This is a genomic window from Paenibacillus sp. 1-8 (genome assembly GCF_056316205.1).
Genome location: NZ_CM149995.1, coordinates 917,672 through 975,342, shown reverse-complemented (window position 1 = coordinate 975,342; position 57,671 = coordinate 917,672). Strand labels below are relative to the sequence as shown.

The 57,671-nt window shown below is 39.6% G+C and carries 49 protein-coding genes and 3 pseudogenes (2 of these 52 running past the window's edge); 23 read left to right on the top strand and 29 right to left on the bottom strand.

The window, feature by feature from the left end:
- Window positions 1-207, bottom strand: partial view of a hypothetical protein gene (locus AC0WRU_RS04520; RefSeq protein ID WP_476127405.1) — the start only. 492 nt of this gene lie to the left of the window's left edge; the window shows 207 of its 699 coding nt (coding positions 1-207); it begins with the start codon at window positions 205-207; its stop codon lies beyond the left edge, outside the window.
- Between the two features lie 220 nt (window positions 208-427).
- Here AC0WRU_RS04520 and AC0WRU_RS04515 point away from each other — a divergent pair, with 220 nt between their 5' ends.
- Window positions 428-1,165, top strand: a complete 738-nt coding sequence (locus tag AC0WRU_RS04515) for a GNAT family N-acetyltransferase (protein WP_476127404.1) — start codon at window positions 428-430, stop codon at window positions 1,163-1,165.
- Between the two features lie 115 nt (window positions 1,166-1,280).
- On the opposite strand, the gene AC0WRU_RS04510 is transcribed toward AC0WRU_RS04515, so the two are convergent.
- Complete coding sequence (locus AC0WRU_RS04510; protein WP_476127403.1) at window positions 1,281-2,660, bottom strand: amino acid permease; 1,380 nt, start codon at window positions 2,658-2,660, stop codon at window positions 1,281-1,283.
- 20 nt (window positions 2,661-2,680) lie between these two features.
- Between AC0WRU_RS04510 and AC0WRU_RS04505 the strand changes: the two genes are divergently transcribed.
- Window positions 2,681-2,914, top strand: coding sequence for a hypothetical protein (locus tag AC0WRU_RS04505; RefSeq protein ID WP_476127402.1), 234 nt, complete (start codon window positions 2,681-2,683; stop codon window positions 2,912-2,914).
- Between the two features lie 508 nt (window positions 2,915-3,422).
- Here AC0WRU_RS04505 and AC0WRU_RS04500 read toward each other — a convergent pair.
- Window positions 3,423-3,866 carry a HEAT repeat domain-containing protein gene (locus AC0WRU_RS04500; RefSeq protein WP_025683802.1) on the bottom strand — a complete coding sequence of 148 codons (444 nt, stop codon included), beginning with the start codon at window positions 3,864-3,866 and terminating at the stop codon, window positions 3,423-3,425.
- 292 nt (window positions 3,867-4,158) lie between these two features.
- Between AC0WRU_RS04500 and AC0WRU_RS04495 the strand changes: the two genes are divergently transcribed.
- Entirely contained in the window at window positions 4,159-4,635 is a 477-nt protein-coding gene (locus AC0WRU_RS04495) for a DinB family protein (protein WP_476127401.1), read from the top strand.
- Between the two features lie 303 nt (window positions 4,636-4,938).
- A complete protein-coding gene (locus AC0WRU_RS04490) occupies window positions 4,939-5,130 on the top strand; it encodes a hypothetical protein (protein ID WP_431090296.1) in 192 nt (63 codons plus the stop codon).
- 302 nt (window positions 5,131-5,432) lie between these two features.
- Here AC0WRU_RS04490 and AC0WRU_RS04485 read toward each other — a convergent pair whose 3' ends face one another.
- The 3 genes from AC0WRU_RS04485 to AC0WRU_RS04475 all read right to left on the bottom strand — a co-directional run bounded on the left by AC0WRU_RS04485 (window position 5,433) and on the right by AC0WRU_RS04475 (window position 7,708).
- Window positions 5,433-5,957: a VOC family protein gene (locus AC0WRU_RS04485; RefSeq protein WP_476127400.1), complete on the bottom strand. Its 525-nt coding sequence runs from the start codon at window positions 5,955-5,957 to the stop codon at window positions 5,433-5,435.
- Between the two features lie 48 nt (window positions 5,958-6,005).
- Window positions 6,006-6,632 (bottom strand): type 1 glutamine amidotransferase family protein, encoded by a 627-nt coding sequence (locus AC0WRU_RS04480; protein WP_476127399.1) that lies wholly within the window; start codon window positions 6,630-6,632, stop codon window positions 6,006-6,008.
- Window positions 6,633-6,745: 113 nt separating this feature from the next.
- Window positions 6,746-7,708, bottom strand: a complete 963-nt coding sequence (locus tag AC0WRU_RS04475; protein ID WP_476127398.1) for a helix-turn-helix transcriptional regulator — start codon at window positions 7,706-7,708, stop codon at window positions 6,746-6,748.
- Window positions 7,709-8,557: 849 nt separating this feature from the next.
- Here AC0WRU_RS04475 and AC0WRU_RS04470 point away from each other — a divergent pair.
- The 5 genes from AC0WRU_RS04470 to AC0WRU_RS04450 are packed head-to-tail and all read left to right on the top strand — an operon-like array spanning window position 8,558 to window position 10,460.
- Complete coding sequence (locus AC0WRU_RS04470) at window positions 8,558-8,704, top strand: hypothetical protein (RefSeq protein WP_476127397.1); 147 nt, start codon at window positions 8,558-8,560, stop codon at window positions 8,702-8,704.
- Complete coding sequence (locus tag AC0WRU_RS04465; protein WP_476127396.1) at window positions 8,701-9,348, top strand: TetR/AcrR family transcriptional regulator; 648 nt, start codon at window positions 8,701-8,703, stop codon at window positions 9,346-9,348. The genes AC0WRU_RS04470 and AC0WRU_RS04465 overlap by 4 nt, the downstream gene beginning before the upstream one ends.
- A complete protein-coding gene (locus tag AC0WRU_RS04460) occupies window positions 9,345-9,920 on the top strand; it encodes an NADPH-dependent FMN reductase (RefSeq protein ID WP_476127395.1) in 576 nt (191 codons plus the stop codon). The genes AC0WRU_RS04465 and AC0WRU_RS04460 overlap by 4 nt, the downstream gene beginning before the upstream one ends.
- Before the next feature lie 16 nt (window positions 9,921-9,936).
- Window positions 9,937-10,161 (top strand): (4Fe-4S)-binding protein, encoded by a 225-nt coding sequence (locus AC0WRU_RS04455; protein WP_476127394.1) that lies wholly within the window; start codon window positions 9,937-9,939, stop codon window positions 10,159-10,161.
- Window positions 10,162-10,181: 20 nt separating this feature from the next.
- Window positions 10,182-10,460, top strand: a complete 279-nt coding sequence (locus AC0WRU_RS04450) for a GNAT family N-acetyltransferase (RefSeq protein ID WP_476127393.1) — start codon at window positions 10,182-10,184, stop codon at window positions 10,458-10,460.
- A gap of 128 nt (window positions 10,461-10,588) precedes the next feature.
- Here AC0WRU_RS04450 and AC0WRU_RS04445 read toward each other — a convergent pair whose 3' ends face one another.
- Entirely contained in the window at window positions 10,589-10,918 is a 330-nt protein-coding gene (locus AC0WRU_RS04445; RefSeq protein WP_476128567.1) for an iron chaperone, read from the bottom strand.
- A 384-nt stretch (window positions 10,919-11,302) separates the two neighbouring features.
- Between AC0WRU_RS04445 and AC0WRU_RS04440 the strand changes: the two genes are divergently transcribed.
- The 5 genes from AC0WRU_RS04440 to AC0WRU_RS04420 all read left to right on the top strand — a co-directional run bounded on the left by AC0WRU_RS04440 (window position 11,303) and on the right by AC0WRU_RS04420 (window position 17,776).
- Window positions 11,303-12,343: an IS630 family transposase gene (locus AC0WRU_RS04440; RefSeq protein ID WP_476127392.1), complete on the top strand. Its 1,041-nt coding sequence runs from the start codon at window positions 11,303-11,305 to the stop codon at window positions 12,341-12,343.
- A 321-nt stretch (window positions 12,344-12,664) separates the two neighbouring features.
- On the top strand, window positions 12,665-16,069 hold the full coding sequence (locus tag AC0WRU_RS04435; RefSeq protein ID WP_476127391.1) for a CdiA family toxin C-terminal domain-containing protein: 3,405 nt from the start codon (window positions 12,665-12,667) through the stop codon (window positions 16,067-16,069).
- Between the two features lie 20 nt (window positions 16,070-16,089).
- Window positions 16,090-16,473 carry a ribonuclease toxin immunity protein CdiI gene (gene cdiI, locus AC0WRU_RS04430; protein WP_430048938.1) on the top strand — a complete coding sequence of 128 codons (384 nt, stop codon included), beginning with the start codon at window positions 16,090-16,092 and terminating at the stop codon, window positions 16,471-16,473.
- 420 nt (window positions 16,474-16,893) lie between these two features.
- Window positions 16,894-17,226: an Imm8 family immunity protein gene (locus AC0WRU_RS04425; RefSeq protein WP_476127390.1), complete on the top strand. Its 333-nt coding sequence runs from the start codon at window positions 16,894-16,896 to the stop codon at window positions 17,224-17,226.
- 262 nt (window positions 17,227-17,488) lie between these two features.
- Window positions 17,489-17,776: a hypothetical protein gene (locus AC0WRU_RS04420; RefSeq protein ID WP_476127389.1), complete on the top strand. Its 288-nt coding sequence runs from the start codon at window positions 17,489-17,491 to the stop codon at window positions 17,774-17,776.
- 32 nt (window positions 17,777-17,808) lie between these two features.
- Here the strand turns inward: AC0WRU_RS04420 and AC0WRU_RS04415 are convergent, their stop codons facing one another.
- The 6 genes from AC0WRU_RS04415 to AC0WRU_RS04390 form a co-directional block, all read right to left on the bottom strand.
- Window positions 17,809-18,987, bottom strand: coding sequence for a recombinase family protein (locus AC0WRU_RS04415; protein ID WP_476127388.1), 1,179 nt, complete (start codon window positions 18,985-18,987; stop codon window positions 17,809-17,811).
- Window positions 18,988-18,991: 4 nt separating this feature from the next.
- Window positions 18,992-19,276, bottom strand: a complete 285-nt coding sequence (locus tag AC0WRU_RS04410; protein WP_476127387.1) for a recombinase family protein — start codon at window positions 19,274-19,276, stop codon at window positions 18,992-18,994.
- 90 nt (window positions 19,277-19,366) lie between these two features.
- On the bottom strand, window positions 19,367-19,492 hold the full coding sequence (locus AC0WRU_RS04405; protein ID WP_268794278.1) for an SHOCT domain-containing protein: 126 nt from the start codon (window positions 19,490-19,492) through the stop codon (window positions 19,367-19,369).
- Window positions 19,473-20,408, bottom strand: coding sequence for a hypothetical protein (locus tag AC0WRU_RS04400; RefSeq protein WP_476127386.1), 936 nt, complete (start codon window positions 20,406-20,408; stop codon window positions 19,473-19,475). Before AC0WRU_RS04400 ends, AC0WRU_RS04405 begins: the two co-directional genes overlap by 20 nt.
- A gap of 972 nt (window positions 20,409-21,380) precedes the next feature.
- Window positions 21,381-21,968, bottom strand: a complete 588-nt coding sequence (locus tag AC0WRU_RS04395; RefSeq protein WP_476127385.1) for an RBBP9/YdeN family alpha/beta hydrolase — start codon at window positions 21,966-21,968, stop codon at window positions 21,381-21,383.
- 283 nt (window positions 21,969-22,251) lie between these two features.
- On the bottom strand, window positions 22,252-22,821 hold the full coding sequence (locus AC0WRU_RS04390) for an SF0329 family protein (RefSeq protein WP_476127384.1): 570 nt from the start codon (window positions 22,819-22,821) through the stop codon (window positions 22,252-22,254).
- Window positions 22,822-23,171: 350 nt separating this feature from the next.
- Here AC0WRU_RS04390 and AC0WRU_RS04385 point away from each other — a divergent pair, with 350 nt between their 5' ends.
- The 3 genes from AC0WRU_RS04385 (at window position 23,172) to AC0WRU_RS04375 (ending at window position 26,274) form a co-directional block, all read left to right on the top strand.
- On the top strand, window positions 23,172-24,884 hold the full coding sequence (locus AC0WRU_RS04385) for a hypothetical protein (RefSeq protein ID WP_476127383.1): 1,713 nt from the start codon (window positions 23,172-23,174) through the stop codon (window positions 24,882-24,884).
- The gene (locus AC0WRU_RS04380) at window positions 24,877-25,722 is read left to right on the top strand and encodes a hypothetical protein (RefSeq protein ID WP_476127382.1); all 846 of its coding nucleotides are present in this window, start codon (window positions 24,877-24,879) and stop codon (window positions 25,720-25,722) included. The genes AC0WRU_RS04385 and AC0WRU_RS04380 overlap by 8 nt, the downstream gene beginning before the upstream one ends.
- Window positions 25,723-25,806: 84 nt before the next feature.
- Complete coding sequence (locus AC0WRU_RS04375; protein WP_476127381.1) at window positions 25,807-26,274, top strand: hypothetical protein; 468 nt, start codon at window positions 25,807-25,809, stop codon at window positions 26,272-26,274.
- Between the two features lie 418 nt (window positions 26,275-26,692).
- Here the strand turns inward: AC0WRU_RS04375 and AC0WRU_RS04370 are convergent.
- The 4 genes and pseudogenes from AC0WRU_RS04370 to AC0WRU_RS04355 all read right to left on the bottom strand — a co-directional run.
- Window positions 26,693-27,067, bottom strand: a pseudogene (locus AC0WRU_RS04370) (SF0329 family protein); the annotation flags it as partial.
- A 54-nt stretch (window positions 27,068-27,121) separates the two neighbouring features.
- The gene (locus tag AC0WRU_RS04365; protein WP_476127380.1) at window positions 27,122-28,111 is read right to left on the bottom strand and encodes a tRNA dihydrouridine synthase; all 990 of its coding nucleotides are present in this window, start codon (window positions 28,109-28,111) and stop codon (window positions 27,122-27,124) included.
- 231 nt (window positions 28,112-28,342) lie between these two features.
- Window positions 28,343-28,473 (bottom strand): annotated as a pseudogene (locus AC0WRU_RS04360) (SF0329 family protein); the annotation flags it as partial.
- 79 nt (window positions 28,474-28,552) lie between these two features.
- Window positions 28,553-29,542, bottom strand: coding sequence for a type I restriction-modification system subunit M (locus AC0WRU_RS04355; protein ID WP_476128566.1), 990 nt, complete (start codon window positions 29,540-29,542; stop codon window positions 28,553-28,555).
- Window positions 29,543-30,239: 697 nt separating this feature from the next.
- Here AC0WRU_RS04355 and AC0WRU_RS04350 point away from each other — a divergent pair.
- Both AC0WRU_RS04350 and AC0WRU_RS04345 read left to right on the top strand, forming a co-directional pair.
- The gene (locus tag AC0WRU_RS04350; protein WP_476127379.1) at window positions 30,240-33,341 is read left to right on the top strand and encodes a restriction endonuclease fold toxin; all 3,102 of its coding nucleotides are present in this window, start codon (window positions 30,240-30,242) and stop codon (window positions 33,339-33,341) included.
- A 14-nt stretch (window positions 33,342-33,355) separates the two neighbouring features.
- Window positions 33,356-33,760 carry an Imm7 family immunity protein gene (locus AC0WRU_RS04345; RefSeq protein WP_192513205.1) on the top strand — a complete coding sequence of 135 codons (405 nt, stop codon included), beginning with the start codon at window positions 33,356-33,358 and terminating at the stop codon, window positions 33,758-33,760.
- Window positions 33,761-33,995: 235 nt separating this feature from the next.
- Here the strand turns inward: AC0WRU_RS04345 and AC0WRU_RS04340 are convergent.
- Window positions 33,996-35,116 (bottom strand): IS3 family transposase gene (locus tag AC0WRU_RS04340; RefSeq protein ID WP_476127378.1). Its coding sequence is split into 2 segments (ribosomal slippage): window positions 33,996-34,867 and window positions 34,867-35,116, totalling 1,122 coding nucleotides; the frame shifts between segments, so codons are not numbered across the junction.
- A 114-nt stretch (window positions 35,117-35,230) separates the two neighbouring features.
- On the opposite strand from AC0WRU_RS04340, the gene AC0WRU_RS04335 reads away from it, so the two are divergent.
- Window positions 35,231-36,445, top strand: a complete 1,215-nt coding sequence (locus tag AC0WRU_RS04335) for a site-specific integrase (RefSeq protein WP_476127377.1) — start codon at window positions 35,231-35,233, stop codon at window positions 36,443-36,445.
- A gap of 412 nt (window positions 36,446-36,857) precedes the next feature.
- On the opposite strand, the gene AC0WRU_RS04330 is transcribed toward AC0WRU_RS04335, so the two are convergent.
- From AC0WRU_RS04330 to AC0WRU_RS04320, 3 genes are all read right to left on the bottom strand, one after another.
- On the bottom strand, window positions 36,858-40,097 hold the full coding sequence (locus AC0WRU_RS04330; protein ID WP_476127376.1) for a DEAD/DEAH box helicase family protein: 3,240 nt from the start codon (window positions 40,095-40,097) through the stop codon (window positions 36,858-36,860).
- A 3-nt stretch (window positions 40,098-40,100) separates the two neighbouring features.
- A complete protein-coding gene (locus AC0WRU_RS04325; RefSeq protein ID WP_476127375.1) occupies window positions 40,101-43,226 on the bottom strand; it encodes a site-specific DNA-methyltransferase in 3,126 nt (1,041 codons plus the stop codon).
- Between the two features lie 379 nt (window positions 43,227-43,605).
- Window positions 43,606-44,973: a hypothetical protein gene (locus AC0WRU_RS04320; RefSeq protein ID WP_476127374.1), complete on the bottom strand. Its 1,368-nt coding sequence runs from the start codon at window positions 44,971-44,973 to the stop codon at window positions 43,606-43,608.
- Between the two features lie 287 nt (window positions 44,974-45,260).
- On the opposite strand from AC0WRU_RS04320, the gene AC0WRU_RS04315 reads away from it, so the two are divergent.
- Window positions 45,261-46,073, top strand: coding sequence for a hypothetical protein (locus AC0WRU_RS04315; protein ID WP_476127373.1), 813 nt, complete (start codon window positions 45,261-45,263; stop codon window positions 46,071-46,073).
- Window positions 46,074-46,838: 765 nt separating this feature from the next.
- On the opposite strand, the gene AC0WRU_RS04310 is transcribed toward AC0WRU_RS04315, so the two are convergent.
- The 5 genes from AC0WRU_RS04310 to AC0WRU_RS04290 all read right to left on the bottom strand — a co-directional run bounded on the left by AC0WRU_RS04310 (window position 46,839) and on the right by AC0WRU_RS04290 (window position 51,956).
- Window positions 46,839-46,988 carry a hypothetical protein gene (locus AC0WRU_RS04310; protein ID WP_476127372.1) on the bottom strand — a complete coding sequence of 50 codons (150 nt, stop codon included), beginning with the start codon at window positions 46,986-46,988 and terminating at the stop codon, window positions 46,839-46,841.
- Between the two features lie 387 nt (window positions 46,989-47,375).
- On the bottom strand, window positions 47,376-48,551 hold the full coding sequence (locus AC0WRU_RS04305) for a hypothetical protein (protein ID WP_476127371.1): 1,176 nt from the start codon (window positions 48,549-48,551) through the stop codon (window positions 47,376-47,378).
- A gap of 11 nt (window positions 48,552-48,562) precedes the next feature.
- Window positions 48,563-49,165, bottom strand: coding sequence for a hypothetical protein (locus tag AC0WRU_RS04300; protein ID WP_476127370.1), 603 nt, complete (start codon window positions 49,163-49,165; stop codon window positions 48,563-48,565).
- 354 nt (window positions 49,166-49,519) lie between these two features.
- Window positions 49,520-50,539 carry an HNH endonuclease family protein gene (locus AC0WRU_RS04295; RefSeq protein ID WP_476127369.1) on the bottom strand — a complete coding sequence of 340 codons (1,020 nt, stop codon included), beginning with the start codon at window positions 50,537-50,539 and terminating at the stop codon, window positions 49,520-49,522.
- Window positions 50,526-51,956 (bottom strand): AAA family ATPase, encoded by a 1,431-nt coding sequence (locus AC0WRU_RS04290; protein ID WP_476127368.1) that lies wholly within the window; start codon window positions 51,954-51,956, stop codon window positions 50,526-50,528. The genes AC0WRU_RS04295 and AC0WRU_RS04290 overlap by 14 nt, the downstream gene beginning before the upstream one ends.
- A 348-nt stretch (window positions 51,957-52,304) precedes the next feature.
- Here AC0WRU_RS04290 and AC0WRU_RS04285 point away from each other — a divergent pair, with 348 nt between their 5' ends.
- A complete protein-coding gene (locus tag AC0WRU_RS04285; protein WP_476127367.1) occupies window positions 52,305-52,466 on the top strand; it encodes a hypothetical protein in 162 nt (53 codons plus the stop codon).
- A pseudogene (locus AC0WRU_RS04280) lies at window positions 52,463-53,458 on the top strand (recombinase family protein); the annotation flags it as partial. The gene AC0WRU_RS04285 and the pseudogene AC0WRU_RS04280, both read left to right, overlap by 4 nt.
- A gap of 485 nt (window positions 53,459-53,943) precedes the next feature.
- Here the strand turns inward: AC0WRU_RS04280 and rlmD are convergent.
- The 3 genes from rlmD to AC0WRU_RS04265 all read right to left on the bottom strand — a co-directional run.
- On the bottom strand, window positions 53,944-55,617 hold the full coding sequence (gene rlmD / locus AC0WRU_RS04275; RefSeq protein ID WP_476127366.1) for a 23S rRNA (uracil(1939)-C(5))-methyltransferase RlmD: 1,674 nt from the start codon (window positions 55,615-55,617) through the stop codon (window positions 53,944-53,946).
- A 244-nt stretch (window positions 55,618-55,861) separates the two neighbouring features.
- The gene (locus AC0WRU_RS04270; RefSeq protein ID WP_476127364.1) at window positions 55,862-56,743 is read right to left on the bottom strand and encodes a diacylglycerol kinase; all 882 of its coding nucleotides are present in this window, start codon (window positions 56,741-56,743) and stop codon (window positions 55,862-55,864) included.
- Window positions 56,744-56,928: 185 nt separating this feature from the next.
- A protein-coding gene (locus AC0WRU_RS04265) for a sirohydrochlorin chelatase (RefSeq protein ID WP_476127363.1) crosses the window boundary here: on the bottom strand, window positions 56,929-57,671 show its 3' portion. It continues 31 nt past the right edge of the window; the window shows 743 of its 774 coding nt (coding positions 32-774); its start codon lies off the right edge, out of view — the gene reads right to left on this strand; its stop codon occupies window positions 56,929-56,931.

The following is a 57,671-nucleotide window of genomic DNA, read 5'->3' as shown; positions in this document are numbered from 1 at the left end:
TTGGCTTAAAGCGGCAAAAAGCCTTTCCTGATCCATATATTCGACTCTTCCCGGCACTGCAGTCAATCTATATGTCTTCACTTCAGTACCCTTGTACTTGTTCCAAGTATATTCTGTGGTAGCTGCGTAAGATACCCCGCCGTTCCAGCCCAATGATGCTACTACTAGCAAGGCTAACATCAAGAGCAATGACCATTTTTTCAACATCTTCCCCTTAACCCCTCTCCATTTGCACTTCAATTATTTAATAGAATTATAGCTTCTCTAAAATTCTATTAACAGTTAAAATTTAGAAGAAACTATAGATAATTTATGTCCTTTGTATATTGGCTTGACCTAAACAAAATTAGTGCTTTCTTTCTATTTCTCTTTGGTTTATTATTCATTAGTATGTATTATTATTCATTAAACCATATGGAGGATACCTATGAACCACAAAATTATTGAAGAGCTATCCTTGAACAACTGGCAGCCCCTGTCCACTTTACTTTACGATGGATGGATTTTGCGCTTTGCAGATGGTTATACCAAACGTGCCAACTCGATTAACCCGATTCATTATTCAACCTTTGACCTCGATCATAAAATTGAAGAGTGTGAGAACTTATTTTCAGATCGTAACTTGCCCGCAACCTATAAAATCACTCCCTTTATCCATCCTGAGCATTTAGATCGCATTTTAGAGGAAAAGGGCTATTCCCTCATTGACCCAACAAGTGTTCAAACCTTAAAGCTGGATAACCTAAGCAGCCCCCAACTAAATTCGGTGAAAATAGATGAACATATGAATGAAGAATGGTTAGAGCATTTTTGCAGACTCAATCATGTGAATGATCATCATAAGGGCATCATGGAACGCATGTTGTCTAATATCATAACGAAGAAAGGGTTTATCTCGCTTTATGACAACAATCAAGTTATTGCTTGCGGTCTTGGAATTATAGAAAGAGAGTATCTAGGTTTATACGATATTGTGACCGATTTAAATTACAGAAATCAGGGCTTCGGGGAACAAATGATATTACATTTGCTCAAATGGGGACAAGAACACGGGGCCAGACACAGCTATTTAGCCGTTGTAGCCGATAATAAACCTGCACAACGGCTTTATGCCAAACTAGGATACTCAGAAGTTTATACGTATTGGTACAGGGTTAAAGCTTGAACTGTTTTTCCGTTTCCGAAGTAAGTTTCTTTTACCTTGGTAAAAGAAAAACCGAGCGAACTCAGGGCGTAACCTGAATCTCGCTCGGTCATGATCTCTGCATTTTAGCAGCGGTCTATTTCTTATCTAATTCTTCAATTCTCTGCCGCTTTCCTATGCCAAAGACAAAATAGCCGACAATGACGATCGCCATGAATGATGCTCCGACAATCAATGACGTGCGCGTGTCTGGATTGAACCACATTCCAACGATCACCAGGGACAAGAAGATAATGGTGATGTAGTTGCTGATCGGGAAAAAACGAGACTTGAAGGGATGATCTTCCATTTCGTTCTTCCACTTTTTCCTGAATTTAAATTGGCTGATTGCCATTGCAAACCACGGTACCATGCCTGGAAGAACACTGGCGCTATAAATATACAGGAACAGCTTGGAATCAGGGATTAAGTAATTAAACAGCACTCCCACCAGCAGCAAGGAAATGGTCGCAATAATACTATTTCTGGGAACCCCGCTTTCGGAAACTTTCCCAAAGAACTTGGGGGCTTGTCCGTTTTTAGACAATGTGTATAACATTCTTCCCGCACTGTAAATACCACTGTTGCAGCCTGACATCGCGGCTGTGAGAACAACGAAATTAATGATGCCCGCAGCGGCAACAATCCCTACTTTGGCAAAGGTCAGAACGAAAGGACTGCCGATCTCGCCAATTTGATTCCATGGATAGATTGTAACAATAACAAAGATCGCACCCACGTAAAAAATCAGAATACGCCAGATAATATTCTTAATGGCTTTTCGCAGCGTCATTTTCGGATTTTCTGCTTCACCCGCCGTAATGCCCACCATCTCTATACCTTGATAAGCGGCCGTTACAATACAGAGCGCAAATAGAAAACCTTTTAAACCACCTGCAAAAAAACCGCCATGGCTGTACAGATTGGAGAGACCAATCGGTTGCCCGCCGTTCCCCAGGCCAAAGAAGATCATACCCGTGCCAATAATCAGCATAAAGATAATGGCGACAATCTTAATCATCGCAAACCAAAATTCAAATTCTCCATAAAATTTCACAGCCGCCAAATTGGCTAACGCAATGATGATGACACCTGCCAAGGCTGGCAGCCATTGCGGAATGTCAGGGAACCAATAGCCCACGTACACCCCAATGGCAGTAACCTCCGCCATCCCTACAGTAACCCATAAAAACCAATAGCTCCAAGCGGTCAAAAAACCGGCCAAAGGGCTAATATATTTATGAGCAAAAGTAGCGAATGAGCCTGTCACCGGTTCGAGAATCAGCATTTCTCCCATCATCCGCATGACAAAAAACATAATAATTCCAGCTAAGAGATAGGCCAACAGCACAGAAGGCCCCGCCCATTTTATCGTACTTGCTGACCCCATAAACAAGCCAACGCCAATGGTGCCTCCAAGCGCAATCAGCTCAACATGCCTTGGCTTTAGCCCTCTCGTTAATTGTTTCGATTCCAAAAGAACGCTCCCCTTCGTATATGTTCATCATCAAACTGAAAGATATGGAAAACAGTCCCTATCCCAAAAAGGATATCGAGATATCAGGCTGCCGTGATGCTGATTTTGCCAATATAGAGATACTTCATCATCCGAGTGCGTACAAGGAAATCACGTCCAAATATGAATCAAGCCTTGCTGTTCCTGAGTCCGAGCCTGTAGCAATGAAAGAATTGTATGACAAAAAAAACGGAAAATCAACACTTGTTAATTAACCAATGGTTAAAGAATAATGGTAAAAAATAGAGGACCGATTTTGTCGTTGCAACAGCTTATTCACTATGACCACGCTTAGAGCTAATATATTTCACGGAAACATGTTTATCAACGACAAACTTCACTATTACCCCATCAAAAAATGATCATTTTCCTACAATTTATCTACAGATAATTCTTTGTTGCTTTCTTTGCATTCCTGATATGTATTTCATAGCTTGCTCAAAAAGTATTTCTTTAACGTTATAGAATAGAAATTTTATTGGTTTGTATCTTTCACATACTTGAGCAATTCTCCAATGAATGTAACCAATATTTCAAAGAAATTCGGCAATCAAATAAGATGTAACACATTAAAAATCACACAAGCGAGGAAAAGATACAAATATACCCACTCCCAAAAGATAAAAAAGACCTTAACAAAAATAACCCCTTATCCTTGTTAAGGCCTTGTCTGCATCACCAGTTACAATCCTTAAAAATACATTCAATTGCAGGGTTCAGACATTATCTTGTGGATAACGAAGCCCATTTTTGCTCCAGCCACTGATCAAACTCAGCACCCTTGTCGCCTTCATAGACGTCATAAATATCGACTCTCATCTTGTGCAGCTTCTCGCGAAAATCGTTATAGGTATGGTCGGCTGGCAGGCTTTTTTTAATCCGCACCAGAATCTTCGTCAGGCCCTTAACAAGCTCACCCTCTTTGCGCACAGGCGGCTGTACATTCTCGCCCCATTCCTGAAGCTTGCGGTAAGCGGCTTCCTGAACGGCATATACCGTATCATTATTCAATCGATGTGTCAGTACGTCAATCGTCTGCTGGTTCTTCCATGCGCCCAAATCATTTACCGCAGCTAGACGCGCTTTCCAATCGGAGGTTCGGTTTACAGCTACTTTAAGCTGCTCATATACTTCTGCAAATTCCTGCTGAGTTTCGTTGTTTTCCAAAATAATCTCATCCTTTTCTATATCTGAGTCAATCTATATTCGATCCTGTAACGGTTCCACCATCAGAACACTTTGTTCACCTGTTCTTCGACCCTGTGGCTTTACTAAAAAAATCACTACATTTGCTGTTCATCATGATTGCCGTTTGTTAAATATAACATACTTGCAGGTCTTCTTCATATCTCGAACCATCTTCTTTATTTACGAACTTACGTGAAAAGTTAAATTGAGCTTTTGATGCTCCGGCTCTCTTGCATTTAGTTAGAGTAGTACTAGCTTTAATAAAAAACTTATGTTCGCATACGAACAAATTTTCAAGCGATTAAAAGAGCTGCCCAAGGATGCTTATCGTCAAGAAGTTCAAAGTGTATTTCCTTCGTTAGCGAATGTGTTGGCCCATGTTTATCTTTCCGATCTTGGATGGATAGAAGTTTTTTCTGGTAAAAGTATGAACCATGCATTGTCGTTAGCTGAACAACTAAAAGAACAAACTGAGTCAAAAGGATTAGAGGAAATGGAGACCCTGTTTTTGGAGTTATCCGAGCGATTCAAATCGTTCCTGAACCAAAAAGAAAATATAGACAAGCTTCTTGTCATTGAGAATCCTTCTGCCAACCTCATGAAAACAAGTGTATCCGAAATAGTCCCCCACATTGTGAATCATGGAACATATCACCGTGGTAATATCACAGCTATGTTACGACAAATGGGTTACGCTTCTGTGTCAACAGATTATGGTCTTTTCTTATATTTAAAAACAAGGGTTTAGCGTATATTTCCGTGCGTAATTTGACTGGCCTTCGAGTATGGAAAAACCGCCATTCGAAACTACAAAATACTCATACTCCCATTTTTCACCTGACTTTTATTACTCTACGTTCAGCAGATCAATCTGTAATGGAAAAGTTTGAGTCCATTCTTTCGCAAATTCAGAACAGCGTTAATGCAATACATCATGAATTCTCATACCAAAGATAACAAGCAGTACGTGGACGATGTGGCTTTGATTCGGGCTATTCTAGACCCCGGCGAGGCAACAAGGGAATGGTTTAAATGTAAGGACAATAACATATTGAGATTGAATTCAAAACGGGTAGATCAAATTCAGTTAGAGCAGCTTGTGCTCAATGACATCCTGATTGATTCTGGCGTTTTTCATGAAAACACTGACTACATTAGTGGACTGATCGGTTTGGATATTTTGAAGAGCGCAGAAATGCTTATTGATCTTCATCAGATGGAAATGTATTCGGCAATTAAATAGACATAAAAAAGAGGACGTGAATAGCTAACGTCCTTTTTCGTCCCCAACGAACCCCTCTACTGGATCGGCTACACTCTTATACCCAGCGAGCGATGCTCTCCATATGCCTTGTGGCGGTGATCATGATGCCGTATGAAGCTGGTAGTCCCTTGACGACACGGTATATTTTCGAAGGGTTGCTTTTTCAACCCTAAAATTTTGAAGTTTCTATTTTCGCCAACTATTTGGCACCAGCATTTCTATTATATCATTTAAGCAAACTGTAACTTTTGACACTTATTATCAAAAAAATGTTATTGCATTTATTCTCCACTAAAGCTTTTGGCCCATTCAGCAACCCTCCGACTACTTTCTTCTTCTGACAAATCCTCAATCCTAGTCATAATAGACCATCTTACTCCAAAAGGATCCAATATACTTGCGAATCGATCACCTGAAACAAAATTTGCAACCGGTTCCCTTACTTTTGCTCCTCTTGCTACCGCATTTTCAAGTACCTGATCAACATTCATAACGTAAATTCCTAAAGAATAACACGCATTGCCTTCATCTGGCGGCAAGACCAATTTATATGTCGGATTCGCTGCTCCCAGCTGCAAAAAACCATTTCCAAAATCTAATTCCGCATGAACAATTATTTTATTGCCATTTCCATCAGGATATTCAGTAATATCCTTAACCCTTGCATTGAAAACAGTTTTATAGAACTCTATTGCCTCAGAAGGATTCTTCACTGTTATAAATGGGGTAATAGATGTAAAGCCGTTGGGTGTTCCATTCTTTGTATATTTACCTGACACTCCCATATATTCTCTGCTTTCAGTCATTTTTACTCCTCCTTTAAATGATCAAATATCAATTTTATGCTTATATCTTCATTGGATTGAATTCATCAACTCATAGAAATATTTGGAATCCTGAGTCTTATTAAGACTGTACCAGGCATCTAATGTTTTTGAAGAAAATACACCCAAAGCTTTCAAGACGTGTACGGAAAATTCCAACGGAGCTGTTCCAGATGCAGTGATCAGTTTTCCATCCGTTACAACAGACTCCATTTTGTAATACTTTTCGCCCGTGTAAGTGGGACAGATCATTTTAAGGTATTCCAGATCATTGCTTGTATGCCCACGTGAATTCAGCAATCCTGTCTGGGCAAGTCCCATTGTGGCACCACAAATCGCTGCAACCAATATACCTTCCTTTAAACACCTCTCAGCGATTTTTAAGATGGGTTGGTGAATTGTTTCTGTCCATGTATCTCCACCGGGTAAAATCAATGCATCCGTGCTTTCAAGGCTGCACTCATCTAGCTTGATGTCAGGCAGTATTTTCAATCCGCCCATTGTAGTTACAGGAATCTTTTCAATTCCCACGGTAACTATTTTTGATGGGGCCAGCCCCTTTTTATAATATCTTCCCGAGTTCAGTTCGGCAGTTAAGTAACCTATTTCCCAGTCTGCCATTGTGTCAAACACATAAAGATATACCGTATTATTCATTTGCAAGTTCTCCTTATTTTACAATTCATCAAGTGATACCAACCATCCATCGGTAATCAATGATTATCATCATTATAAAATAGCTTCACTGACATCTGCTGTCAGTGAAGCTATTAAAGTTGATAATATTCCATTAACTCCGACGCAACAGCAACAAGTTTTTCCTTCAAACTCTGTGGTTTGATTACTTGAATGGATTTCCCGTAGGATAGGAGAAAATAAGGGACATACGTATGAATTGATTTTTCCTCAAGCAAAAAGATTGCTCGATTGGATGTCCGCTCTTTCAGATGATGCCCCAAAAACCAATGCAGGCATAAGTCATCCAATGCCTCTGTCCTGCCTTCGATCATTAAAGAAATTAAACCGTCCTTACCCACTAAATCAGGTAACAGATTTTGCATAAAAAATTCACGGGCCGAAAAAGCTTCAGAACGCTTAAATATGATTGGAGTACGCTTGATTTGTAGAATCCGATCTGCCCGAAAGCTACGGATCTCATTTCTTAGGTGACAAAATGCAACAGTATACCATTTACTGTTCCAGTAGACCATTCCATAGGGGTCTATCACCCTATTCTTAGGTTGTTCTTCATGGCTTGTGCGATACTCAATTTCTACAGAGAATTCATTTGCTACAGCCTGCTCCAATTCCGCCAATACCGGCTGAATAGAAGGGTCTCCCATGCGGTTAATAACTTCAAATCCTGCTAAATGACGGCTAAGTATACTTTCCTGCTCCTGATTCGAATACATTTTCAATTTTGATGTCGCAGTGCCTAATGCCTCACTCAAAGGGTATCCAGCTTCTTTTGCAAAAACAGCAGCATGAAGGAGCGCCTTTTTTTCCTCAATATCAAATAGCAGAGGTGCTCTGATAAAATTATTCAGCAAGCTATACCCGCCATTATGACCTGTGTCGGATATTATAGGCACTCCACTGGCACATAGTGCATCAATATACCGATAAACTGTCCTTATATTTATTTCTAACTTTTCGGATATTTGTTTTGCAGTCATTTTTACGCCCGAATTCAGCATCCATAGAATTGCCAGCATATTATCGTTTTTTGGCATAACATGAACCCTCATCTTTCATTAAACCTCAATATTTTATAAATATCTTCTTGATCTTCTCAAGGATCGCACTAAATGATTAGCTTTGCGAATCACCTGTATCCCTTTATTCATCAATCTTTCAGCCTTTCAATCCTCACGTAGCGTTCAACGTGACTCGTCTGCCTATCTTTCAACTTCCTTGAGCGATACTGTCATATATCTTTTCATACCATCAATATTAGACACTCCATATGACTGGAGTGCTGAAAATTGCGATATATTAATGACGTGTACGGAGCATTCGTCCGACAATAAAAAGCATTTGTTTTCGTGTGAAGAAGCGAGACATTTGAGCAGAAATATAGTTTTTAAAACCTGGGATAGCATATACTTTTTTTGCTTGAAGCGAGCTAAGAGCAACTTGGACCACATTTTCTGGAGTGTCTCGATTCCCGACAGAAGCTTCATCGGCCCCCACAACGTTGAAAAATTCTGTTTCCGTTGACCCGGGACATAACGCAAGAAATTGTACTTGTTGATGGAGGGAAAATTCGCACTGCTGTCACAGGGAGAATATCTCCGATTCATGCGGCAAACTTAAAACTTGCTCATGCTAAAATAGAATCTGGAAAAACAATCGGAAAAATTGTTCTTGAACATTTTGATTAAGTCAGACGAAAAAAGGCATTCGATGGATTTATTCTCTCGAACGCCTTTTTGCTTATTTTACTATATTCCTTGTGATTACAACAATATTCGAGTTGTATTTTGTTTGCACACATTTACGAGCAGGATCTTTAACGATATTATAAGAACATACCAACCAGTATGCTAATAGTATCCCCACTAAAAACTGAGGGTGATGTATTGGATGCAAGTACAAAGATTTTAGAGGCAGCTTTCGATTTGGTGGAAAAGCGTCCGGTTGACCAATTCACCTATGCCGATTTGGCGGAGGCCTCGGGGGTACACTGGACACGGTTCGTCGTCATTTGGGCAGCAAGCAAGAAATGAGAGCATTATGGGCAGAGAAACAGGAAGCGTCAGGGCGATCAAACACGGATACACGGACGCGAATCCTGGATGCGTCGATGCGAATATTTGCGAAATACGGTTATGCAGAGGCGACGTTGAATGATGTGGCGGCAGAAGCAGGCATGACGAAAGGTGCGGTTTATTGCCATTTTTCCAACAAAAGCGATCTGTACCTCACTCTCTGCGAACGCAGCCTTTCGCAAAATTCGAAGCGGATTCCGCAGCAAGTGGAAGGCATATTAGGCGCGGCTAACCCTCAGAACGCCTTGGATGCCTGGATAAGGGCCCAGTTCAAAGAATGTGTTATGGACCCGGGAACGTCTATGCTGCTTTTCGAGTTTCTGACGTCGAGCCGAGTTCCGGTCATGAAGAGAAAGCTTAGTGAAGCATTTGACCAATGGTATGGACAGATCGGTGATATTTTACAATCGTTCCAGGAACGCGGCATGCTCCGAAATGATGCCAATCCAAAGTCGATGGCCATGTTTATCCAGTCTCTATTAAACGGTTTGCATATGGCTTGGCTCATAGATCCTGCGGGAGTGGAGTCGGGTCATTTGCTTAAGGACATTTCTCGTGTATTGTGGCGTGATTTAAACCAAGAGAGGAGAGCGCAAGAATGAGCGAAAACAAACTCACCATCACTGCCATATGTGGAAGTCTTCGTGAAGGTTCTTTCAATAGAAGGGTGTTAAAGGCTATGGAAGAGCTTGCGTCAAAGCATTGGGAGATTCATCACGTTGACCTATCGACGATTCCACTTTACAATTCGGACATCGAGAGCCAAGGCGATCCCCAGTCGGTTGTCGAATTTAAAGAAAGCATTCGAAAAGCGGACGGTGTACTGATTGTGACCCCTGAATACAACATGGGAATCCCGGGCGTTTTGAAAAATGCCTTGGACTGGGCTTCGCGTCCGAGTAAAAGCTCAGTGCTGATTCAAAAACCTTTTGCGATTGCAGGTGCTACTCCGGGCAGTGGGGGGACAGCGCAGTCACAAGCCCAGGTGAGACAGACACTGCTTGCCATGAATGCCTATACGATGGCGGGTCCGAAGGTTCTCATCGGCAGCATTCACGAAAAACTGAATGAAACCACCGGAGAATTGGACGACGAATCAACGCTTCGCCATTTGGAAAGATTCCTGACAGCTTTCGAAGAATGGATCCTGGTCTTTAAACAAACTCAAAAGTGAAAGGTGTGAAGGAATTATGACTAAGCAGAAATTATACTACGGTAAAGATATCGAGGTAATGTTTAATTCGGAGGTATGCACTCATTCCGGTATTTGCGTAAAGGGCCTCCCTGGTGTTTTTGATTTAAGCAAGCGTCCTTGGGTTAATCCCGATGCTGAAACTGCGGAGGCAATTGCCCGACATATTGACACATGTCCAAGCGGAGCACTGACGTATAGACGTCTGGACGGTGAATATTGAACAAGGAAAGAGAGATGAACATGCATATTGTAAATCATGATACCGCTAATAAAAGATTTCTTATTCGAGATAACGGCATTGCTGCGGTAATGACGTATGTAATCTCAAGTCCGGAGCTTTACATTATTGATCACACCTTGGTCGAAAATGCTTTCCGAGGACAAGGGCTTGGCGATAAGCTTGTCAAAGCTATGGTGGAATACGCGCGGGAAAACGGTATTAAGATTTTACCCTTATGCCCGTTTGCCAAGGGACGATTCGAACGTTTCTCCGAATACGCGGATGTTCTCAATAAATAATCACTAATCATATGGTTATGACAATAATAAGAGAGAAGAGCCTGAGGGTACGAGATTTCTTCGTCCCCCTCAGGCTCTTCTCCTATCTGTCAATCGATCCCCGTATGCGTATAACTATCATAATACAATCATTTCTTCTTTTTTAATTTACCTTCTGCTTTTTCAATGTTGCTGGCAACTCTGAATTTAACGATTCTGCTTAATATGTCATAGGGCAGCGGCTTATCAATGGGGAAGAACTCATCGATTCCGCTAGGGGCCGGATAAAAACCGATGTGATTCTTGAAAACCGCAAAATACACAAGATTTCCATGGAGCTCGAATGTAGGCATCTGATAACTGATCTTTTCCTTCGCATCCGGCGCCGACTCTTTTATCACTTGCCTTAACGTTTGAAGAATGTCCTGAACCTCGGGAGTAAACGTTGAAATATACTCGTCGATCGACCCATAAGTGATTTTGTTAGCTGTGGAACTCGAAACGGACCTGTTGTAATAGCTTTTGACATGTATTCCATTCCTCTCTTTTTAAATATGTAATAGCATATGTATGCGTCATTCGCATTGAGATGGACAAGAACTGAGCTGTAGTAACAACAACGAAGGATAAAGAGCCTATCAAAAAAAGAAGCAGGACTTCTCCCGCTCCGTTGCTGTATACGCCAATACATCTCAACTATTAGTCTTTCTTGACCAACAGTGAGCAACACTCCACGTGTGTCGAGACGACGGAAAGGATATACTCCTTCTTATCACCTATTATATAAGACGCAAATAAGAAATTAACGAGGCCAATCCGTCGCCAAATGGGGTAATGAATAGTAACTTCAACCCAAGGTGGCGATGAACATGAAAAGCGAAGAAATCGAGCGATTGAATACAGCGATGAAAGAAACATCAGATAAACGTCTTTACGAAAGGTACCTGGCCGTCCGTCTTCGTCTGGAAGGGCACTCGTTTGCTGAGATTAGCGATCTGCTTGGTCGCGTTCGTCAAACGATCAGCCTCTATTGGCAGAACTACCAAAAGCATGGTCTTGCTGGTCTGGAAATGGATCACTCTCCCGGACAACCGCCTAAACTCACGGAGGAACAGCGTAGTCAGTTAGCCACGATGCTCGAACAGCAGCAACCGACGGATGTGGGCTTTGAAGCTCGTTACACCTGGACACTCCCGCTGGTAGCGGAATGGATCAAGCGGGAGTTTGGCATTATCATGAGCGTACGCGGGATTAGCGCGATGCTCAAACGGATGAACTTCAGCTTTACCAAAGCAACCTATACATTAGCCAAAGCCGATGAGGACGCCCAAGAGTTTTTTCGCAAACACACCTTTGCCAAGCTCAAGAAACAGGTTGAGGCGGAAGAGATCAATCATTTGCTCTTTGAAGACGAATCGATGATTCGTTCCTATCAGGCGCTGCAATACAACTGGTTTCCGCGCGGTAAGCAACGCCAAGTGCCAACGTATGGCAAGCATGAAGGAGCCAAGCTATTTGGAGCGATCAACTACGAAACCGGACAGGTCCATCATCGTGAAGAAGAAAAAGCCGATGTAGCCGCCTTTATTCGGTTTCTGCAGGATCTGCTATCGGCTTACCCGAATGGGAAGCTCGCTCTCATTCTGGACAACAGCCGCATTCATCATGCTACCGGGCTGCAGCCTTTTTTGAAGGAACATCCGCGCTTGCACTTGGTCTTTCTACCGCCATATAGTCCAAACCTGAATCCGATTGAAGGCCTGTGGCTGTGGCTTAAATCCGATGTGGTCAACAACGTCTTTTTTGAGAAATTCTATAAAATTAAGCTTCATGTCAGTCAATTTATGAAACGGATTAATAAGCATCCGATGGAAACGATAGATCGTCTACTTGTCAGGTTATGATCTTAATTGCGTCTTATATATATGCTTTTTTCTACTCTACATTTCCCTCCCATATCACCTGCTTCCAAAAATACACATAGTAAATACCCCAACGAATGGGCCATTCTGTAAACAAAATCTCTCTTTTGACCGATAAATACATATGCTGGGTTGTTCATTAAATATTGCCTCTCGTCCTTTTATGCCAAACAAATCTTGTAATACATATCTATCTCGACTCAAAGCTGTACTCATCCGTGTCTTCTATAATCAGAAGCGAATTAAAAATTACATACTTTACTTGGAAAAACAATTACATCTAGAAAGGAGTCATGAACTCACTTGAGCCTATTATCAGATGGGATCGGGTATGAAAGCCTACGCTTTTATGGTCCCTTTCAGCCACAACACATCGAACAACTTCAAATAAAACGTACCATTAATGATCATGCCTTTTTACATATCAGTGGGTTGCTCTCCGAAGAACAGGGAGCCGCTTGTATCGGTCAAAATATGGAGCAAGAGCCGATTATCATTCGTCAGTTGGATGATCAGGGACAATCGCTGAGAAGACTGTTTCACGGGATCATTACGCAAATGTCTGTGAATTGCACACGGGGAGTATACACCTTTGAATTGGAAGCCGCTTCCCATTCCTATCAAATGGATATCAAGCTGAAAAAACGTTCCTATCAAGATATTCACCGTACTTATGATGATCTGGTCACCGCGCTGGTTCGAAAATATCAGTACGGAGATGCCATTGATACCGTAACCAACTATGCCAAATTGGACACTTTTGTTTTACAATATGAGGAGACGGATTGGGCTTTTTTAAAGCGTCTTGCTTCCCGCTTTGGTTCGGTACTTGTGCCAGAAGTGACCGCAGCCTCACCCAAAGTTTTCTTCGGGATGCCAGAAGGCAAGCAGCATAAAGTGGAACGAGATGTATTTTATCGGGTACGGAAAACGTTCCATGAGCTGGATGCTGAAAAGCCGGGAGAACGTGCTGACTCGTATGTCACCTATATGATTGAAAGCCTGCAATATTATGCGCTGGGCGACCTCATTACGTTACCCATTGGACAAGGCAAAGAGTTGGTCGTCGTTCGAGCAGTGACACGGTTAGAGGATGGCTTATTGCGTACTCGTTATGATCTCCAAGCGGAACAGAATATTCGCTATGCCCGTTATGAAAACGATCAGGCCACCGGGATTTCGCTGACAGGAACGGTGCTCAAGGTACAGCAGGATTTCGTACAGCTTCAACTGGACATCGACCCGAAGCAAGATCCTGTCAAAGCCTGCTGGTTTCCCGTGGCGACTCGATATGTAGCCGAAGAACATAGCGGTTGGTACGATATGCCTGAGATCGGGGAACAAGTAGAACTGTATCTGCCTACACACCGCGAACAGGATGCCTATGTAACGGATTCGCTACGACAACAACGCCACGCAAATGGACAGCCGAATGTGAAGATATGGCAACATGTGCAAGGTAGCGGCGTAGAAATGTCTGAGCAAGAACTGACCCTTTCTACCTCGGATGGATTTTCAATTACACTAAATGAAGATAGTGGCATCACCATCAACAGTCCGGGGAATGTGCAGATTCAGGGTGGTCACGTGAAGCTCGATGCAGGTGAGGAACTGTCGCTGGAAGCTGGAACAGCGCTGTATCTCAAAGGTGGAGAAAGTAGCATGGTGCTGGATGGCGAGACGGATACCAAGGCTCCAGTGATATATCAGGAAGGTACGGTGAAAGCTCCAGTTTTTGTAGCTGACCTCCCTCCTGTGCCTGAGCCACCATTGATGAGCATAAAAGCTTATGAAGCAACCCAATCAGCAGCAAAGGATTCATCTAGCAGCCAAGCCTCTACTCCTAAAGCAAAAGTTACAACTCCAGCAGCGCTTCAACAGGCTAATGCTTTGATGGGGACGATATCCAAGCTGTTAGGTTCCATTCCCGTAGTTGGGAACGTAGCCAGTGTGATGTTGAATGCTGTTGGTGGGCCAGCAGGTAAAGTAGCAGCAACGGTGTTACAAGCAACTGGAGCCATACCTATTCGTAGTAAAGGAACGCCAACGGTTGGAGGCAGTAAAGAAACGGGGTTGCACCCGCTCAAACACTTGGCTGGTTTAGCACTCCAAGGACTAATCAGTCAATATGAGCATGAGCAAGCTAAACAAGCTTACTATAGCAAGTGGATTTTAGGAAAAGCATATACGAGTGCGCGTCATTTGGCTGATTCCGGTGGTCCATTGGAACTGGTTCAAAACCTGCTGAAAGAGTCGAATGCTATGGCTCATGCCTATCAGCAAGTTCCTAAAAGCGTTCGGGATAAAATGCTCAGGGACTATAAAGAAAAAGAAGAAACTAGAACTGAAGCTGCTCTTAAAGCAGAAAAAGAAGCTAGAGCTAAAGCTGCTCTTAAAGCAGAAAAAGAAGCTAGAGCTAAAGCTGCCCTTAAAGCAAAAAAAGAAGCTGCTCCACCAGAACTGACAGAAGAAGACTACGAAAGAATCTGGCAGGATTATCTTAGAGCAGCATATACCGAAGACTTTACACCCAAACTTAAACCGGGGAGTTATCGAGGAAAAGATGGTCTTGTACGTACTCGTGACGGTGAACCGGATCGCCAATACTATAGTGAATGGAAGCATAACTATCCCGGCGATTTTTTCATGCTAACTAGGAAGCAAGGAGTATCCGAAGAAGAGAAAAAATGGATGTTCTATGCTATTATCACAGAAAACCCTCTTATGGTTGGGGGTCGAGGGGGTATGGACCATACTAAAGAATTAAAGGGGATACTTTCAAAACTGGGTAGAGGAAAAGGGTTCTTTAATATTTCTTCTGGAGTAAGTGCAAAAGTAAGAGTCCAGGAATTATTAGCGAGGCAAGAAATAGAAGCTAGAGAAAACATAGCTACCCCAAAAAATAACCAAACGCTTGAAAACAAAGGTTACAAACCACAACCAAATGAAAGGTTAACAACGAAAAACCAATATAAACAACAGGATCAACAGGCAAGGAAAACGCTACGAGAGACTGCCTCCAAGGCAGCTAGAGAAGAAAATAGTAAAATTCAAAAGAAGGTCATATATAATGTAGCTAAGAGTACAAATACAAGAAACGCCTCGAATATAAAAGAATATTTAAAAAAGGAAAAAGAAATTGTTAAATCGCAGGGTAATAAAAGGACGTCACAAGCTCCTAATGTTACAGTCAATTATAAATCAGGTTATGATAATCATTTAATTGAAGTAGAAGGGTTTAAAGCAAAACCGACTATAGGAATAAAAGGTGGACATAACCTTGAAAACTTTGAGCGGTATATTTTAGACAACTTTGGCGATCAGGTTAAGAATATTAACCAAGCTGTGATAAAAACGTCACATCCAGATATTCCGGGAATTTATGAGGTTAAATACAAGCTCCCTGTTTATGACGGAATGAGCACAGCTAATGGTGGAAAAGGAAACTATACTGGTCAGTGGAAAGAGTATAAGAATCCTAAAACTGTTTATGATCCGAAAGTTTTCTCTGATGAACAGATATTGAAGTTGGGAAGAGAAGCAATGGAAGAGGGGGTGAGAAGTAACAGCATAATACCTGGTGGAGCTAGGTCTCCAAGTGATATGGTCGAAGGCTATGTTAATGTAAATGGAAAAAAATTAAAATTTATGGGCTTTAAAGATAAGATTACAGATGAGATTACCAACTTTTTCCCAGTACTTGATTAATAGTCGTAGGAGAGATTTATATGGAAGATGAGATTTTCATAATTGAAGATTTTTCGGAAAAGGTAGAACTTATGAGATTATATTATAAAATAATAGGTGATGGTAAGTTTGTACAAGCGATCCACCATTTTAGAAATGGTGATGGTTTTGGAATTGATCCAGTAAGTTGCACTTTTTCCCATGAATATAAACCTGGGGAGGAAGGATATTTTGGTGAAAGTGGCGTTAACTTTAGTTTGCAACCTCCAATGGCTGAAATTGAAGAAAATGCAATTGTAGACTACGAGACATTTTTTAAATATTTAATTGAAGCAAGTGAAAGTTATCTAATTCGGAATCCGAATGATACAGATCAAGTGGAAGTTTGTTTGAGAGTAATCAAACAAAGGTTTATGATATCATAAAGATAATCTTATCGGGAACTACCCAGTGCCTAATAAACATATTTTACCTCATGATTACCAAGATAACCTTTGTTCTACCTGTAGGAAGTTTTCGCGATTAAGATGTGCGCACAATATTGCTTTACGTATAACCTAAATAACGCTAATAACGCTATAGCGTTACATTGAACAGGTCGATTATGGTCAGATACCACCATGATTGTCCTGTTTTTGTTATCTCCGTAAGTAAAGGGACGAGAAAACCTTGGTGGCATGCTGGATATGTAGAAGACTTAACGGATTCTCGAATTCTTCTTGGACTTAAGTAATCACCAAAAGGGTTATTACTCTTGATAGTGGCAATTAAGTGCTGGTAAGGCATAGGCACCAAAGCAAATTAGAAACGTTCATATTGATATTCTAAAATAGGAGGATAATTAAATGCTTATAATAAAAGCTTTAACAAAGATCTACGAGGATTGGGGCAAAGATATAGACGACTTCTATATTACTTATAATGTAGATATCGGACCTATTGAAATAAATGGTGCATCAGATATGTTTTCATTTGAACTAATAAGTCCTAGAAGGTTAGACAGGATGTTAGGTCAAGGTGATATTATCATTGGGCGAGGCCATTTTATTGCAAGAGACTTTAATGTAAAATTCCTTGAAGCGACAATTAGTCGTATAATTAAGAAATGTGAAGACGATGACATTGAAAAAGCATACGACAATCTTTCTAAATACTTCCGATGGGAGATTGATGTATAAGTCAACAATCAGAGTAAATGTGTATAATATTATTTCAGGATGAACAACAGGAAGTGGTTTACAGTCCCAACAAGAAGATCGTTCAATATAACCAATAAACCAAACACTTAAAAAATGAGTAGGAATAAGCTTCTTGCATGCCAACATTAGAAATGAAATAACCGTTGCTGCCCAACATCCTTACATACAAAACAATGACTTGCCATTCCTCCCCATCAGAGTTACCATACACACACTTCAACCACGGGAGGGAAAATGTACTATGTCAAATTGGCCAGATTGGTTTCTCGAAGCATTACGCCAACGTTTTTATCAATTAGAACTTGCCAGTGAACAACAGGCTTCAAATTTACCGGAAGACGAGCACCTATTCACTCAAATGGATCAATTCAAAATGAATCAAAACGAGGATATTCAACATCTGCTATCCGAATGGGAAGAAGCCATAGGCTATCAGTTAAGTCAGGACAAACAGTCCATCTATATGGAAGGAGTTAAAGACGGGATTCGATTGATTCTTCCCGTCATACACCCCACAGTTACTCGTTAGTCTATTGATAGATAGTGTTAGCCTATGATTTTTTAGTCCAGTATTTCGTCTATGCTCATTCCACTTTTCAAGGTAAAAATAAAATGCGCTGGTGAGAGAATGCTTATCTTCTCCACCAACGCATTAAATAGTTTATCATCAAATTGTTCCAGTATATCTTGCCGCGAGCTTAAAATTTGTATGATTTCATCGACACGTTCCTTAACTTTCGCTTTCTGCTCATTCCCCTTCTCCAGTGTCAGCTTCTGTTGTCGCATCTCGTTTAGTTCACTGGAAAGCCTGTTTGTTTCTTCTTCATATACGGCCTCATCGATCTGATTCCGTAGCTTGAGATTCACTAATTCCTTCAAGTCAGATTTCAATTGTTGCATCTGTCCTTCGATGTCTAATAACGATTTTTGCTCTACTCTGCTGGAAAGTACCGATTCAATATTGTCTTTCAGCGTTTTAATCCATCTTTTCTTGTTCTCATACATCCGGTTGAACAATCGCACAAACGCGGAATGTAAAACTTGTTCATCGACTGATTTGGCATCACATGCAGCTTTACCTTCATTGACATACGTTTTGCACTGCCATACCACTTTTTTGGATGGGTTATTGCTGTTCCAGGTTCGGCGTTTGAAAATAGCTCCGCAGCATCCACAATACACTTTACTGCTCAATGCGTATTTACTGGAGTATCTTTTACTCTCTCCCATCACACTTCCTTTCAGCTTGGCCCTCCGTTCCTTTTCCTTTTGCACCGCTTCAAATAGTTCCTTGGATACAATCGGTTCATGGTTGTCCTCAATTAAATATTGCTGCTCCTGTCCTTTATTCCTTATTCGCTTATGCGTTAGAAAATCTACCGTTACCGTCTTTTGCTGAAGCAAAGCTCCGTAATATTTCTCATTGGTCAGAATTAAGGTAATGGAGGAATCCCACCACGTATCGCCACCCGTGACTGTTTTAATGTGGTCTCGCATCAATCCTCTGGCTATCGCCTGATAGCTTTTGCCATCCAAATACTCCTCGTATATGCGCCGCACAATCTCGGCTTCCTTCTCATTAATGACCAGTTCACCATGTTTATCCTTATCATAGCCAAGGAAGCGAGTCGTATTGCAGAAGACTTTGCCGTTTTGGAAGCCTCGTAATATTCCCCATCGACTGTTTTCAGAAATGTTTCGACTCTCATCTTGGGCAAGGGAACTTAGGATGGTCAGCAATACTTCACCTTTGTATCATCCGATTAAAGTGCGTTCTATTTTTAGTGCTGGTTCCGGTGATCCCTTCATCGGCGTAAATATCCGCCATTTCCCATTCCAAGTTGTTTTGAATGTATTGGGTATAATGATTTACCTGATTGGTATAGCTCTCCTTTTGCTCCTCGGAATCGGTACTGACTCGGCAATAGGCAGCGACTTTCTTTTTTTGAATAGATTGAATTCCTTCTACGATGTCCATCGTTTTAATGGGAACGACGACGACTTTTTTTGCGGTTACGGCTTGGGCCATAAGTATTTCTCCCTTCGATATCTTCTTTATACGGTCACATGATATAATGCTTCCGGCACATCATCAAGTCCATTTCTGCCCATGTTATAGCTATTTGAAAGACTTTTTATTAAGCTCATCAATCGCTATGAACTCTTCTTCTGTAATTACATTTTGTGATCTCAATTGCTTCAATAGGCTTAGACTCAGTAGATAATCAATAGATTTTCGTTGCATATGTATGTGCTCCTTTGAAATAAAAATGGCTCACCTCTAGGGCAAGCCAAAACTTAGAATAAATTCTTAAGGCTAATGTCTTTTCTGCGGTCATGCTAGGATCGCTTACTAAGGTGGCTGTCAGTACAAGGGCTTTATTGTTCGCTCGGCTACTGCTTCCGGCTTTCACCGTCACACTATTTCCTGTGCTAGCTGTTATGCTCCCCATGATCGGAGTCGAATCATCTTGATTTCGTAGGCTCCACTCCACCGACTGGTCAAACACTTCTGTTCCATGATCATAGATATGGCTGACGTATGAGGTGCTTTGGCCTGTTTTGAGAATGGGATTACCAGTAATAGCTATCGAATAAATATGCGTTTCCGTTTCAACGACTCTCAATTCAATGGTACTCCATACTGTGGGGTGATACGTTAATTTCGCGATGATGTTTGCTTGCCCCAAAGCGATGCCCATAACCTGACCTTGCTGGTCTACGCTAATTATACTCGGATCACTGGATATATAGGTAATCGCCGGATTCTCTATTGGAATACCATTATCCGTAGCAGTGACATTAAACGGTATTGTTTCGTTAAGCAGTACATGGGCCACCGTTCCATGGTTGATATGTAAAGCATATGTATGAGCAATCTCATATTTCCATCGATCAGCAATGTTGTGTTCTACATCGTCGTATGCAGTTGAAATACTATCCAATGTGCAGCTTAACTGAACGATTCCATTTAGGATGCGATCCATTCCAACTATTTTAAATGGCTGATGGGTGATATAGAATCGTCGATCTAATGTAATGCCACTTGTATCTGCATTGTCTTGTACGGTAACCAAGATGTTGCCCTCTGGCATGGAGATAACTTTACCTGTTTCCGTTGAAAATGTTCTAGCTTCTACCACAGCATCAAACCATTTCACCTGTCCACTCCAGTTTAAAGCCAACCGTTGATTACATTTTCGCATTCTGCCTCGACAAGATTGTTCATTTTGATCCACCTGACTGGTAATTAAATAACGTTCATAACTGTGTACAGACAATAAAGTTGTGTACTAACGAATAAAATGCAGTTTTTACACCTGTACTATATTCAATAAAATTGTGTACTAAAAGCAAGGGTTTGATAAGTCATGCAAACAGTCGCCTCCTTAATTTGATAAAAAAGCCCAACGATACTTGCTCATGGGCTTTTTAAAACGAGTATTCGGATTAGTGTGTGGAAAGGGGCTACATAAGCCCTCATCGATAGCACTAACCAAGGTTGAAAAAGGCATTCCAAGGTAGGTTGCTTCGGAAACCCAAATGAGCCGTTCTTCACGTTGCATCTGGTAGCCAAAACCACGCATCTGAGACTTCTTGGAATGACCGATTACTTTCCTTTGGGGAAGCCTTCTGTGAACAGTATCTTGGCTCGTAGAGCGTCGAAGCTGTACCACGACCTAAACGGTTAACGAGCTGAAACCGACAATGGCCGGAAACATCAGGAGTATAAGCAACTGCCACTCGATCCGGACGTTTTCCCCGCAGGGAAGCTGCCACAACCTTCGAAACCCGGAAGTATTAGGGGTGTGAACAGCTGCCGTCCGATTCGACGTCCCGCCGCGATGCTGCCGCAGTAGACGAACCCAGTTCCAACAGGAGTGTGAGCTGCAATTCCTCAGGTAACCTCCGCGGCCGGTACGTCGTTTTGTGAACTGCAGTTGCTCGACCTTGGCGTCGTTTGTATTGCAACAAGAATACCCGGAAAGAGCAACTTCCCAGGCGCTGATTAACATTGTGTGAACGGAAAAAGCGTTGTGCTAACGCCCACTTGCGTTTAGTTCGACAATCTCGTTTTTACCATAAATTTTTGCAATGCTGAGTTGTGACCTCTTGATCATAATAACTGATCATTAAGCACCTTGTTCATCCACTCTTTCATAGTGTAACTGCTGGTTCAAGCATACATCGAGAATCCACGGCCATGGACCGTAGCCGGCTTCTACGTTAATGTGTCCCATTTTAGGCAACATAACGCAAGGAATCCCTAAATCTAAATATTGAGAAGCGTCTTCTACCGAACAATAAGGGTCTGTTGAGGATAAAACAAACAGCGTCTTTTCCGCCGCCGTTGCAGTCTCAACCAAGTTTTCCGGTACAGGGAAGAACGTCATCACAGGCTCATATTTCAAAAATGGCGAAGGCGGTGCTACCAGAATGGCTCTCTGAATTTTTCGTTTCGGATGTGAAGCCGCATAGTGAAACCACATGATGCACGCTAAGCTGTGAGCCACAACGATTACTTCTTCTTCTTGCGAAATTTCTTCAAAAACAGAAGATAAATAGTCGAGCCAAACATCCTTGTCTGGTTGATCTTTGTCTGGAAAGTCAGGAAAATAGACTTTTTCACCTTGCTTCACCAGCTCTTGCTTTAACCATCTTTGCCAATGATCGGGTCCACTGCCGCCGACTCCATACAAAACGAGAAAACTTCTACTCATGATAGCAATACCTCCACAATGGTCGTTTAAAATTATGATTGCATCATTCTCGATTCTGCTAAACTTTTTATTCTTCTTGTTTTAGATAAAAGTCATTATACAGTAAATCAAATTGATTTAATTCATATTGGAAATTCGGATATAAAAAAACAGGGAAAAGACATGACGGAAGCGGATTTGCCCCGTTCTCCATTCAACCTTTTCCCCGATTTTTTTCAAGTCTCTATCATGGCTTCAGTGAGAACAACCCTGACATGACGTGCCCCCATCAAGTTATTTATTTTCATAGAGTGCTACGCCGTAGTTCATAAAAATACTGCACAATTGGATGCTTTAACTTCATCTTCTCGGTCATGTTTAATATTCGCTTTTTTCCAACTCGTCTGTCCACTAAAGCTAGAATATTCAATAAGATATCATTACTCTCTAAGCTTTCCTCTATAGAAATAGATAAAAACTTATTAGCTACAACTATAAAATTTGACTTACTTAATGAAGCCTGTGCTGACAAAAGATCCTTTGCGCATTCTGATATTTTTCTACTTCTTGCAATTACTTTTAGACGATCCTCCGGAACGATCCCCTTGGTATCTTTTCTGATCGCTTCAATTTCTTCATTGTTGATAGGAACTTGGATATTGGGATCATTCTTAATTTCCTGCTCCGACTGATACCATCTGATTGGGCTATTTATATCACTCATATTGAGTACGTTCTTTTTATCTACGGCAATATAACAAATTCCAGATTTATCAGGTAAATAACGGTAACTGGTTGCCCGGTATTCGACCCTTCCATATAACGCAGGACAGAGGAAACTCTCCAGCTGTTGCTTCAATTTGCTCCAGGACATGTATCCTCCTATGTTTTCAATGCCTACTACCAGTATTTGCGGCTGTCAGGCTATCTTTTTGAGTGATGGGACTTTTATGGATTAAACACGGTAGTTTTCATTCAGTATAAACTGTTTTCTGCAGAGCCTGGGCTACAAAATCCTGTCTTAATATTCACCTTATAAGCACCTAGCAATTACCACTCTGTATCAATCTGCTTTTTCACCCCATTTTCTAATTAGATTCACTATTATGAGTCCAATGAACCTAGTTTTATTGGTTTTTTTCGCTTTTTGTAGTATAAAAGAAGTATCTATCTGGTTCAATTAACCACTTTTTGTAGAATTAGATTGCCGGAGGAATGGAAACAATGTCATATTCACTAGAATTAATTGATAAAAAAAATGTTACTGAAACATACTGGGATGATTTGCTTGTCAACCACGAAAGGATATTAGAAGTTTATTCCGAAGCCGATAAGACCATGTTTACTTCCAATCTTAGTTTAACAGACATGGAGGTATTACAATCCATTTTTAAACTACCTGATTTTGAAAATGATCAAAAATGGAAACAAAATCTAAAGAAAATTCCGGATTTTATTAATTTTATGTATTTAAAAGATTTTCTACGAAGAAAGAAAAAGGCTGTGGAAGAGGTTTTTAGATATAAAGAGCCACAACATGCTTTTCCTTCCGTCTCGCCAATGGTCAAACTCATACATTTATTCTATACGAATCCTTCTTGGCTATTTGAAATTCTTGTTCTTCATGAGTGGAGAACTAAGGCTTCTGGTGATCTTTATGTTGCTGATAAACAATTCCCCGACATGAGAAAGAAACTTAGTAATGAGCCCTCTTACCAAAAAATGCTTATAGATATCATGCACAATAATTCAGGTCACAGTAGTGATTATAGAGTAGTTGCACATTCTGATGTTGGCGAAAAATATTCGATCTATCTTTTGTATAAACTGATAAAAGATTCAAAGAAGCCTGGCTATGACCAGAACAAACGGATAAAGGACCGGGATCAGATTTTATTTGCTGTCGATATTCAAAATCAAACGCTGGAGATTAAAGCGACAAAAACTGATATTCGGGGGGTAAAACGATATTTTGAAGAGCAGTTTAAAACTGCTTTACGAAAAATAGAAAATGACCCCTTCACGGCATATAACACAGATGACATTGTTCGACTTTTCCGGGATGGCATTCCGGTCAGTAATGAAGAACCCGAAGATTTCTCTGTTGATTTGATTACATTCTCTAATTCATTACTTATTAAATCACCTGATGTTACGCTACAACTTAAAGGCAGTGATATCTGGCCCAGCGTCAATGATGCATTTAGAAGAGGAATTGTTGATCTATATAGTCTTAAGGATATTCAAAAAATTGGGTTTCGTTCTGAAAAACATTCAAAGACAATTCGCTCAATTGTACTTAAGGACGGGAGTATTATATTCAAGCTTAATGACAGTAGTTTGAGTGATCCTGCTAAAAAGAGAATTAAAGAGAAATTCCTGAATAAATTCGGCTTCCCGCTTGATAAGCCTGTAAAAAACAAATTTGATGGTGGAGAGGCGTTCAAAGTTGATCAAATTTTCAGATTGGCCAACACGAACCAAATCACTCATGAACACAGGAGTATATTTACAGACTTACAATCCTCTCAGTTAATCGATTTAATTGATGAAACTATTTTTTACTGTTCACATTGCTCCTTTAACACCTCGGATGGTGAACTGGTCTTCGAAAAAGTTGAAGAAAAGGAAACGCTGATATGCCCTGAGTGTGACGAGCTAATCTACCAAACTACTTTGCAAGAGTTGAGTCCAAACAAAGAAAACATTGAGAAGTACGTTCATCACCTAATTGATGAATTTGTTACTCAACATGAACATTGCAATACCCCAAAATTGTCCAAACAAAAATTTAGAAATAACCAATTTGTTTTTAAACGATTCATTTACAACAATCGACCTTATCAAGTATTAGTTACAGATAGCCTGCTCACTAGAAAAACTCTGGAATGGATCGAAAGAAAACTGATTCCAACGATTATCGTATGTTATGGTTGAGACTATTGAGCAGGTAACTTTTGGTGATGTATATGTTCATCATGAAAAATCTCAATTCCCTAATTTAATGATAGATTATTTGAATGATTTAGAAAAACGTATCCATCATCAGGTTATTACCGCCGCTATGAAGGCCACAAAAAATCTCTCTTACATCGGTGGTAAGACAGCTGAGCTTAAAGATCTATATGATGAGGATATGCTTGAAGATGAAGTATTTACAATTATCAAGCACCTGTTCCCTAACTCTGAGAAGTGGGGCAAAGAATATACTGGTCATGCTGTACCTGAAGGAATTTTTGCTATCCAGTATAAAGAAGATATGAGGACTATGTCTTTCGAGGTCAAACATGGGTTTAGTTATGATTGTAAATTCACATTAGAAAAATCAGGGTACAAATTAGGTTCTTCCGAAAATCGAAAGGGTCTTCATTATATTAATTCATTGAATAGAATGATAGAAATTTCAAGCTATTGTAGTTCAAGAGAAATAACTTCCCATATCTTTGTTAGCAATAAATTTAGAGATCGCCAAGCACAAGCTATGGCAAATTTTATACGTCAAGAAATTGCAATGGGTCATCTTACAAAGCCAGTATTCATTAATACTAAAGATCTTGCCTATTTATACGATCAGTTCATCCACAACAAGAATAAGATTGAAAAATCACCTGATGTTTTTTATAAACAAGTGCCTGCAATTTTTTCAACTGATGATGTCATTATCACAAAAGAATATATAGATGAGAAACTTCAGGACATAGAGATTGCTGCAAGAGGCTACTCTATCTTGGACACTGCTAGTATTACAAAAAAATTAACAGGTAGGAAAAAATAGGTATTCTTTATGGTTGAATAATGATATAATAGCTCTATAAACAAGAACATACGTTCTGTATATAGGGCTATTAAGGAGGTTGCAATGCCAGAGCTTACAGTCAGTGAACAAATTCTCAATGCCAGACCAGACTCATTTATTAAAGAACAAATAAGACAACTGTTAGTTCAGCAATTCAATCAAAGTTATAAATCTGAAACACTCAACGGACAAGTTGGGTTCTGTTTTTATTTTAATTATGCTCTTATCATTAGTTCAAACAAGAACGACGAAATTTATTCTTATCAACAGCTAGGCTATGAATTGATGCTCCCGGATTCATTCCTAAAATCAATGAATTTGCATTCTCATCTTGTTCCGTCCTATTGGCATACATGGATAAAGGAATCTCACCTAGACTTGATTCGCAAGGAACTTTCTCAGTCCTTGAACTTTAACCGTTTAAAAGTAAAATACAACTTTAACGAAAATCAATTCTATTGGGACTGGGGCTCCAATAAGAAAATAACCTTAAGAATGAACAATTCTTTTGTATTTGATGGTATTATTTAGTGATTATTTATAAAGAGAATAACGTTCTCACGCTGGAATACATAGAACGCACATGGCGATTCCCAAGTTCCGACTGTACTAAAATATCGTATTATTCATCTTCCTCTTGTTCATCATAAATCATCATTCCTGACACAACATGTGCAAGCTGCGCGCCGTCCTTCAAGCCCTGCCAATATAGAGCTTCATTCTCCAGTGCTTGCTTGTAATGATGCTTATCCTCCCACTCGGAGAACTCAGTCTTCCTTACGTAACTTACTAATCTCAGGATAGCGTATGATGCGGGCGCAAACATCATCCAGCCTATGCTGAATTACGCCTTTAAACCATGCCGGGAGCTTCAATGTCAGTTCCTCCTCGCACATACTGTCCTTCGGTCTGTTCCAGCCTTGCATGATACTGCTCCATCTCTTCATGTAAATGAAACATTATTTAGCCCTCCCTTACTACTTAATGTGGGCATGGCTTGTTTCATTCTTCTACTTCTTGCTATTACTTTTAGACGATCCTCCGGAACGGTTCCCTTGGTATCTTTTCTGATCGCTTCAATTTCTTCATTTCTGATAGGAACTTGGATATCTGGATCATTCTTGATTTCCAACTCCGTCTGATACCATCTGATTGGGCTAGTCATATCACTCATATTGAGTACGTTCTTTTTATCTACGGCAATATAACAATTCCCAGATTTATCAGGTAAATAACGGTAACAGGTTGCCCGGTATTCGACCCTTCCGTCTAACGCAGGACAGAAGAAGCTCTCCAGTTGTTGCTTCAATTTACTCCAGGACATATATCCTCCTATGTTTTCAATGCCTACTAACAACCCGTCCCCCAACTTGGCAATTTAATTTCCACGTTCCTCTACCTCATCATGATCCTTGCTTCCAAACTCATCAAGCAATGTACGCACTTCACTTGTTGATTTGGCGTTCATTAAGCTGTTTCTGAGTTCACTTGCCCCTCGGAATCCACGGACATATATTTTGAAGAAGCGTGCGAGAGGGCTGAACGAACGTGGCTCCTGCGCTGAATATTGATCATGGAGATCTAGATGAAGCCGCAGCAGTTCAAGCAATTCTTCACTGCTATGTTCCTTCGGCTCCTTCTCAAACGCAAATGGATTCTGGAAAATACCACGCCCAATCATAATGCCATCCACTCCATATTGCTCAGCGAGCTTCAAGCCGGTCTGACGGTCCGGAATATCTCCGTTAATGGTCAACAGTGTATCTGGTGCCACCTCATCACGAAGTTTCTTAATCTCCGGAATCAGTTCCCAGTGGGCGTCTACTTTGCTCATTTCCTCTCTTGTCCGCAGATGAATGGACAAATTCACAATGTCTTGTTTCAAAATATGGGTCAACCAGTCGCGCCATTCGTCTACGGTAGTGAAACCGAGCCTTGTTTTTACACTGACGGGCAGTCCCCCGGCTTTGGCGGCCTGAATGATATCTGCTGCGATTTCGGGACGGCAGATCAGGCCGCTTCCCTTCCCATTCTCGGCTACATTCGCTACGGGACAACCCATATTAATATCGATGCCTTTGAAGCCTTCTTTCGCCATACCGATGCTCATTTCACGGAAATATTCCGGCTTATCTCCCCAGATATGGGCCACCATGGGCTGTTCATCCTCTGTAAAAGTCAAACGCCCGCGTACACTTTTGTTCCCCTCCGGGTGACAATAACTCTCTGTATTCGCAAACTCCGTAAAAAACACATCCGGTCTGGCTGCTTCACTTACGACATGGCGAAACACAACATCCGTCACATCTTCCATCGGTGCCAGTATAAAAAAAGGTCGTGGCAAATCACGCCAAAAATTATTCGTCATATCAAAAACTCCTCTATAAATACCAGGACAAATCTTTGGTCCCAAAATGGTAAAGCTAACCTGTTCATGTCCTTGCTTCTTCTTCACATATAACATGTTTAAGCAACATAGTTCAAACAGCAGTATATGTTAAGCATAGACATCTAAATGAGTATATCATACCCAAGAGAGGAGCAGACTCCCCAAAAGACTCGCAAAAAAAGGAAGAGCGCCGCCCCTCCTTGCCATCTTCTATAACGTACTGCGCCGCAGTTCATAGAAATACTGCACGGCTGGATGTTTTAATTTTATCTTATCAGACATGTTTAATAATTTTTTTTACCAACTCGTTTGTCCACCAAAGCCAAAATATTCAATAACTTCCCCCAGCTTACGCCGTTCCCAAGCGAATGGCTTAAAAAAGAGCCGAGGAATAATATCCTTGACCCTTTTCGTCAATTTCTACACATGAATACCCAAAATTTTCAGCTGTTCATTGATTTTGGCTTCAAGTTCAGCGATTTCTTGTTTATCTTGTTCTAAAAGCTTACTCACTTCGGCAAGGTCAATGACTTGCTCTTCTTCAAACGTATCCACGTAGCGAGGAATATTTAAGTTAAACTCGTTTTCTTTGATTTCTTCAAGTGATGCCACGTGAGCATATTTATCAACATCTACACGATTTCGGTACGTTTCGATAATCTTATTGATGTTTTTATCAGTAAGTTTGTTTTGATTTTTACCTTTTTCAAATTCATTGCTTGCATCGATAAACAAGATGTCTTTTGTTTTACGATTTTTCTTGAATACTAAAATCGTAGTTGGGATGGATACGCCGTAAAACAAGTTGGCAGGTAACCCTATAACTGTATCAAGATAGTTTTTCTCAATTATCGTTTGGCGAATCGCACCTTCTGCTGCACCACGGAACAAGACACCATGCGGTAATACAATCGCCATTGTTCCAGTATCATTCAGATGATACAAGCTGTGTAAAATAAATGCATAATCCGCCTTAGTTCGAGGGGCGAGTTTACCATATTCCCTAAAACGTGGATCTTTGAGTTTCGTTTCGCTATTGTCCCAATGAGCAGAATAAGGAGGATTCGCAACTACGGCATCAAATGAGCGTGGGTTGTCAATTCCTTGGGCATCTGGTCCATCAGGCCAATCGCTTTCAAGGGTGTCAGCATTAGACAGTGTTATGTTATTAAATGAAACACCATGCATCATCAGATTCATACGAGCCAAGTTGTATGTTGTCGTATTTTTTTCTTGACCAAAAAATTTAATCGCCCCGGGTTTATCTCCACCAGGCAACTCACCTTGAACCGTTAACAGCAATGACCCAGATCCACAAGTCGGGTCATATACCGAAAAAATTTTATCCGATTCTTCTACACCATCCGTTACGATTTTAGCCAATACTTTAGAAACTTCATGAGGTGTGATTAAATTACTTAAAAATGCTTTAAGGCATTCTTAATCATATCTACCTTATTGGTATCATGTGTTTTGCGGGAGAGCGATACAACCGCCTCTATAAGTCTCTACCTGTAATGACAATTGTTGCTCCGTTGCTGTATACGCCAATACACCTTAACTATTAGTCTTTCCTGACCAATAGTGAACAGCACTCCACATGTGTCGAGACGATGGAAGGGATATATTCCTTTTTATTATATATATTACCTGTACTATCAAAAGCCACTCCTTCTCACAACACCACATTTTTCCAGATGATGCCTGTTCCCCCTTCACTTCTATCGATCCCACTAATTCCATATGAGCCTCCATTTAGTTTACCGAATCCATGATCACGTTTAAATCAGCTCAGTTCCTGACTTTGAAAGACAATTGCTCAAAATTACTTTCAGCTTTCCCTATTCCAGATATACACATTGAAAATCCCTCAATGAATGGGTCATTCTGTAAACTAAATCTCTCTTTTAACCGATAAATACATATGCTGGACTGTTATTTAAATATCACATCTCGTAACTTTATACCCAACAAACTCAGTGATACATATGGGTCTTGACTCAAAGTTGTATTCATCCATTTCTTCTATTCGTCAGACTCGAATTAAACATGCTGCACTTTACTTTTGTAATCAGCCATCACATCTAGAAAGGAGTCATGAACTCACTTGAGTGTATTATCAGATAGGATCGGGTATGAAAGCCTACGCTTTTATGGACCCTTTCAGCCACAACACATTGAATACCTTCAAATAACACGCACCATCAACGATCATGCCTATTTACATGTCCGTGGTATGCTCTCCGAAGAACAGGGAGCCGCATGCATCGGACAAAATATGGAGCAAGAGCCGATTGTGATTCGTCAGTTGGATGATCAGGGACAATCGCTGAGAAGGCTGTTCCACGGGATTGTTACACAAATGTCTGTGAATTGTACACGGGGAGTATATACCTTTGAATTGAAGGCTGCTTCCCATTCATACCAGATGGATATTAAGCTGAAAAGGCGCTCCTATCAAGATATTCACCGCACTTATGATGATCTGGTCACTACGATGATTCGAAAATATCAGTATGGAGATGCCATTGATACCGTCACGAACTATGCCAAACTGGACACTTTTGTTTTACAATATGATGAGACCGATTGGGCATTTTTAAAGCGCCTCGCTTCTCGCTTTGGTTCCGTACTTGTGCCAGAGGTGACCGCAGCCTCGCCTAAGGTTTTCTTTGGGATGCCAGAAGGCAAGCAGCATAAGGTGGAACGGGATGTATTCTATCGCGTACGGAAAACGTTTCATGAACTGGATGCGGAAAAGCTAGGAGAACAACGTGCTGGCTCGTATATCACCTATATGATTGAAAGTTTGCAATACTACGCGCTCGGCGACCTCATTACGTTACCCATCGGACAAGGAAAAGAACTGGTCGTGGTTCGGGCAGTAACAACGCTAGCAGATGGCTTACTGCGTACTCGTTATGATCTTCAAGCTGAACAGGATATTCGCTATGCCCGGTATGAGAACGATCAGGCGACCGGGATTTCGCTGACAGGAACGGTGCTGAAGGTACAGCATGATTTTGTGCAGCTTCAACTGGACATCGACCCAAAGCAAGATCCTGCCAAAGCCTGCTGGTTTCCTGTAGCGACTCGATATGTAGCTGAAGAACATAGTGGCTGGTACGATATGCCTGAAATCGGGGAACAAGTCGAGTTATATCTGCCTACACATCACGAACAGGATGCCTATGTGACAGATTCATTACGACAACAACGCCACGCGAATGGACAGCCCGATATGAAGGTGTGGCAACACGTGCAAGGAAGCGGCATAGAAATGTCTGAGCAAGAACTGACCCTGTCCACCTCGGATGGATTTTCAATTACACTGCACGAGGATACGGGCATCACCATCAACAGTCCGGGGGATGTACAGATTCAGGGTGGTCATGTGAAGCTTGATGCAGGTGAGGAACTGTCGCTGGAAGCTGGAACGGCGCTGTATCTCAAAGGTGGAGAAAGTAGCATGGTGCTGGATGGTGAGACGGATACCAAAGCCCCGGTAATTTATCAGGAAGGTACGGTGAAAGCTCCTGTTTTTGTAGCTGACCTCCCTCCTGTCCCTGAACCGCCGTTAATGAGCATCAAAGCATATGAGGCCGCACAAACCTCAACAGCCAAGGCATTATCCAGCAGCACTCCTACTGCGAAAATCACAAGTCCTGCAGCACTTCAACAGGCCAACGCTTTGTTGGGTACGGTATCCAAGCTATTAGGTTCCATTCCCGTAGTAGGGAACGTAGCCAATGTGATGTTGAATACGGTTGGTGGACCCTTAGGTAAAGTAGCATCAACTATTTTACAAGCCACCGGAGCAATCCCTGTTCGAAGTAAGGGAACACCTACGATTGGAGGCAGTAACAAGGGGAACGGAGTTCATCCGTTGAAATACTTGGCTGGTTTAGCCCTTGAGGGACTGATTAGTCAATACGAGCATGAGCAAGCAAGACAAGCCTACTATAGCAAGTGGATTCTGGGGAAAGTGTATACAAGTGCGCGTCATTTGGCTGATTCCGGTGGCCCATTGGAGCTGGTGCAGAACCTACTGAAAGAATCAAATGCCATGGTTCATGCGTATCAGCAGGTTCCTAAAAGTGTTCGAGATAAAATGCTTAGAGATTATGAGGAAAAACAACGCATTCAGGCAGAACAAACAAAGAAACATGATAATTCAAAACTTGCGTTATGGAGAGAAAGAAAAACTAGTGAATATACTTCATATTGGAATCAAACTGATTATTTTACAGCCAACTGGTGGCAGGATGAAAATAAGCTAAAACAAGCAGAGCAAGCACTGCGCACTGAAATTACAATGAAGCGCAAACTATCACTGTATGATATTAAAAATCCTAATAAATTGGCCGCCATCCAGCGTATCGTCAATGCAAAACGAACGCACGTATGGGATGAAGGAACTCTCAATGCCATTGAAGATGGTTTAGTAGCGATGGGTGTGGACTCTACAAATGCTATTGAGTTGGACAAAGAGAAAATGGATGCACTCATTACTCGATACAATCAAGGCTTCATCGGACAAAAATCTGGAGATTACATGGAAAGGACAGGACTAAGCGATTTAGTCGAAGACACGACTTATGGGGTTGTAGCAGCTCGTATCGGTATGGGGAGTACGGGAAATTCTCCTGCTAGGTCCAGCCAGCCACCTATTGCAGAGAATCCGCCTGCAAAACCCAATCCAAAGAGTGGTCCAGGTGTAAACAGGCCCATTGATGAGTTCAATGATTCGGCGATTTATAATGGGGCAAATTCAAGTAGACCTAAGGAGACACCTAAACTACCGAATTCGAGCAAGCCTCCTGAGGGTACGGCTAAAACTGGAAATTCAAATAATGGACAATATTCAGGGAAATTAGTAAAGGTTCCTAAGGAAGATGAAGCAGCTGATATGTTAGCAGAAAAACTAGGTGGAGAATCCAGAGTTAAATTTAGCAATGACCCTAAGGGACGTGAGTTTGATACGGTAAGCGACCAGTACATTGCTCAAACCAAACCACCGTTGAACAGTTTAGATAAGCAATTTAGAAAACAAGCGAAAGCTACGATTGAAGCGGCAATTGAGACGAACAGAAAAGCGTACTTTCACTTTGAAGGTAAGCCTGATGATAGAGTGCTAAGACAACTTAAAGAATATGCCGAAAGATATGGTGTAGAAATAATTATTGATACTAAACCCCTTATACCATGAGAGGATGAGAAGAAATGTTTGAGTATCACGGGTGGGCAACCATTAGAGAAAGTTCCTCATTTGAAGATGATGATGAAAAATTAATTTTAGTCATTCAAGAGATACAGAACTTTTTGAATGAATTAGATTGGCCTTCTGGCGTTTTGGATTTAAGAGCCGTAAATGGAGATTTTCAACTCTGGATAGCAGGTCTTAATAATCATAAACCTACAGCTAAACATAATCCCATAGAATTATTAAAAAAAGTAGGTGAGTTTGCTCCCGGCTCATATGGAATTTTATATGTAAGGGATAGTGATGATATGAAACTATTTAATGAATTTAGGGTTCATACATTAATTCGAGGTGAATTGACTGAACACACAGACCCTTTCTTGTCTCCATTCATACCTAAAGTAGAAGATGACTATGAAGATTAACATAGAGTTGAAATAGAGCTATTAACGTTTACAACTCCGACAATAAGAGTGCAATACCACCAACAAACCAAACACTGAACAAATTAACAAACACTTGATGAACTTTAAAAAGCTTGTTCCAACTTGAATCATGAGTAGGAATGAGCTTTTTTGTATAATCAAAATAAAAAGGTAAAAAAATCATAATAATCCATCTTTCCTACACAAAACAATGACTTGGATTGTCAACAGTAAATCAAACAACTTTTTTAAGGGCTGCAAGGCGATACTGAATAGGCGTCATATAGCCTAAAGTTCCATGAATGCGATGTTTGTTAAACCAGTTGACATAATCATATAATTCCAGTTCCAGTTGACGAAGGCTCTGAAAGTTCATCTGGTTCACGAACTCTGTTTTCATGATTTTATAAGTGGCTTCGGCCACGGCATTGTCATACGGACAGCCTTTCTTACTCAGTGATCGACCGATTTCAAATGTCTCTAAAAGCTCATCCATCTTTTGATTTTTAAACTCGCTCCCACGGTCGGTATGAAACCACTGAATCTGACTTAGATCGCCTTTCACGGTCGCAAAGGCGCGGGAAACCAGTGCTGCATCCTTATGGGGACCAACACTATGGCCAATAATTTCTCGATTGAACAGATCGAGGAGCACACAAATATAGTGCCACTCGTTCCGGACTTTGACATAGGTTAGATCACTGACCACCACACGTTTGCTTTCCGTTTGATTGAACTCGCGGTTCAGTATATTAGCTGGAGCCGCTTCATTACAAGCGGTTTTATGGGGCTTATATTGTGCCACCGTGTAGGTGGAAACGAGCCCTTGCTCTTTCATGATGCGGCCAATGCGACGTCTGGAGACGATCAACCCACGCTCATGGAGCTTCACTTTGATCTTGCGTGTGCCGTAGGCTTTTCGATTCTTGTGAAAGATATCCACAATAGCTTCGGTGACATCGTCTTCAGTGGCTCGTTCTTGGGCGTCATAATAAAATGTACTTCTTGCGATTTGCAGGACGTCACACATTGCTGATACCGAGTATTTATCACGATTATTCTGGATGATAGCTACTTTCGTCCCATGATCAGCGCGGCTTGCTTTAAAATATCCACTTCCATTTTCAGACGCTGGTTCTCTTTTTGCAAAGCGATCAGCTCATTTTCTTCTGATGAGCGATTGTCCTTCTCTTTGAAGGAACCCGTCGCCTGAGCTTGTTTGATCCAGCGATCTAAAGCTGAGGCTGTGAGGCCATATTCCTCCACAAGGGCTGCTCTGGATTTCCCATTTTCATAGAGTCCTACCATTTGTTTTTTGAATTCTGCTGTAAAGGTACGTCGTTGTTGTTTTGGCATTGTAGAGATTCGCTCCTTAACATGATAGGTTTATTCTACAAGCCCTTATTTTTTCTGTCCAACTTAGTGTAGCCGATCCAATGCCTATTTTAAAGAATGGAGGCCGTATATATTATGGCTAGCATTGAGAAGCGCGGTAATAACTCTTGGAGACTCGTAGTAGAGATCGGTTACGATACAGCCGGTAAGCGTATAAAGCGCTATAAAACGGTTAAAGTTGACGATCCTGCCCTTTTGAGAACGACAAAGCGGCTTAAAGAATTCCTAAACGATGAGCTTTTGAAATTCAAAATCGAGGTAGAAGCCGGTGAATATATTGCCCCTGAAAAAATGACTTTTGCAGCTTTTGTCCAAGAATGGAGGACCAAATATGCAGAACGACACTTAGCCGAAAAAACCCTAATTCTCTACGAGTCACATCTCAAAAATCGAATCCTTCCACAGTTTGGTCATATGCGTTTGGATCAGATCAAGCCTCTTCACATTTTAGAATTTTTAGAAACTCTATCACGTAACGGAGATCGAATGGGCTTTCGCAAAGGCAAGGTATCTTCCGGAACTGTTGAAGTCGTCCATAGAGTATTAAAAAATATATTTACACGCGCAGTAGAGTGGAAACTCTTAAAGGAAAATCCAGTAGCCAAGATAAAGAAACCACGAGTCAAACATAAAGAGGTACGCCCATACGATGAACAGGAAATAAAACTCCTTTTAATCGCGCTTCAGCAGGCTCCTATACATTGGAGAGTCATGATAACCCTTGCATTGATAACAGGCTTGCGTAGAGGCGAATTATTGGGTCTAGAGTGGCACCATGTTGACTGGGAAACAGGAGTTATTTCAGTAGAACAAAGTGTAACTCTTTCCCCTGGCGGTGAAGCACATGTGAAAGAACCTAAAACCAAAGGCTCAAAGCGTAAGGTGGCTATACCTTCCGCTATGCTTAGAGAGCTTCAAGAGTACCGTTCGTATAAGATGGACGAGTTTGAAAAGATCCGAGATCGCTGGCAAGGCAATGGGCGTTACTTTGTTTTCAGTCATCCGGATGGCAAAGCTTTTCATCAGGAAAGACCGTATCTTTGGTTTCGGGAGTTCTTAAAGAAGAAGGAGCTTCGCTATATTCGGTTTCACGATCTTCGGCACACTTCAGCTACACTGCTGATTAATCAAGGCATACATGCTAAGGTTATTTCTGAAAGGTTAGGACACGGAAATATAGGGACCACTATGAACGTGTATGGGCATGTTTTAAGAGCAGCGGATCAATCGGCTGCGGATAAGCTTGAGTCGGTTTTAGAGTTTGAATCAAACATAGCCAAACTAGATTAATATTCTCTGAAACTTTATCAAACTGCATTACAAAAAGGATTGCAAAGTCACATCTAATATTTTGAAGCGAATATAAAAAGTTCATAGTCGGATCCGTATAGAATATGCTCCCTTCGACATATTCATACAAAAGAATTCGACTATGAACTATATGGAGCGTAGTAAGTTAGGAATCTTGTAGAGCCAAAGAGAAAGGTTGTAGGTTATCAATCTAGCACTAGGAATTCAGAAAAACTTCAAGTCAGAAACTTCGATGTGATGAATGTCTTAAGTTCACCAAAATAAAAACTCTTAGCGATTCAAACTAGAAACTTTATAATAAGTAGAGCCCTGAACTCGTAAGATACATCAAAGATGATTTCGATAAGATCTATTCTTTCGTTGTACAATCTTCCCACAGATCGACCTCTTCTTAGCTTAGTATCTTCCCAATCATTACTTCAATACAATCGTTACTATCAAGACAAAGAACATTTTTCGCTTCTCTTTCAGGCTTGCCCATTTTCCACCGCATTTTTAAAATGGATGATGGTGTTCCAGACATGATAAAAGAATTCAGAACAATTTTCTTATCCTTACTGGACGGTTGTAGTTGTTCTTCTAATTCTTTGATTTTTGAATAGAACTCAACTTTAGAATCATTTGGATTTGTCATCACTAAGCCTTTTGGATCAATGAAAGATATATACTGAATGTCATCTGTATCGATCCATAGAACATAATCAGGATAGAAATTTCCAGCTTCAAAAAAGCCCATACCTACTTTGCTCTTATTACGAAGCAAATACAAACTCTTATTAATAAAAATCTGCTCGTTCTCCTCTGTATATGCTTTAAGCATATCTACAAAAGTTTTTTCGTCTTCATTTAAACTTACAGGTGATACTTGTATCTTAAGCCCGTTATCTTTTTGAGATATAAGAGGAGCATATAAATGTGATGTAAAATCAAAGGCAATAAGGGTATCCTTAAATATACTTTTTTTATAGTCCTCAATATGCTTCCGTGACTGGAGAACCGTAGAAACCTCGTGGATAAAATCGTCCAATTGCTCTAAACCTTTATCTTCTTCATTAAAAGCAGTATAGGTTATGTTGTACTCTGAAATAAAATTATTATCTTTTTCAGTAAGCTCTTGATATTCGAGATAAGGAGCTTCCCATTTCTCTTTATTATATTTGTAAAACTTATCCATATAGCTTTTTAAAACTATAATACAATAATCAGTTGCGGCATAAAGTTTCTCTACCTTATCTATCTCCAAGCGATTCTTAGGAATAATCAAGGAGTACCAACCATTTGCACTTAGAATAGATTGCAACTTATCCTTATCAATAATGATATTATAATAAAGCTTCTCGTTTTTATAACGCTCTAGCTCTTCAAATATTTGTTGATATTCAAGAAAGGGCAAATACTTTTCCTCTATCTTATGCTCACTGGTCGTTGATTGAGAAACTAATGCATTGTAGTTGGATTCAATAGTTTGTACCTTGGATCGGCAGTCAATTGTGATTTTATTTTTCGCAAGGTAATATGCAAATCCTTCATCTGGCACATCGAGAATTAATCTCTTTGCTTGCTTTTTGAAGTTAATTCCATCTTTCACTTTGATAGTACGCAATTTCTTACCTTCTACTTCATCATATCTACTAATTACCGGCAATTTAAATTCATGCACATTTTCGTTTGTAGGTAAGCCTTCTAATTCAAGATAATTTTTGAAATCTTCCATATACTGAGCTCTTATTCCGAAGATCGTTAAGGTTTCAAGCAATTCTATATACTTAGGTATATTAATGCTGTTATCAACGCTCCGACTACGCTTCAAACTACCATTGTACCCTTTCAAACGTACACCGCGTCCAAAAAGCTGAATTGCTTGTGAGCCTTCCTTTTTTGCAAAGTTAATTAAACCCATTGTAGATACACGCCAACTGTTCCAACCCTCGGTAAATTTGCGAGATCCTATAAGCATCTTTACATTCGATGACTTACTATTTAACAAGCGAAATAGCGAATCATTATGAAACTCCTCACTTCTAGTGACCATTCCTTTATCTTCACAACTTTTAATCAATGTCGCTGTATCACCAATATTAATAACTCCGAAATGTTCGCCATACTCTCCGATCTTAAGTGCAATCTCTCCCTGAACATGTTTCAGATTTTCAATATGAAGACGAGGTTCATCAGAGATAGTGTCGGAATTAAATATAACCTTTAACATGTCCCTATAGATATCTCCAGCATCAGGTGTATGTCCAAAAATAGAACGTAACGCTAGGAAATCGTGAAAGAAAAGCTCATTCCCTCCTGCATCAATAAGTCCGGTATCCTCTTCAAGCACAGCCTTAATACGAGATACAGTTTTCTCTTTTCGGTTCACAAATTTATCAATGAAATCTAATACTTCTTCAACATCTGTTAACTCTGTTTTTGATGTAGATGCTGTAACACGATTTCCAACAAAAGCAAGAAGAGGTTTTTCTATATGGAACCGTTTATATTCTTCTCCATAGACCTCGAATAATTTTAATTGCTGATAGAAAGACAGAAGGCAGCCTGTTAGGTATAAATGACGTTGTTCCTCATCAATACTTTCCTTCAGATTATAAATACGGTAATCTTTCCCGTATCCATCCTCATAGAAATATTTGTAAGAATAATCCATAATTATAGATCTTCCGTACTCTTCCATCAGCCGTTTATCTTCTGTCTTGGAACTATTCGGCTTTAATGCTTGTTTAAACGTAGCAGAATATTCGAAAGCAAAACCTTCTGTCGATAGACGAGTACGATAATCGTACCAAACATCCCCTGAGAGTCCCCTATGCCCTTCATCTACAAGAACAAGATTATTTTGTTCAAAACTATCGACAGATATAGTCTTAACCTTACCTTCGTCTTTTAGCTTATTCATATCAATAATGATTACACCATCATTTTTCACTGGGAATAAACTGGTGTTTTTTTGAAATAAATCTGCTTTAATGGACGATTGACTTAGTTCGTCTAGGTGCTGCATGGACATTCCTTCATTAGGAGCAAGAAGAATTATTTTGTTTATGGCAAGTCGGTTGTTTAAACGTTGTGCTTTCTTTAAATAATGCATATATTGCAGGATATTAATGTGCATTATTAATGTTTTACCGCTGCCCGTTGCACACATAAAAGCCAGCTTTCGCATATTACTAATCGAATATGGTTGGAAATCGATTAAACCTAAAGTTTCTGTGCGTTTTACTTCAAGAAATTCATTTAGATCTGAAATAAATTGATCTTGTTCTGTAAAATAACGATCAAGATACATTTCAGTGAACAATAAAGCAATATACTGAAAGTATTTCAAAGCGATATTGTCGCGTTTTTCTCCAATTTGTTTGACATAACGGCATATATTTTCATCATAAATACTAAGCTTATCTTTATTGATTTTAACTTCATCTTTATTCAATGTGTAAATTCGAATAAGAAAATTATAGAAATGAGTATGTTGGCTTTCATCATAACCTTCGTATTCATTATTGTTGAGCTTTCCTGCCAATTCTTTTAAAGTAGACTTTCCAAACTGTTGCAAGAAATATTCAAACAGTACAAGCTGTTGATTGAATCCAATGATTGGTTCGTTTTGTTTTTTTCTAGGTGGCATAGATTAAACCCCCTTAAACATATGCTTTTTAAAGTCAATCTCTATCATACGAACCTTCCAGTCTTCATCATCTGTACGCAAATTCTCTAAATTATTATCGCCATTGACGTAAATGATATCAATTTCACGATTCTGGGAGTTGATATCATATTGGGCGAAATAAGAATCTAAAGCAGCATTGCTCTCTGTCAAATTATCCGTTATATTTCTCCAAATAATTAATGCTCGCCGACCATCCGGTAATTTTCCTTTAATTTGTTTAAATGAATAAATGCCTCCCTCATCTTCAATGAGGCTTACTGCACCTTCATAAACTCCCTGAGTGTTAGAAACAGCATTGAAATATGCTACTGTACTTTGGTTTGAGACAGAAAGTCCAATAAGATAGTTAAATGTTTCGACCAAGTCAATGAATTTTTCTTTAGTTGCATTATTTTCCGTAACATTCATTTTGTATTCAAATGGGGTCTTGAAATAGTCAAGCTTAATTAGACTTCCTTCTGCTTCAATATCAAGCATGTAATTCACAAGGTATTCTTCGCCAAACAATGCTTGCATTTGTGGACCCTTCTCAGAAAGCTGAATATTAGAAAGTGCATCCTCATAGCTTTCAAGGCGGATATATTTCATGATATGAGATATTCCAGTGTTACGGTTAGATGGCTTTCCATTCTTCCATTTAGATGAATAAACTACTTTTTTCATACGAGGTTTTGTTACCGTATTGAAGTACTCTCCCATTTCCACAAGTATATATTTACGATTACCGTCATCTTCACGATTCAAATTGATAACCGCATGGCCAGTAGTACCTGATCCTGCAAAATAATCTAAAACAATTCTAGGAGCATTAGCCGATATCAAAACTTCGTACATTGATACAGGATGTGCGTAAGGAAATTCTAAACCTAAATGGTCCAGAACTGCTTTCCCGCTTTTACCTTCAGATAACACTGATGCAATTTGTCTTTGAGAGTCTTCTGACAATTCAACCTTTTTTTGTGGTTGTGTAGTTTCATCTTTCCCAAAAATAATCTTACCGTCGTCAATCATATCACGCATTGTGTCCGGTTTTCTTGACCATCCATTAGGAGGCACTGGACATGGCTTTTTTGTAATAGGATGAATCAACGGAATAAAGTACTTCGGATCTTTTCTTTTTTCAGGAGCTCCCATCGCTACAAGACGATAAACAATACCTTTGTCATCTAGAAAGCGATACGCTTTATCTCCTTTGGTGAAATTTTTATCGTTCTTCACCAATTGGGAAAATTGAGAACGCGATTTAGCATTAACGCCTGCATTTTCTTCAATAGATACTCTTGCATATTCCTTAATTATATCTATATTCTCACTCTTCGCGAAAATCGACTTATCAAAATTCGTTCTATAAATAATGTACTCATGCTGTGTTGCTACCCCCTTTCTTCCAAGCATTGGATTAAGTTTATTCCACACTATCGTCCCTGCGTTACCACGCCCAAATTGTTCAAACACATTAAATAATAATTCATACTCGTTTTCATCAATGTGGCATCTAAATGCCCCTGAGTCTTCAAGCAACTGTTCTGCAATAGCTATTCGCTCACTCATCATGCTTGCCCAACTTGAATGCCTGTAATTATTTTTATATAAGAAACCACTTGTATCTGTATTATACGGTGGATCAATTTGTACAGCATCGACTCTTTTTTCATACGTTTCCAACAAAAGGTTTAATGCTTGGAAGTTCTCTCCTTGAATCATTAAACCTTCTGTTAATTCATCAAGATTATCAATAGAGGCAACCAGTCTATCCTTAAAACTAGATGTAAAGTGTCCGGTATCAACTATTAAGTTCTGATTTTGACATAGAAATTCAATAGTTAGTGGATCGCTAAATCCAACTTTAGTTAAATCATTTTCAGTATCATCAATATTATATAGTTCTATCCATTCCTTAACTTGAGCTTTGTTTTCAATAATTTCCGAATAAAATTCTTCTTTAACCTTATCCAAAGTAATACACCAATTAGTTTCGATGACAAATTTCTTTTTTAGCCAAAGTTTCTTTTGAAATTCCTCGATTTGAGCCAAAAAGTCAATAATAATTTTGCCTACTCGCTTAATCGCTTTAACTTTGGCCAGGTAAGTTTCTACACGTTTTTCACTAGTAGTATCTAGGTCATCTAAGTGCATAATCTCGCTTTTGATATAAAAGTCCAGTTCACGAGTCAAAAAACCATGCAAATCTTTATGAATAAAATAATCAAAAGTATTTTTGGCTACATAAGATTCCAAGTGTTTATCAAGCAAAGATTTAGTTAGTCTTTTTGTTTTAGGGTCCATAAAACGCGGACTTATGATTGGAAAAAATTCCTTATAATTCTTCGTAACTGTTTCTACGATTTTCGATGCGTTTTCTTCCGCATACTTTTTCTTTTTATCTACTGGCACATCAAATATAAAACGAATAATAAGTTCATTACCATTTTGCTCAATAGTCTTTAAACCAGGTTGCTCTTCATTTTCTTCATACAACATAAAAACTCGTTTGTTACCTTCGTTTTCTTTGTTATTATCTTGTTCTATACTTGCGTCAACTAGCCGAAAATGTACTGTCAACCCACCATCTTTAAAAGTATAATCTTTAAAGTTTTCAGTTGTTTTAATATAATATTGGTCTTGATTGGCCCAGTATAATTTCACTTCTTCACCTTCATAAGGAATAGCATAAACGCCTTCCTTATATCTTCGTTTGGAGATAAAATCGCCTTCATCATAGTAACGATTGAAAAAGCTATAAAGCGCAGAGTATACATCGGTTTCTAATGCAGACATATCCACTCCACTAATTAGTTGAGCTTTAAGTGACTCGTATTCGTCAGCCCTTTTACTATCTTTAATTTCGACCCCTACAGAACTGCATGTTTTTTCGATCTCTGCAATTTTAGACTCAATTTCGCTAGTATTAGAAGTAAAGGGAACAAGCGTATCCTGTACCTTTCTAATCAGATCTTCTTTTAAGAATCTCTCAATTTCGGATTTTCGTATATTCATTATTCGATAAATCCCAAAATCCAAATCAGATTTATCTAATTCAAAGATACTTTGCATTAAATCAGTAAATTTCTGCAATTTTTCTGACATTATTTTTGGCCTCTTTCAAGTTTATTTACTTGCTATTTGATAATAGCATATGATCTACATTGATTCGTTTAACTATATGCTTGTGAATTTATAAGATCGTTTTGCTAAAAACTGCTTCGTGTCCCCAATCCGTCCCCAACTCACCGATCTACTTACTCCAAACCCTGCCGCACCAACAAAGCCACGCACTCCACATGGGATGCGTGCTGACGGTAGATAAACATAAACTGAGATGTTACTGTGTTCACCCCATATAAGCATCTTTAACCAGATTCAGTATTTATAATTTATGGGAGGAAGGCTTTACCTCCCCTTTACTCTAAACTTGCCTTCAGAAACATTTTACTGCACACAATCTGACCTATAAGCATTCTTTGGATTAGTCGCTAATAATCAGTTCATTAATATTGGTGTAATCCTCCAAGTTTATATTCTGCTCGGCACAGAACTTTTGAATTTCATCACGATTGTTAGTTATTATTTTTTTGTATACACTTATTCTTGTCAGACCATTAGATTTTGAATCAGGATTCCTTCTGCTATTTACATTTTCTTTTAGATAACCAAACGAAGAATCTATCTTACCAAGCAAGTCTAAATCCCATTTCACATAATCAAAACATTTTATCACATAGGAGTCATCCTTTATATTACCCCAAGAATAATAATCCCAATGGTCGGAAGAATCATTCCTAAACAAGTCTCTACCAGCCTCCATTATAAAAGATTTAAAAACATTGTGTTCGTTCAATAAGGCCTTTTGATACCCATCCATTTCAATATGTTCAATCAATATAAAATTTTCGTAGTTAGATGTTATTGTATTAATTGCAATACTTTGAGCCTGTATTTCTAATGAATTAATAAGTATGTTCCAAAAATACGTTTTATATGCATAATTGAATCTAAGTTCTTTACACAGTAATGGGTTAATATAATCTTGAATAAACCTTGAATCATTGCTTGCTATTAATTTCAACAGTGTTGGATAGTATTTATAAAAATCAAGAAATATTTCTTTCTTCTCACAAATACTTGATACAAAAGCATCTGTAATAGCTTCTTCAACACAGTTTATAATTTTGCCCCAGAATTCATAATTTACATCATCTATTATGTCTCTATTTTCTACCAATAATTGATTTAAAAACTCAAGAAAAAACTGTTTTAGTTCTTGTTTAAATACTATTTTTATATCAATTAATAGACGGGATATGTCTTTCTTTTTATCAGATATATAGTATTTATAGCATTCGATCAGTTCACTCATCAAATATTTTTTACCACCAAGAACATAAAATTCACTCAAATTATCCCTTAAATAATTCCAGAATTGTTCAACAGTAGCTGAAGTTATAGTCTCTTCTTTTGCATGAGCACAGCTATTTCTAATGTTTTTCCAATAATTAAATTTGTTAAGACTATTTTCTCTATTGCTATAAATGAAAATTTCTTTAAGTTTACCTGTATTCGCTTCAACAATATCATTAATGAAATTTTCCCACTTGTCACCATTTTCAAGCAATTTTAGAACATTTCGATCCCACTCAATTCTATTTGTATAACATTCTGGGTGTGCTGGTGATCTAAGAATTCTATCTTTTAATGTTTGCTTGAATGCAAGATATGACATAAGGTAAGCTGAGCGATATGCACCTATTTTATAGCAAACTACTGATTCTTCCATTAGACTTAGAGCATCTTCTTCCAAATTATTTCGTGCCCAATTTTCTATTTCAAGTTTCATCTAAAATAACTTCCTTTCATTTAAAATATGGCTCCTCAGTCCCCAAAGTGATTTGATTTCTGCTCAGTTCTTATTCAGTTTGTGACATACCGACTACAACTTTTAAGCATTTTCTTATTCTTATCTTAGTCAATATTCTATTTTTCCGAACCCATCTTATTTATAGAATAGGCTACCATATTTCCTGTGTTATAATTCCATTAATTGCCTTTACTTACATGCAAATCATTATATAAAAATAAGAGTTCTATTTTCTAATATAGAATATCCTTATAGGAGGTAACCCAATGGAAGATAAGAACATATTGAATTGTTTGACTCCAAATCTTTTGAAAAAGTCTCTATCTACTATTTTAAGTACAAATACAGATGATATTGATAAATTTATAATTAGTCAAAGATATCGTGTGAAACAAGATGGTAATCGCTGGGATTACGATAAATTGGATTTGAATAGTATTCTCTCCTTCTTTAATGTGTCAATGGAAGAGGTCACCTTCGATTCGATAACCGTAAGCCATATCGCCGCCATATTAGATAAGGAGAGCTTCTTTAAACACGGCATGTTAAGCCTGAAAGCTCTGTTTGCAACCGAAAATACATTCAAATCATTTTTGGCAGAGCATGGGGTGACGGTTGAGGTCGAAGAGGAAAATATATCGATTTATGTACGTGAGAAAAAAATGTCTACTGACTACCTTGATTACCGAGTAGAAAAAGATCAATGCATCAATGGTTTCATGTTTGGTGATGATCCAGAAAACGATCGAAATATATCGAACATTAAACGTTGTCCTGAAATTGTTAGTCATATAGGACGAGAGCTTTTACGAGATTCCAAGCTGGAGGATGAATGGATTAAGTGTTCAACCCCTTCTGTCATTACCTTAAAAGTCAAAATTGATGAAATCGACCCTACAACATTCCCATGGGCGGTTGTGGATGATACAGGGGGTAGAGCGTATTTGTTACTGAAAACATTTGAACGACTATTGTTCATTAATACGAACTATCCATCTGACAATCCAATGATCTACCTAAAAGAGACAGCAAGCATTAGTCCTGAATGCATTTTTGATATAAGGAAAATAAGAGAATAAGATTGATAATAGAGAATTAGCGATAGTCTCATAAAGGATCAAAAAGTTCCGCATGATTATTTAGTAGCATCAATTGCACCTCTATTACATATTATTCATCTTATCATATTGTAGAAAGTGCGTCCTAATACTGGAGTGCTTTGTCTAAAGTAAACCATTACTCTTTATTCAAAAATGTATACATCATTTGCTCCCCATCGACAATACTAAAAAGTCTCAAAAACAAAAAAGGAAGGGGCCAAAAACTCATTCCTTCCTTTTCGTGTGCCTGTATTATAATTCTATACTTTTACTGGTCATCTTACTTTTCACGTTTTATGTCATAAAACTGAAAAAATGTACTAAACAGCACACCTGATTTATTTACTTTATGTTATATGCAGGAACATATCAACTTAATCGCTTTCATCATCATTTTACATAGTATTCTTTTGAATATTTCTAAATCAACAATACATTCACCTGACCATAGCTTGTCTTAATGTTCCCTTTTTGATGTAGCGACTCTTCAACATTACTTTCTCTAAAATCTGATTAGAGGAACCCTTCATTTTGTCCAATGTCCTAACTTGACCGACCTATGCAACACGAGTATCCAAAAAGCTCTCTACTAATATACGCTACCTCACACTCCGACATCTTCTTGCCTCCCCGATCATCTCGCCTTTCTATTTGTAGTTTGTAACCACTATGTTTTTGCGGCTACATCGGTTTGTTTTTAATATGGCGGTTTGAGTTAGGCAAACGGCTCGATGCCCCCCCCTGCTACACCAAATAGTTTTTTTTGGCATAGCAAGGGTGAGCTGTGACAGAAATATGGCGTATAATCGCCGAGGTATCCGTATCATCAGCCTCGCAAATAGCGACAAACTCAGCGGAGCCAAGGTCTGGTATCAAACGCTCCGTAATCACCACGATTATTGTTTGCCCCCCTATCCCTTTCGGGAACCAGGACAGTCACATCCTTTATATAAAAAAGGAAATCTTTATAAGTTCGGCTATGGCAGGCGATGCCTTACCGAACTATCAAGGCAAAAACGCCCACCATCAACGGCACTGCCAGGAAGAGTAAGTTCCTCGGTTATTTTTTAGGCGATCATACCTTCAACGCCGATACTTTTTATTTTCATGTCCGAAATCTCTTAAACGGACTATTCTGTTAGCGGAAACTGCATATTTGAAATACATTAGTTTTTCACATCCTTTGAAAGATCTCATATCATATACAAGACAAGTCGAGTTCATAACTGTAACGAAATTATAAAAGGACAAATCCACCATAATTAGATGAATCTGCCCTTTTTATATTCTCAATAAATTGGAATGTTTAACGCCATCTAAATACTGATTTGTTATGTCATAATGCGTAAAATGGATATGAATTCGCTGCTGCTCTACGTAATCAACCCGCCAATCTGTTAATATACGTGATATTTTTGAACCCTTTATTTCTTTCGTATAAAAATCTTTAACTATCGCTTTTGAATCTGATTCCAATACCCTGCAAGCTACTTCATTAACACCAACAATCCCTATTCTCAATGAAAAACCATTGAAATAACGCTCAAACATATGATAAGCACATGCAATTTGTGTAGCCATTCGGTAAACATTTTGTTTATTGTGAATATCGAACATTAACAGGGTAATTTGAGGTCTGCGTTGAATGATTTTCATTTGAGCAACATACACATGTGCATTTAACAAGCTATCTATTGAATAGTAATCCAATTTTCGGGACTTTAATGAAGCATGCATTTGGCTATCCATCCCCATTTCTATTTCATTTCTACCTACAAACTCCGCTAATGCCCTCTCAGGAGTTGAATATACTTTTCCAACACCTTTACCTTCCGATATTATAGCCCCCTTTCTTAACCCGATCGAACGCTTCTGCTTAATCTCTTTCAATCTGTTAATTTCGTAATTGATCTCACTAATGTTTAAAAAGGGATGCAGTACTGCTGAACTATCTTGGATTTTATACAGAAGTTCAATACCTTGGTTTCTGGCATTTAACATGTTACTATTGTCCTGATTAACCAAGGTGATTACTTGCTCAAAAGTAACATTTCTGCCTTGTTTGCAAATTCGGGGAATAATCTTATTTAGAATGTAACAATTCTTGAATATTGAAACGAGAATACGCTCATTTGAATTCGCCTTTGGAACAGCCGCAACGCATTGACTACTAACCTTCCCTTCTACAAACCGAATTCCGAATTTTTTTAAGGTTAGCATTTGAAGCTGTGTTTTCCTGCCATATGCAAGAAAAGCTTCTTTTCGTATGATTTCAGCATTAATCAGTTGCTTAATATGTCCGTAGAAAGCTGAATAACTATTTGCTAAGCCGAATTTTTCAGCATATCGATAGAGCTGTTTAATTAAGATGACCTTGTTACCGAAATGGTAGATAATAAATAAATATTCACTATATCGTTCACAAACAAACTGTTTATTTGCATTGGAATTACCCATTATCTCACCTCCTATACTCTGGTTGTTTCGTATTGATAATTCATGATTGCCACGAGTGCTTCTTTTGCCCTCATCTCATCTTGTCCGTAGGTATTCGTAACTACTTCAAAAGCAATCTCTGAACCGTTTATGTCGACATACAAGGCATCTGGCATCGATATTAAGCCTTTGTTAAGCATATCCTCGTAAATCCTTGCAACTTCCTCTTTCCCCTGATTTCGCAGATCATTTAATTGCCTCTGAAACTTGTCACGAATCTGACTTTCCGTAGACCACCGATCACGACATTCTACTGAAATACTAAAATATTTTTCTGCAATCGCTATATCATGCGTTGGATTCTGAGCATGATATGGCTTTTCCAATCCCCAGAGTCGATATCCCATTGCACGTCCTAATTTACTAAGTTTGTAACATTCCTTGACCTCACCAGATTGCTTATAGACTACCTTTTCGTAATGACCATCCCGTATCAAATTCTTGATTCTGGAATCAGCCAATCCACATTGGCGTAGATGCTCAAGACTAACATGCCCTGTACGGAATAGAGCGGTAAAAGCTAAACGATCACGCTCAAAAAATTGCGTAATATAAGGCTTACTTTTTCTCGGCATACAGTATCCCTCCTTTGAAGTTTCAAGCGGGATATGGGCCCACATATGCGTCTTGTAATGAGACGCTTGCCCAGAATGGGCAACTGGTTTTCCCAAGGGGCGAGCGAGTCGCACTTCGTTTCATAGTGAATCCCGTAGGGTGAACGGTCGCCATAGGCGAATGCAACGAAGTGATAGAGATTCCTACTGAACCGATACTCCCATAGGGAGAAGGTAAAGTTGGAAGTCTCTCGACGAGCGAAGCCCCTCTTCCCGTTTACTGTATTATAGATTTCTGCCAATGCGATATAACTCGACTGTTAAAAAACAACAAAAAAAGGCTCCATGCATTAAGCATAGGAGCCACATCCCGTTTTATTTGTATAACTTGTACTGAGGATAATTAATAATAGTGGATTTCAATGCAAAAGATAATTTTTCTTTTCTCTCTTTTGTATTGGATATATACGAATTAATAGATTCTTTTGTTGGAGACCCATAATGTGACAATGTTAGGAATAAACTTTTCGCCGCATCATCAACACACTCAAAAATAAATGGTTCCGAATATCTCGCATCCAACTTTAATAGCTTAAAGAAATTTTCATGTTCAGGCCCGCCTTTATTGTTTAACGTTATTTTTCCAGTTAAAAAATCGACAAGAAAATCAGCGGAATCACCTATCATTTCATTATACGGTGTAATAATTGGAGCATCAGATACTTTTTCACCTTTTCCTTCGTGAGCTTTATTACAAGCAGTGCATGAGGAAATTAAGTTGTATGGATTCATTGCTAACAATGGAAACTTGGATTTTGGCAAGAAATGCTCAATGCTGATATTTGAAATAGCAACAATAGTATCCATATCACAATAAGGACAAACAGCAAGCCTGCTATTCTCTGTTCTAAAATTCTTGTGGAACGAACCACGATTATATTGTTCTCCTGCGATGATAATCCAAATATTATCATCCACAAAAAAATTATTGTAATAAAAATTCACAAATAACTCTTTAAAATATTCACTTACTTGTGATTGCGGAATTGAATAATTCCCCTTATATACTTCATGATTCTGCTGGCAATACAACTTATAAATATATTCGACATGTGTAGAATCATAACCAATAATTATATCGTAGAACACATCTTCTAATCTTCTACCTGAAATAGTTTTTTGCATAATATAGGAGAACATTTTCTGTTTATCGATAGATAAAGTAAGGAACACAGCAGTTTGATTCCAAATATCTTTTCTTTGTAACGGTAACATGATTTTCCCTATTTCTATTCCAATAACAGTTTCCTGAATCATGAAAAAGATTGGTTTAATGACATCTAATTCGAATACTTTAAGATAACGTTCATTAATCGTATTATTAACTTTCCACATCGTCGTTAGATCTCCGTTTTTCGAGAAGAATATTAAAGAGTTTAAATTTGGTGTATGATTCCCCTAAATATCCAAGAATTTCTTCTATTTCACCTTCATTTGAATTCAGAACCTTATGCCAAAGCTTATCTTCAACATAATTCAATTTTCTTGAGTTTTCAAAAAACATATTACTTATTTCAACTTCATTTGCCAAAAAAGTGTTTATATTAGGGTCTGGATTAATGAACTTCTTTTCATGTGCAAAAAGTATATTTTGTGGAAACACCGTATTTATAAATGAGTGACTGTGTGTTGATATCAAAAAATGAACCTTAAACTGACTAAACAACATTTGTAACATCGTAATAATTTGCTTAGTCCATGAAGGATTCAAATGTAATTCGGGTTCTTCAACGATTATTAAAGAATTATCTTCGATCGAAGATAATAATGAAAGTATTCGAATAAAAAACATTTTTTCACCAGAGCTCATATTACTCAAAAATACATCATTTCCGTTTTTTTCGAATAACAAATCGTTTATATATATTAGTTTTTCTTTTTCATAGAAAAGAAGTTGATCATAATTATCATCACTTACTTCAATCCATCCATCATTTTTTTGAGAATATTTTTCCATAAAACTATTCAACTTTAAAAAGTTATCTCTTAGCTTTAAATCTTCTTCTGCATAATCATCATCATCAAGATCCATTACAAGTTCATAGTAAGGGTATGAATTAAATCGTGAATAGATACGAATGTTACTTGAAAATCTGAAGTTTAATAAATTTAAAAATTCAACCATGACCTCAGTATTCTTCCGATACATTTCTAAAAATCGATAAATCCCTTTTGATAGAGATGTGAATTTGTAATGATTTAATCCATAAATGTCTGATATATCATAATCCTCAACAATTTTATCTCCAATGAAATTCTTCGGTCGGGAAACCGCATACTCTCCATGCATAGAAAATACAGAGGTTATCACTTTTGAAGGCAAATACTGTCTTATTGATTCGTACGTTACTTTATTTTCATATTTAACTTGACTTTCCTTAATGATATTTCCACGTCGGGGATGCCACTCAAGCAATACTGATTTTGGTAAATAGTTCTCTACCGTGATAAATAAATTATTCTCTTCTTTTTCAAGTATAACGTTCTTAAACTCGTTACATCCTTCGATCTTATACTTTAAACGAAACTCAGACATAATTCGATCATGATACCTTTGAAGATCATTAAACATCTTAACAATAAAACTCATTAAAGTTGTTTTTCCATTACCATTCTCACCAACCAATATGGTGAAGTTATTATTACTAAAGTAATGAAAATAATGATCTGGATACCCCTCTTCAGGGACAAAAGTTACTTCACAATTTTCAAGTAACTTATAATTTTTTATGTATATATATTGCAGTTGCATATAATCACACTCTCACATTCAGATTCATACTTATCTTTTCTTAAATTTTACAATATCCGTATCAATTGATACAAGTTTATTTAACCTACTCCTAACATAATCCAGGTACTTCAGTTTAGGTAACAATTGTTATTCCAACACTTTACCACTTTAAATCATAAAACCTCGAGCAGGGGTCAAACCGTTTTTCGCCCCCAAGGACTTGTTTTTTTTATATGATTTAATCATCGAAGCGAACACAATATTTTTCTTCGAGCTAACGATAGAAAACGGTTCGTACTCATTTGTGGAAGAAATGCGTACTGAATCCTTCCGACTATCGAAATCATAATAATCGGAGGAATGAACATGCAAATAGAACGAATTTTCGACAACGACCATTACGTGACACTTGAAGATATTTTTCTTGATCTTATTGACGATAAAATTGACAAATTAATCAGGTCCCACTACGATCATTATCAGGTGAATACGGTCACATCTCATGATGAAAGGAAGAATGCCGCATGAGATGTGCAATATATGTTCGAGTTTCGACTAACAAAGAAGAGCAAAAGACTTCATTAGAGAATCAAAGAGCTTTGTTTCTGCAATATGTTTCAGAGAAAGGTTGGAGCATATACGATTTTTATGTTGAAATTCAAAGTGGTACAAAGAGCAAAAGACCCGAATTACAACGACTGATTGCGGATGCAAAAGCGAAAAAATTTGATATGGTTATGGCAAAAGAACTTTCACGGCTTGCCAGGAACGGACGATTGTCACATGAGATTCGTGATACAGTTCTCCAGAATAATATTCATATCATTACATTGGATAACGCTATTAATTCGTTGGAGGGGAACACTGATAACTTTGGTCTCTATGCTTGGATATATGAACGGGAATCACAAAATACAAGCAATCGTTTAAAATCAATATTCAAAGTCAATGCACAACGAGGAAAGTTTAAAGGATCTATACCGCCATTAGGTTACAGAGCAGAAAATGGTCAATTGTATGTTAGAAACGATCCCACATCAGACATCGTTAGACGAATTTTTAGAAATTACCTTAACGGCAAGGGCTATGATGCGATTGCGAGAGAATTGAATGATGAGGATATCCCCACCCCATCTCAAATAGCGGAGAAAAACAATTGTAGTAGCACCTGGCAAGGCTCCACCGTTCGATTAATCCTGACAAATCAGAATTATGTTGGTGATCTGGTACAAGGCAAATCGACAACTAAAAGCGTAACGTTGGACAGTAGAAACTATTTAGATCCCAAGGATTTCATAATAGTTCCGAATCAACATGAAGCATTAATTACAAGAAGTGAATTTGAAGCCGTTCAACAGCTTGTAGCAAGCCGTTATCGAAAAAAGCCACAGCCAGAAATTCATTTATTTACAAATACTGCTTTCTGTGCTGATTGTGGACGTGGAATGCATTATAAGAAGAACAGTAAGGGATATGTTTGCGGTAACTATAACAAGCCAGGTAAAAACGGGAGAATAAAGTGTAGTGACCATCTCGTACGTGAAGCAGATTTAAAATTAGCTATTATTGAGGATATTCGAACGCTCGCATCCAATCTCTCAAATGGCACAATTTATAAAAAACTTGAAAATCAGCTACAGAAAATCAATCGGCAAAATGAAAAACAAATAAGCTCGATAGAAAGTGAAATTGACAAGTTGAAAACTCGAAAGAGAAAAGCACGAGACAAAAATCTGGATGGCAACATGACAGATGAGGAATATAACGAATACGTTTCTGAAACTAATGTACGACTGAACGAGTTAATAGAAAAGAAATGCAACATTGAAGAGTCTTTGAAAAACAACAATAATACTTTAGCGTTCACCGAATTAAAACAGCTCCTCGAAGAATTTTTGTCCTTCAAGGAGTTAACTCCAGAGATCTTGCACCGACTAATTAATCGTATTGAAATTAAAGCAGACGGGAGTCCGAGAATCTTTTACAGATTCTCGAACCCTTCTGCTTATTCTTTACTCCTCACTATCAACGCACAGCACTCCACATGCACCGTATGCGGAAACATATCCACGGGCTGCACTTCCAGTGTGCGGTACCCGCCATCCTCCAGTATTCTTAAATCCCGTGCCAGCGTGCTCGGATTGCAGGATACATAGACCACGCGCTCTGGCTTCATCTCCAGAATGGTGTCGAGCAGGCGTGGATCGCAGCCCTTGCGGGGTGGATCGACGACGATAACGTCGGCGGTGATGCCTTGCTCTTTCCATGCAGGAATGACATCTTCGGACGCGCCTACCTCAAATTTCACATTACGCATTTCGTTCAATAGCGCATTACTTCGTGCATCATCGATGGCTTCTTTGACGATCTCCACCCCATACACCTGATCCGCATGCTGAGCCAAGAACAAGGAAATGGTGCCAATGCCGCAGTACGCGTCGATCACCGTTTCTTTGCCCGTGAGTCCGGCATATTCAACGGTTTTGCTATACAGCACTTCGGTTTGAACAGGGTTCACTTGATAAAAGGATCTCGCGGAAATAGCGAATTGGACGTTTCCGATGTAATCGTAGATCACGTCACGGCCCCATAGTACACGAGTTTCGTCGCCAAAAATAACGTTCGTTCGCTTGGTATTCACGTTCTGGCAAATGCTTGCCACGTGTGGAATATGCTCACGAATACTGCCGATCCAGGCATCTGCGTGTGGGATATCTCGTCCATTCGTAACGAGCACCAGCATCATTTCACCTGTACGAAAAGCAGTCTTGACGACGACATGGCGCAGTAGTCCGCGTCCGGTTTCTTCATTATATGCGCTTATGCCCAGCATCCGTCCAATCTCTTTCACACGCGCGACAACCTCGTCGTTACGCTCGTCCTGTATCAGACAGGTGTCCATATCCACGATACGATGACTACCACGTGCATAGAAGCCGCCGACAAGCCCGCCTTCGGTGACACCGATCGGCACTTGGGCTTTGTTACGGTACCGCCACGGCTCGTTCATGCCCAGCGTAGGAAGTACCTTCACGGCAGTTTTTTCATCTGCGATGGAACCTTCATTTCCCTCCACACTCAGCTTCCCGATACGCTCCAGCACGTCCACGACATGCTGGCGCTTCCAGCCTAGCTGCGCTTCGTAGCTCATATGCTGAATCTGACAGCCGCCGCACTGATCGTAGATTGCGCAGGGAGCTGCAATCCGGTCGGGGCTTGCCTGCACGATATCCAGCAGCTTGGCATAGCCATACTGCTTTTTCGTTTTCAGCACCTTTATCCGTACCTTTTCACCCGGCAACGCACCCGGAACGAACAGCGTAAAGCCTTCAACGCGTCCCACACCTTCGCCATCGTGGTTCATGCCGATGATGTCCATCACGGCTTCATCGTTTTTTTGCACAGGCAGATCGGTACGCTCTGCGCTGACTCGGTTACGATTGGATGCATCCTGACTCCGTCCACCACCGGAAGAACGACGCGATCCACGTCCCATTTCCGATGTCTTCCGTTCCCTTTTCTGCGCACTTCCACTCGCACTTCCATTTCCTGTTCCAGCTTGAAGCTGGCCCTCTCCTCTTTCACTGTTCATCGACACGGTCTTTTTCTGCGGCTTCCCTTGAATGGGAGCTGCTGCATTCCGGCGGCTTTTTCCACGTCCGCTACGGTTAGTCGTCATTATAGATGTCACTTCTTTCTGATAATCTTTTCAAACCTGTTTATGCTCATGATTGGCATACAACCCCATATATAATCATACAGTCATCGCTCTACACATTAACACCAGTACCGTGAACTCGAAAATGCCGTTACTCCCCACGGAGAACGGCAAGAACCGATATCGTCACAGCGAAAAATAACTTCCAACTCTACATTCCATATACTGTACTGCAATGAGAAGCGAAAACACTCACCGTCATTCCTTACCGAAAAACATTCAAATGCTGAGGCAAATTGCGGAAGGTCGCTGGCAGGGTACCACCCAGTTCGCCATCCAGATTAAGCTGGACATAGCCGGGTGAGGTAACTTCCATGTAATCCGTTTTAAAATAAACGATTTTCTTGTCCTGCAAATGCTCACCACGCAGCGCGAGTGTCACCAACCGGATCATTTCCGCCAGATTACATTTGCGCACAGCGATCACATCGAGCAGCCCATCATCAATGGTCGCGCCGGGCGCCAGCTTTTCAAATCCACCCACCGAGTTCGTATTAGCAATCAGGAAAAGCATGAACTCGTCGTGTATCACTTCCTGACCCGATGCCTTGATAATCAGTTCTTGCGGGGCAAGGCTGACCATTTTCTCCACACCTTTAAAATAATAAGCCAACTGTCCAATCATCGTTTTCAGCTTGCTTGGCACTTCATACGTAAGTTCGGTCAAAGTACCGCCGCCTGCGATGTTGATAAAATAACGGTTGTTGGCTTTTCCGATATCCAGCGGCTTCGGATTTTGGCGAATAACCAAATCACAATAATCCTCCCACTGCCTCGGTATGCCCAATGCTCTGGCAAAATCATTCGTCGTCCCTAGCGGGAATACGCCCAAGGGCGGACGGTTTTCCTTTTCAGCCATCCCGTTAATAACTTCGTACAATGTACCATCCCCGCCTGCGGCGATAATCATATCATACCCGCGCTCAATGGCTTCTGCTGTCTCACGAGTTGCATCCCCTTCGCCCGTAGTTGCATGGCAAGAGGCTTCAATACCACCTTCATCCAGACGCTGCAAAATGTCCGCAAGACGACGTTTCATTTCCTCACGTCCGGAGGTCGGATTATAGATCAATCTAGCACTTTTCATTCCCGTTACGCCACCCGTATATTTAATGATATTTATGTTTATATTCTCATTCATCATATTCACTCTATACAAAATATCATCATACTGGAAAAAGGCCTCTTTTACAATAAAAGAAGCCAACGCTTGCCTAAATACGGAAATTTCAGGCTATGATAAAGCTGTAGCTGAAACAAGCGGCCTATTGCTCAATCTTGCTTCTGCATTCTATGCAGCAGTTCATGAATTTGCCCGTTCATCCAGCTTGTGAGCAGGGGATGCGGCAGCAGAGGATCTCCCGAATAACGGAATTCAAGCCCTTGTAATCGTCCAGGAATGATACGACTTGTAAAATATCCCGAGCTTAAAAAAAGTGGCGCCACAATAACATCACGACCCCGCTCCTGCTTCCAATACGCTACCTTATCATATACACTCTCAGGATTCAGCAAGGCATAGTCCGTTGCGATACGACTCACCCTTTGCACCGTACGGGCTAACGAAGAAATCCCTCGCTCCCAGCGCTGAAAAAAGCCATCATGCACACTGCCATGTCCCACAAGCAAAATAGTCTCTCTCGCAGGGTTGACCGACAATGGGCTAACCTTGTCCCAAACCATGTGAGCCACATCTTCTCCATCATCCAGCGGACTGCCAAAATGCACACACGCCTTGACTCGAAAAGGCTCCAAATCCGTTTCTTTGTCTGGCGTATCCTTGACTCCCAGCGCATAACTGATCTCGTCTACATGCGTGCTGCCGGACGACATAAACAAGGGCACAACCAGCAAATCTGTCACACCTCGGGCTTCCAAACGGTCAATCCCATCCTGGATCAATCTTCCTTTAACCGTTTCCAAAAATGAAACCTCTAACGGCATATCCTTCGGCAAGTGAAGCTTTGCGGCTGCCTGATCCACCTGTTCCACCCAATACGACTCCCTTGAGCCAT

What these genes read in the sequence shown, in the direction of transcription:
- AC0WRU_RS04515 (WP_476127404.1), top strand. Translation starts at nt 428, where the DNA reads ATGAACCACAAAATTATTGAAGAGCTATCCTTGAACAACTGGCAGCCC.
- AC0WRU_RS04505 (WP_476127402.1), top strand. Translation starts at nt 2,681, where the DNA reads ATGTTCATCATCAAACTGAAAGATATGGAAAACAGTCCCTATCCCAAA.
- AC0WRU_RS04495 (WP_476127401.1), top strand. Translation starts at nt 4,159, where the DNA reads ATGTTCGCATACGAACAAATTTTCAAGCGATTAAAAGAGCTGCCCAAG.
- AC0WRU_RS04485 (WP_476127400.1), bottom strand. Translation starts at nt 5,957, where the DNA reads ATGACTGAAAGCAGAGAATATATGGGAGTGTCAGGTAAATATACAAAG.
- AC0WRU_RS04480 (WP_476127399.1), bottom strand. Translation starts at nt 6,632, where the DNA reads ATGAATAATACGGTATATCTTTATGTGTTTGACACAATGGCAGACTGG.
- AC0WRU_RS04475 (WP_476127398.1), bottom strand. Translation starts at nt 7,708, where the DNA reads ATGCCAAAAAACGATAATATGCTGGCAATTCTATGGATGCTGAATTCG.
- AC0WRU_RS04465 (WP_476127396.1), top strand. Translation starts at nt 8,701, where the DNA reads ATGAGAGCATTATGGGCAGAGAAACAGGAAGCGTCAGGGCGATCAAAC.
- AC0WRU_RS04460 (WP_476127395.1), top strand. Translation starts at nt 9,345, where the DNA reads ATGAGCGAAAACAAACTCACCATCACTGCCATATGTGGAAGTCTTCGT.
- AC0WRU_RS04455 (WP_476127394.1), top strand. Translation starts at nt 9,937, where the DNA reads ATGACTAAGCAGAAATTATACTACGGTAAAGATATCGAGGTAATGTTT.
- AC0WRU_RS04450 (WP_476127393.1), top strand. Translation starts at nt 10,182, where the DNA reads ATGCATATTGTAAATCATGATACCGCTAATAAAAGATTTCTTATTCGA.
- AC0WRU_RS04440 (WP_476127392.1), top strand. Translation starts at nt 11,303, where the DNA reads ATGAACATGAAAAGCGAAGAAATCGAGCGATTGAATACAGCGATGAAA.
- cdiI (WP_430048938.1), top strand. Translation starts at nt 16,090, where the DNA reads ATGGAAGATGAGATTTTCATAATTGAAGATTTTTCGGAAAAGGTAGAA.
- AC0WRU_RS04425 (WP_476127390.1), top strand. Translation starts at nt 16,894, where the DNA reads ATGCTTATAATAAAAGCTTTAACAAAGATCTACGAGGATTGGGGCAAA.
- AC0WRU_RS04420 (WP_476127389.1), top strand. Translation starts at nt 17,489, where the DNA reads ATGTCAAATTGGCCAGATTGGTTTCTCGAAGCATTACGCCAACGTTTT.
- AC0WRU_RS04410 (WP_476127387.1), bottom strand. Translation starts at nt 19,276, where the DNA reads ATGGCCCAAGCCGTAACCGCAAAAAAAGTCGTCGTCGTTCCCATTAAA.
- AC0WRU_RS04405 (WP_268794278.1), bottom strand. Translation starts at nt 19,492, where the DNA reads ATGCAACGAAAATCTATTGATTATCTACTGAGTCTAAGCCTATTGAAG.
- AC0WRU_RS04395 (WP_476127385.1), bottom strand. Translation starts at nt 21,968, where the DNA reads ATGAGTAGAAGTTTTCTCGTTTTGTATGGAGTCGGCGGCAGTGGACCC.
- AC0WRU_RS04390 (WP_476127384.1), bottom strand. Translation starts at nt 22,821, where the DNA reads ATGTCCTGGAGCAAATTGAAGCAACAGCTGGAGAGTTTCCTCTGTCCT.
- AC0WRU_RS04385 (WP_476127383.1), top strand. Translation starts at nt 23,172, where the DNA reads ATGTCATATTCACTAGAATTAATTGATAAAAAAAATGTTACTGAAACA.
- AC0WRU_RS04380 (WP_476127382.1), top strand. Translation starts at nt 24,877, where the DNA reads ATGGTTGAGACTATTGAGCAGGTAACTTTTGGTGATGTATATGTTCAT.
- AC0WRU_RS04375 (WP_476127381.1), top strand. Translation starts at nt 25,807, where the DNA reads ATGCCAGAGCTTACAGTCAGTGAACAAATTCTCAATGCCAGACCAGAC.
- AC0WRU_RS04365 (WP_476127380.1), bottom strand. Translation starts at nt 28,111, where the DNA reads ATGACGAATAATTTTTGGCGTGATTTGCCACGACCTTTTTTTATACTG.
- AC0WRU_RS04345 (WP_192513205.1), top strand. Translation starts at nt 33,356, where the DNA reads ATGTTTGAGTATCACGGGTGGGCAACCATTAGAGAAAGTTCCTCATTT.
- AC0WRU_RS04335 (WP_476127377.1), top strand. Translation starts at nt 35,231, where the DNA reads ATGGCTAGCATTGAGAAGCGCGGTAATAACTCTTGGAGACTCGTAGTA.
- AC0WRU_RS04330 (WP_476127376.1), bottom strand. Translation starts at nt 40,097, where the DNA reads ATGCCACCTAGAAAAAAACAAAACGAACCAATCATTGGATTCAATCAA.
- AC0WRU_RS04325 (WP_476127375.1), bottom strand. Translation starts at nt 43,226, where the DNA reads ATGTCAGAAAAATTGCAGAAATTTACTGATTTAATGCAAAGTATCTTT.
- AC0WRU_RS04320 (WP_476127374.1), bottom strand. Translation starts at nt 44,973, where the DNA reads ATGAAACTTGAAATAGAAAATTGGGCACGAAATAATTTGGAAGAAGAT.
- AC0WRU_RS04315 (WP_476127373.1), top strand. Translation starts at nt 45,261, where the DNA reads ATGGAAGATAAGAACATATTGAATTGTTTGACTCCAAATCTTTTGAAA.
- AC0WRU_RS04305 (WP_476127371.1), bottom strand. Translation starts at nt 48,551, where the DNA reads ATGGGTAATTCCAATGCAAATAAACAGTTTGTTTGTGAACGATATAGT.
- AC0WRU_RS04300 (WP_476127370.1), bottom strand. Translation starts at nt 49,165, where the DNA reads ATGCCGAGAAAAAGTAAGCCTTATATTACGCAATTTTTTGAGCGTGAT.
- AC0WRU_RS04295 (WP_476127369.1), bottom strand. Translation starts at nt 50,539, where the DNA reads ATGTGGAAAGTTAATAATACGATTAATGAACGTTATCTTAAAGTATTC.
- AC0WRU_RS04290 (WP_476127368.1), bottom strand. Translation starts at nt 51,956, where the DNA reads ATGCAACTGCAATATATATACATAAAAAATTATAAGTTACTTGAAAAT.
- AC0WRU_RS04285 (WP_476127367.1), top strand. Translation starts at nt 52,305, where the DNA reads ATGCAAATAGAACGAATTTTCGACAACGACCATTACGTGACACTTGAA.
- rlmD (WP_476127366.1), bottom strand. Translation starts at nt 55,617, where the DNA reads ATGACGACTAACCGTAGCGGACGTGGAAAAAGCCGCCGGAATGCAGCA.
- AC0WRU_RS04270 (WP_476127364.1), bottom strand. Translation starts at nt 56,743, where the DNA reads ATGAAAAGTGCTAGATTGATCTATAATCCGACCTCCGGACGTGAGGAA.